This is a genomic window from Gillisia sp. Hel_I_29 (assembly GCF_000744275.1).
Taxonomy (GTDB): Bacteria; Bacteroidota; Bacteroidia; order Flavobacteriales; family Flavobacteriaceae; genus Gillisia.
Genome location: NZ_JQLP01000008.1, coordinates 115,344 through 156,497, shown reverse-complemented (window position 1 = coordinate 156,497; position 41,154 = coordinate 115,344). Strand labels below are relative to the sequence as shown.

General features: G+C 34.8%; 43 protein-coding genes, 2 rRNA genes and 1 other RNA gene (1 of these 46 cut by a window edge). 26 read left to right on the top strand and 20 right to left on the bottom strand.

Annotated features, from left to right (window positions below; genetic code table 11):
- A 23S ribosomal RNA gene (locus P163_RS17665) occupies nt 1-2,339 on the top strand; the annotation flags it as partial.
- 163 nt (nt 2,340-2,502) lie between these two features.
- Nucleotides 2,503-2,612, top strand: a 5S ribosomal RNA gene (rrf, locus tag P163_RS17660).
- Between the two features lie 380 nt (nt 2,613-2,992).
- Here the strand turns inward: rrf and P163_RS17655 are convergent.
- Entirely contained in the window at nt 2,993-3,421 is a 429-nt protein-coding gene (locus P163_RS17655) for a DUF4268 domain-containing protein (RefSeq protein WP_034895107.1), read from the bottom strand.
- Between the two features lies 1 nt (nt 3,422).
- Nucleotides 3,423-4,091 carry a ZIP family metal transporter gene (locus tag P163_RS17650; protein WP_034895104.1) on the bottom strand — a complete coding sequence of 223 codons (669 nt, stop codon included), beginning with the start codon at nt 4,089-4,091 and terminating at the stop codon, nt 3,423-3,425.
- A gap of 154 nt (nt 4,092-4,245) precedes the next feature.
- Here P163_RS17650 and P163_RS17645 point away from each other — a divergent pair, with 154 nt between their 5' ends.
- The gene (locus P163_RS17645; RefSeq protein WP_034895101.1) at nt 4,246-5,415 is read left to right on the top strand and encodes a class I SAM-dependent RNA methyltransferase; all 1,170 of its coding nucleotides are present in this window, start codon (nt 4,246-4,248) and stop codon (nt 5,413-5,415) included.
- On the opposite strand, the gene P163_RS17640 is transcribed toward P163_RS17645, so the two are convergent.
- From P163_RS17640 to rlmD, 3 genes are read right to left on the bottom strand one after another with little or no spacing between them, the layout of a single operon-like run.
- Nucleotides 5,412-6,119, bottom strand: coding sequence for a DUF6048 family protein (locus P163_RS17640; RefSeq protein ID WP_034895099.1), 708 nt, complete (start codon nt 6,117-6,119; stop codon nt 5,412-5,414). The genes P163_RS17645 and P163_RS17640 overlap by 4 nt on opposite strands.
- Nucleotides 6,085-6,642: a DUF6452 family protein gene (locus P163_RS17635; protein WP_034895097.1), complete on the bottom strand. Its 558-nt coding sequence runs from the start codon at nt 6,640-6,642 to the stop codon at nt 6,085-6,087. The genes P163_RS17640 and P163_RS17635 overlap by 35 nt, the downstream gene beginning before the upstream one ends.
- Complete coding sequence (rlmD, locus tag P163_RS17630; RefSeq protein ID WP_034895095.1) at nt 6,624-8,033, bottom strand: 23S rRNA (uracil(1939)-C(5))-methyltransferase RlmD; 1,410 nt, start codon at nt 8,031-8,033, stop codon at nt 6,624-6,626. The genes P163_RS17635 and rlmD overlap by 19 nt, the downstream gene beginning before the upstream one ends.
- A gap of 172 nt (nt 8,034-8,205) precedes the next feature.
- Here rlmD and rocD point away from each other — a divergent pair, with 172 nt between their 5' ends.
- The 3 genes from rocD (at nt 8,206) to P163_RS17615 (ending at nt 10,821) form a co-directional block, all read left to right on the top strand.
- Nucleotides 8,206-9,486, top strand: a complete 1,281-nt coding sequence (gene rocD / locus P163_RS17625; protein WP_034895093.1) for an ornithine--oxo-acid transaminase — start codon at nt 8,206-8,208, stop codon at nt 9,484-9,486.
- A gap of 83 nt (nt 9,487-9,569) precedes the next feature.
- Nucleotides 9,570-10,226: a TrmH family RNA methyltransferase gene (locus P163_RS17620; RefSeq protein WP_081891381.1), complete on the top strand. Its 657-nt coding sequence runs from the start codon at nt 9,570-9,572 to the stop codon at nt 10,224-10,226.
- A gap of 34 nt (nt 10,227-10,260) precedes the next feature.
- Complete coding sequence (locus P163_RS17615; protein ID WP_034895089.1) at nt 10,261-10,821, top strand: SRPBCC family protein; 561 nt, start codon at nt 10,261-10,263, stop codon at nt 10,819-10,821.
- A gap of 1 nt (nt 10,822) precedes the next feature.
- Here the strand turns inward: P163_RS17615 and P163_RS17610 are convergent, their stop codons facing one another.
- The 4 genes from P163_RS17610 to rlmH all read right to left on the bottom strand — a co-directional run bounded on the left by P163_RS17610 (nt 10,823) and on the right by rlmH (nt 14,637).
- On the bottom strand, nt 10,823-11,584 hold the full coding sequence (locus tag P163_RS17610) for a carboxypeptidase-like regulatory domain-containing protein (RefSeq protein WP_034895086.1): 762 nt from the start codon (nt 11,582-11,584) through the stop codon (nt 10,823-10,825).
- Nucleotides 11,585-11,654: 70 nt separating this feature from the next.
- Nucleotides 11,655-13,511, bottom strand: a complete 1,857-nt coding sequence (locus tag P163_RS17605) for a DEAD/DEAH box helicase (protein ID WP_034895083.1) — start codon at nt 13,509-13,511, stop codon at nt 11,655-11,657.
- Nucleotides 13,512-13,585: 74 nt separating this feature from the next.
- Entirely contained in the window at nt 13,586-14,158 is a 573-nt protein-coding gene (locus P163_RS17600; protein ID WP_034895080.1) for a non-canonical purine NTP diphosphatase, read from the bottom strand.
- Nucleotides 14,159-14,163: 5 nt separating this feature from the next.
- A complete protein-coding gene (gene rlmH, locus P163_RS17595) occupies nt 14,164-14,637 on the bottom strand; it encodes a 23S rRNA (pseudouridine(1915)-N(3))-methyltransferase RlmH (protein WP_034895077.1) in 474 nt (157 codons plus the stop codon).
- 41 nt (nt 14,638-14,678) lie between these two features.
- On the opposite strand from rlmH, the gene nadC reads away from it, so the two are divergent.
- The 5 genes from nadC to priA all read left to right on the top strand — a co-directional run bounded on the left by nadC (nt 14,679) and on the right by priA (nt 20,096).
- Nucleotides 14,679-15,539: a carboxylating nicotinate-nucleotide diphosphorylase gene (gene nadC / locus P163_RS17590; RefSeq protein ID WP_034895074.1), complete on the top strand. Its 861-nt coding sequence runs from the start codon at nt 14,679-14,681 to the stop codon at nt 15,537-15,539.
- Nucleotides 15,540-16,463 carry a YihY/virulence factor BrkB family protein gene (locus P163_RS17585; RefSeq protein WP_051931325.1) on the top strand — a complete coding sequence of 308 codons (924 nt, stop codon included), beginning with the start codon at nt 15,540-15,542 and terminating at the stop codon, nt 16,461-16,463.
- Between the two features lie 23 nt (nt 16,464-16,486).
- Nucleotides 16,487-17,050, top strand: a complete 564-nt coding sequence (locus P163_RS17580; RefSeq protein ID WP_034895071.1) for a chalcone isomerase family protein — start codon at nt 16,487-16,489, stop codon at nt 17,048-17,050.
- A gap of 56 nt (nt 17,051-17,106) precedes the next feature.
- Entirely contained in the window at nt 17,107-17,535 is a 429-nt protein-coding gene (locus P163_RS17575) for a DUF2147 domain-containing protein (protein ID WP_034895147.1), read from the top strand.
- Nucleotides 17,536-17,642: 107 nt separating this feature from the next.
- Nucleotides 17,643-20,096 carry a primosomal protein N' gene (gene priA / locus P163_RS17570; RefSeq protein WP_034895068.1) on the top strand — a complete coding sequence of 818 codons (2,454 nt, stop codon included), beginning with the start codon at nt 17,643-17,645 and terminating at the stop codon, nt 20,094-20,096.
- Nucleotides 20,097-20,185: 89 nt separating this feature from the next.
- Here the strand turns inward: priA and P163_RS17565 are convergent, their stop codons facing one another.
- A complete protein-coding gene (locus tag P163_RS17565) occupies nt 20,186-20,896 on the bottom strand; it encodes a LytR/AlgR family response regulator transcription factor (protein WP_172822459.1) in 711 nt (236 codons plus the stop codon).
- 164 nt (nt 20,897-21,060) lie between these two features.
- On the opposite strand from P163_RS17565, the gene rpsF reads away from it, so the two are divergent.
- The 4 genes from rpsF (at nt 21,061) to P163_RS17545 (ending at nt 22,705) form a co-directional block, all read left to right on the top strand.
- Entirely contained in the window at nt 21,061-21,399 is a 339-nt protein-coding gene (gene rpsF, locus P163_RS17560; RefSeq protein WP_034895062.1) for a 30S ribosomal protein S6, read from the top strand.
- A 2-nt stretch (nt 21,400-21,401) separates the two neighbouring features.
- Complete coding sequence (gene rpsR / locus P163_RS17555) at nt 21,402-21,698, top strand: 30S ribosomal protein S18 (protein WP_034895144.1); 297 nt, start codon at nt 21,402-21,404, stop codon at nt 21,696-21,698.
- A 13-nt stretch (nt 21,699-21,711) separates the two neighbouring features.
- Complete coding sequence (rplI, locus tag P163_RS17550) at nt 21,712-22,161, top strand: 50S ribosomal protein L9 (RefSeq protein WP_034895060.1); 450 nt, start codon at nt 21,712-21,714, stop codon at nt 22,159-22,161.
- Nucleotides 22,162-22,231: 70 nt separating this feature from the next.
- A complete protein-coding gene (locus P163_RS17545) occupies nt 22,232-22,705 on the top strand; it encodes a DUF6495 family protein (RefSeq protein WP_034895057.1) in 474 nt (157 codons plus the stop codon).
- On the opposite strand, the gene P163_RS17540 is transcribed toward P163_RS17545, so the two are convergent.
- Complete coding sequence (locus tag P163_RS17540) at nt 22,706-23,947, bottom strand: ABC transporter permease (RefSeq protein ID WP_034895052.1); 1,242 nt, start codon at nt 23,945-23,947, stop codon at nt 22,706-22,708. It abuts the gene before it with no gap.
- Between the two features lie 193 nt (nt 23,948-24,140).
- Between P163_RS17540 and hisS the strand changes: the two genes are divergently transcribed.
- Nucleotides 24,141-25,511 carry a histidine--tRNA ligase gene (gene hisS, locus P163_RS17535; RefSeq protein WP_034895048.1) on the top strand — a complete coding sequence of 457 codons (1,371 nt, stop codon included), beginning with the start codon at nt 24,141-24,143 and terminating at the stop codon, nt 25,509-25,511.
- Between the two features lie 75 nt (nt 25,512-25,586).
- Here hisS and P163_RS17530 read toward each other — a convergent pair whose 3' ends face one another.
- Genes P163_RS17530 through P163_RS17520 form a run of 3 tightly spaced genes read right to left on the bottom strand, consistent with a single transcriptional unit; the run spans nt 25,587 to nt 28,067 of the window.
- Nucleotides 25,587-25,919 carry a CCC motif membrane protein gene (locus P163_RS17530; RefSeq protein WP_034895046.1) on the bottom strand — a complete coding sequence of 111 codons (333 nt, stop codon included), beginning with the start codon at nt 25,917-25,919 and terminating at the stop codon, nt 25,587-25,589.
- Between the two features lie 26 nt (nt 25,920-25,945).
- On the bottom strand, nt 25,946-26,233 hold the full coding sequence (locus P163_RS17525) for a DUF2752 domain-containing protein (RefSeq protein ID WP_034895043.1): 288 nt from the start codon (nt 26,231-26,233) through the stop codon (nt 25,946-25,948).
- A 13-nt stretch (nt 26,234-26,246) separates the two neighbouring features.
- Nucleotides 26,247-28,067, bottom strand: a complete 1,821-nt coding sequence (locus P163_RS17520; RefSeq protein WP_034895040.1) for a T9SS type A sorting domain-containing protein — start codon at nt 28,065-28,067, stop codon at nt 26,247-26,249.
- A 75-nt stretch (nt 28,068-28,142) separates the two neighbouring features.
- Between P163_RS17520 and P163_RS17515 the strand changes: the two genes are divergently transcribed.
- Together P163_RS17515 and P163_RS17510 are read left to right on the top strand one after the other, a co-directional pair.
- Nucleotides 28,143-28,358, top strand: coding sequence for a hypothetical protein (locus P163_RS17515; RefSeq protein WP_034895037.1), 216 nt, complete (start codon nt 28,143-28,145; stop codon nt 28,356-28,358).
- On the top strand, nt 28,355-28,906 hold the full coding sequence (locus P163_RS17510; RefSeq protein WP_034895034.1) for a Smr/MutS family protein: 552 nt from the start codon (nt 28,355-28,357) through the stop codon (nt 28,904-28,906). Before P163_RS17515 ends, P163_RS17510 begins: the two co-directional genes overlap by 4 nt.
- A gap of 11 nt (nt 28,907-28,917) precedes the next feature.
- On the opposite strand, the gene P163_RS18015 is transcribed toward P163_RS17510, so the two are convergent.
- On the bottom strand, nt 28,918-29,922 hold the full coding sequence (locus P163_RS18015) for a hypothetical protein (RefSeq protein ID WP_051931324.1): 1,005 nt from the start codon (nt 29,920-29,922) through the stop codon (nt 28,918-28,920).
- A gap of 87 nt (nt 29,923-30,009) precedes the next feature.
- Between P163_RS18015 and P163_RS17500 the strand changes: the two genes are divergently transcribed.
- Nucleotides 30,010-31,158: a cysteine desulfurase family protein gene (locus P163_RS17500; protein WP_034895031.1), complete on the top strand. Its 1,149-nt coding sequence runs from the start codon at nt 30,010-30,012 to the stop codon at nt 31,156-31,158.
- A gap of 72 nt (nt 31,159-31,230) precedes the next feature.
- Here P163_RS17500 and P163_RS17495 read toward each other — a convergent pair whose 3' ends face one another.
- Nucleotides 31,231-32,919, bottom strand: coding sequence for a M23 family metallopeptidase (locus P163_RS17495; RefSeq protein WP_034895028.1), 1,689 nt, complete (start codon nt 32,917-32,919; stop codon nt 31,231-31,233).
- Nucleotides 32,920-33,103: 184 nt separating this feature from the next.
- On the opposite strand from P163_RS17495, the gene P163_RS17490 reads away from it, so the two are divergent.
- The 4 genes from P163_RS17490 (at nt 33,104) to rny (ending at nt 35,494) form a co-directional block, all read left to right on the top strand.
- Nucleotides 33,104-33,394 carry a hypothetical protein gene (locus P163_RS17490; protein WP_034895025.1) on the top strand — a complete coding sequence of 97 codons (291 nt, stop codon included), beginning with the start codon at nt 33,104-33,106 and terminating at the stop codon, nt 33,392-33,394.
- Between the two features lie 9 nt (nt 33,395-33,403).
- Nucleotides 33,404-33,697, top strand: a complete 294-nt coding sequence (locus tag P163_RS17485; protein WP_034895022.1) for a cell division protein ZapA — start codon at nt 33,404-33,406, stop codon at nt 33,695-33,697.
- Nucleotides 33,698-33,754: 57 nt separating this feature from the next.
- A non-coding RNA gene (gene ssrS, locus P163_RS18240) (6S RNA) lies at nt 33,755-33,874 on the top strand.
- Between the two features lie 51 nt (nt 33,875-33,925).
- The gene (gene rny, locus P163_RS17480; protein WP_034895019.1) at nt 33,926-35,494 is read left to right on the top strand and encodes a ribonuclease Y; all 1,569 of its coding nucleotides are present in this window, start codon (nt 33,926-33,928) and stop codon (nt 35,492-35,494) included.
- A gap of 84 nt (nt 35,495-35,578) precedes the next feature.
- On the opposite strand, the gene P163_RS17475 is transcribed toward rny, so the two are convergent.
- Both P163_RS17475 and xerD read right to left on the bottom strand, forming a co-directional pair.
- Nucleotides 35,579-36,529 (bottom strand): aldo/keto reductase, encoded by a 951-nt coding sequence (locus P163_RS17475; protein ID WP_034895016.1) that lies wholly within the window; start codon nt 36,527-36,529, stop codon nt 35,579-35,581.
- 73 nt (nt 36,530-36,602) lie between these two features.
- On the bottom strand, nt 36,603-37,505 hold the full coding sequence (xerD, locus tag P163_RS17470; RefSeq protein WP_034895013.1) for a site-specific tyrosine recombinase XerD: 903 nt from the start codon (nt 37,503-37,505) through the stop codon (nt 36,603-36,605).
- 113 nt (nt 37,506-37,618) lie between these two features.
- Between xerD and P163_RS17465 the strand changes: the two genes are divergently transcribed.
- From P163_RS17465 to P163_RS17455, 3 genes are all read left to right on the top strand, one after another.
- Nucleotides 37,619-38,245: a porin family protein gene (locus P163_RS17465; protein ID WP_034895010.1), complete on the top strand. Its 627-nt coding sequence runs from the start codon at nt 37,619-37,621 to the stop codon at nt 38,243-38,245.
- Between the two features lie 85 nt (nt 38,246-38,330).
- A complete protein-coding gene (gene aroQ / locus P163_RS17460; protein ID WP_034895007.1) occupies nt 38,331-38,750 on the top strand; it encodes a type II 3-dehydroquinate dehydratase in 420 nt (139 codons plus the stop codon).
- 5 nt (nt 38,751-38,755) lie between these two features.
- Nucleotides 38,756-39,463: a diphthine--ammonia ligase gene (locus P163_RS17455; RefSeq protein ID WP_034895004.1), complete on the top strand. Its 708-nt coding sequence runs from the start codon at nt 38,756-38,758 to the stop codon at nt 39,461-39,463.
- Nucleotides 39,464-39,513: 50 nt separating this feature from the next.
- Here P163_RS17455 and lpdA read toward each other — a convergent pair whose 3' ends face one another.
- Entirely contained in the window at nt 39,514-40,905 is a 1,392-nt protein-coding gene (gene lpdA, locus P163_RS17450) for a dihydrolipoyl dehydrogenase (RefSeq protein WP_034895001.1), read from the bottom strand.
- Between the two features lie 161 nt (nt 40,906-41,066).
- Nucleotides 41,067-41,154, bottom strand: the end of a protein-coding gene (locus P163_RS17445; RefSeq protein WP_034894997.1) for a hypothetical protein. Its footprint extends 464 nt past the window's final position; 88 of the gene's 552 nt are visible here — the last part of the coding sequence; the start codon falls outside the window, past its right edge; it ends in the stop codon at nt 41,067-41,069.

Genomic DNA, 41,154 nt, shown 5'->3' with positions numbered 1-41,154 from the left:
GGGAAAGGTGAAAAGAACCGTGAATAACGGAGTGAAATAGATCCTGAAACCATACGCTTACAAGCGGTCGGAGCCTTTAGGGGTGACGGCGTGCCTTTTGCATAATGAGCCTACGAGTTACCGTTGCCAGCAAGGTTAAGCCTTTAAGAGGTGGAGCCGTAGCGAAAGCGAGTCTTAATAGGCGCTGTAGTTGGTAGTGGTAGACGCGAAACCGTGTGATCTACCCTTGGGCAGGTTGAAGCTGTGGTAACACATAGTGGAGGACCGAACCCGTTGACGTTGAAAAGTCTTGGGATGACCTGAGGGTAGGGGTGAAAGGCCAATCAAACTCGGAAATAGCTCGTACTCCCCGAAATGCATTTAGGTGCAGCGATAATTTAGTTTTATAGAGGTAGAGCTACTGATTGGATGCGGGGGCTTCACCGCCTACCAATTCCTGACAAACTCCGAATGCTATAAAATGATTTTTATCAGTGAGGGCATGGGTGCTAAGGTCCATGTCCGAGAGGGAAAGAACCCAGACCATCAGCTAAGGTCCCCAAATGTATATTAAGTTGAAAAAACGCGGTTGAACTGCCCAGACAGCTAGGATGTTGGCTTGGAAGCAGCCATTCATTTAAAGAGTGCGTAACAGCTCACTAGTCGAGCGGTTCGGCATGGATAATAATCGGGCATAAATATACTACCGAAGCTATGGATTTACAGATTACTGTAAGTGGTAGGGGAGCATTCTAATAGGGTTGAAGGTGTACTGCGAGGTATGCTGGACTAATTAGAAAAGAAAATGTAGGCATAAGTAACGATAATGCGGGCGAGAAACCCGCACACCGAAAGACTAAGGTTTCCTCAGCTATGCTAATCAGCTGAGGGTTAGTCGGGACCTAACGCGACCCCGAATGGGTTAGTGGATGGACAACAGATTAATATTTCTGTACCTGCCCCACGTTAAACGTGACGGAGGCGAAAAGTTAGTGCGTACTGACGGAATAGTACGTTGAAGCCAGTGGTAACACGGCGATAGTACACAAAAGCTTCGGCCGGCGTGATAATCTAGCAAATCGACTTCCAAGAAAAGCAAGTGGTGGCAGCCCGTACCGTAAACCGACACAGGTAGTTGGGATGAGAATTCTAAGGTGCTCGAGAGATTCATGGTTAAGGAACTAGGCAAAATCGACCCGTAACTTCGGGAGAAGGGTCGCCCATCTTCGGATGGGCCGCAGTGAAGAGGTCCAGGCGACTGTTTATCAAAAACACAGGGCTCTGCTAAATCGAAAGATGACGTATAGGGCCTGACACCTGCCCGGTGCTGGAAGGTTAAGAGGAGATGTTAGCTTCGGCGACGCATTGAATTGAAGCCCCAGTAAACGGCGGCCGTAACTATAACGGTCCTAAGGTAGCGAAATTCCTTGTCGGGTAAGTTCCGACCTGCACGAATGGTGCAACGATCTGGACACTGTCTCAACCATGAGCTCGGTGAAATTGTAGTATCGGTGAAGATGCCGATTACCCGCTGTGGGACGAAAAGACCCCGTGCACCTTTACTATAGCTTAGTATTGACTTTGGACAAGTGATGTGTAGGATAGGTGGGAGACGTTGAAGCTGCATCGCTAGGTGTGGTGGAGTCATTGTTGAAATACCACCCTTTACTTGTTTGAAGCCTAACTTCCAATGGAAGGACAATGCTTGGTGGGTAGTTTGACTGGGGTGGTCGCCTCCAAAAGAGTAACGGAGGCTTCTAAAGGTTCCCTCAGCACGCTTGGTAACCGTGCGTAGAGTGCAATGGCATAAGGGAGCTTGACTGAGAGACATACAGGTCGATCAGGTACGAAAGTAGAGCATAGTGATCCGGTGGTTCCGCATGGAAGGGCCATCGCTCAAAGGATAAAAGGTACGCCGGGGATAACAGGCTGATCTCCCCCAAGAGCTCACATCGACGGGGGGGTTTGGCACCTCGATGTCGGCTCGTCACATCCTGGGGCTGGAGAAGGTCCCAAGGGTTGGGCTGTTCGCCCATTAAAGTGGCACGCGAGCTGGGTTCAGAACGTCGTGAGACAGTTCGGTCTCTATCTACAGTGGGCGTTAGAAATTTGAGTGGATCTGACTCTAGTACGAGAGGACCGAGTTGGACGAACCTCTGGTGCACCAGTTGTCACGCCAGTGGCATTGCTGGGTAGCTACGTTCGGAAGGGATAAGCGCTGAAAGCATATAAGCGCGAAACCCACCACAAGATGAGATTTCTTTAAAGGACCGTGGGAGACTACCACGTTGATAGGCCATAGGTGTAAAGGCAGTAATGTCATAGCCGAGTGGTACTAATAATCCGTAAAGCTTAGTGCAGTTCTCCCCCTACATCCCCTAAAGGGGACTATAAAGGGGAGAGCGAAAAACCTATCTAATTGCATTGTTATTTATCTAATTTTCTTCTATTGTTTATTTCCTATATATGTTATGTTATTAGAAGTTAGTTATACACTTTTGAGTGTATCACTGCTTAAAGATTTAAGGTGGCTATTGCATCGGGGCTCACCTCTTCCCATTCCGAACAGAGAAGTTAAGCCCGTTAGCGCAGATGGTACTGCTGTATTGTGGGAGAGTATGTCGTCGCCTTGTTTTTGAAAACCCCTTCATCACCAGATGAAGGGGTTTTTTTATACCCTATACTCAAATAGGAACAACCCAGCGTTACACATAATAAAACCCCTCCCGGATAGCGATATCCCGGAAAGGGTGTTGTTGTTTTATATACCCAATTCGCAACACTTCAGTTCCTATATATAATACACCACCCCATCTGGAGATTACCTCTGCATGGGGTGGTGTGTTTTTATATTAGAATTTTATGCTGACTCGGCCAGGGATTGTAGCAAGCTACCACGTAGCGCGAAAAGCCCGGCGATAAACCATCAGGTTTAGCGGGACGCATCAATCAAATATGGTTAATTTTAAGTCACCTAAAAATAAATTGCAAGTGTTGTAAAGTGTGATATTATTTATTGATCTATATAGTCTTTATACTCTAAAAAGAACAGTTCTAAACTATTCATTCTATCTTCAAAAAACAGCATTACATTTTCCCAATCTTTGTGATTATGTATGTTCACACCTTGCAGTTCCACGAATATCCTAGAAACAATCTTTCCTTCCTCTAAAATATAGTTATCATCAAAAATTGCATCAGGTAAATGTTCTGATATTAAAATACTCTTTAACGTAACTATTCGCTCGAAGTAATAAGCTCTTATAAGTTCCTCATTTGCAGTTACGTCTAAAGATACTTGTGCTACCTTATTATTAAATGTGAACTTTAGCTGGAGATCCTTGATCTTGGTATTATATAAAATCCATTTTCTTTTATACGTCTTTCCAAAAGCAATCCAGAAAGCTTCCCTAACTCGTTTTGACTCTTCTCTGCTAAACATATTATAAAAGATAAGCGAGTAAGATTCCGATCACAATCACACCTAACTTAGAGGCATTGAATTTATGATTTTTGGATGTTTCAAAAAGGATGGTAGTAGAAACATGTAAGAAAATACCAATAACTAGTGCACTTATATATGTACTGTAGGTATTCAAAAATTCAAAATTAGATTGTATAAAACTTCCTAAAGGCGTCATTAATGCAAAAATCATCAAGAATAAGATCACCTTTGGCTTTCCAATTTTAGAATGTATAAGAAAGGTAGATAAAATCGCTGCTATTGGAATTTTATGGATTACAACGCCATATAATAAATGTGAGGTATGATTAAGTGGAAAACCTTCTAATAAAGAATGTGTACACAAACTAACCAACAAAACTATAGGAAATTGTCTATTATTCTCATCTAAATGTAAATGTCCGTGCTCTGCACCCTTGGAAAGAAACTCTAATAAAATTTGAAGCAATAACCCTAGCATAATGAAGATCCCAATATGAGCATTGTTGGTGCTATAGACTTCGGGTAGGAGTTCAAATACAGTGACAGACAGTAGATAAGCTCCACTAAAAGAAAGTAGTAATTTAAAACCTACAGAATTAGAGGGTTTTAAAAATCTTGATATAATGTATCCTAGGAGTACAGCAAGAATTAAAAGAATATAGATCATCAATAATTTTGATTGAATTTTTTAATAAAGAAATACTTAGTCGGATACTTACTTAAAATATTTCAATACTACCAATATTAACTATAAGACACCTTGGGTCTATTATTTTATCCTGTAAAATTAACGTATTTTTGCGGTTCTATAAATTTATGAAATGGGAAATAATTTTGAGATGGTGGCAAAAACTCTTTATGGGTTTGAACCAATATTAGCTAAAGAATTACGTGCGCTTGGAGCAATGGATATCGTTGAAGGTACTCGTAACGTAAAATTTAGTGGGGATATTGGATTTATGTACAAAGCTAATCTTTGCTTAAGAACTGCTATTAAGATCTTAAAACCTTTTAAAACCTTTAAAATTAGAACAGAGGATGATCTATACAGAGAGATCAAGAAGATAGCCTGGGAAGAATTTATGAATGTTAATGATACTTTAGCTATAGATGCAACGGTTCATTCAGAAAAGTTTACTCATTCTATGTATATAGCTCAAAAAACTAAGGATGCTATAGTTGATAGATTTAGAGAGAAATACGATGATAGACCGAATGTAGATCTAGATTTTCCAACCTTGCGGGTAAATATTCATATTGAAAATGAAACCTGTAATGTGGCTCTAGACAGCTCTGGCCAGTCTTTGCATAAGAGAGGATATAAAACAGCAACCAATATTGCACCTATTAATGAAGTGCTTGCTGCAGGTCTTTTGCTATTATCTGGTTGGGATGGACAGAGTGATTTTCTGGACCCGATGTGTGGTAGTGGAACGATACTTATTGAAGCAGCGATGATTGCCTGTAATATTCCCCCAAACTTAAATAGAAAAGAATTTGCTTTTGAAAAATGGAAAGATTGGGATGTAGATTTGTTTGAAAAAATTGAAGAATCTGTATTAAAGAAAGTTAGAGAATATCATTTTACCATGTTAGGATACGACACTGCTCCTTCTGCAGTGAATAAAGCTATAGATAATATAGAGAATGCTAATTTATCTGATTATATAAAGGTGAAGCAGCAAGATTTCTTTGCGAGCGTTAAACAAAATGACAGACACTTGCATATGGTTTTTAATCCTCCATATGGGGAACGCTTGAATATTGATATGCCTGCTTTCTATAAAGAAATAGGAGATACTTTAAAACAAAGTTATCCAGGAACAGAGTCGTGGTTTATTACTTCCAATTTAGAATCTATTAAGCATGTTGGATTGAGACCTTCAAGAAAGATCAAACTTTTTAATGGCTCTTTAGAATCTAAACTTTTAAAATATGAGATCTATGAAGGAACAAAGAAACTTCATAAAATAAAAGATAGCCAAGATTAATTCTTGGCTTTTTTGTATAATGGTATTAAATAGGAAATACTGTAATTATAACCAACACCAAAGAAACTATCATCATACGTTCTATTAAATCCAGGAATGGTAAGATTGTCAAAATCTCTAGGAGTTGTTTGAGCTATTCTTCGTTTAAGTTGAACGTTACCTCCTAAATATAGATTATTTAAAACTTCAACTTTTATACCTACCATTAATTCCAGCCAACTTGCATTTAAACCTTTTGCCTCTATAGCCTCTGTATTTACATTAGGCGGAAAATATTGGGAATCTGTATAAATAACATATTCATCCAAGGTTTGTGAAAAGGTTGCAAAGCCATATCTAGCACCTACAATTATCATATTCTCCATTCCAGTCCAATTCTCATAAGCATTATAATCTGCCCCCAATTTAATATAACTCCCTTTAGCTGTAACAGCTAGAGTGCTACTTTCATAATTTAAAGTTTCATTACCAATTTCTGCGGCGAGATAGTAGTTCTTATAAACTCTATAATCTCCCATAAGTTCAAATCCGCTATAATCCTCTTCTGCGAAAGATCTTATGAGCTTACTTAGGTCTGTTCCTACTCTTAGACCATATTTTTCTTTGAACTTAAGAGAATCGGTAACCGTTTGAGATCTTACCGATGCTAATCCAGATAGAAAAAAGATGCTAATGGTAAATAGAAATATATGTAATTGTTTCATTGTCTATAATGCTGTCATTAACTGTAAAATCTTTGATCCAATTTTCTGAAGTATCACCCTCTGGTTTGCTTATTTGAACCTGAACATCTTCATATAAAATTCTATAGCCGCAAGCTCTACTTAAATATTGCTCATTTCTGGTATAGTTAAATCTTACCAAATCTGAATTTGGAGGATTTTGCTCACTTATTTCCCCATCGCTATCTGCAGCGTATTCAGTAAATAAATACTCTGTTGTAGAACTATTTGTATTTAAAGGAATTTCTATAGCAGAAGTTGTACTTCTTTTAATAAGAGTATCTGTCAAATCTTCTACGTTGATCGCTCTTACAGATAAATTGATCACAGATTTAGCAGCATTCGCATCATTTTCTATATCATAGAAATTCACTTTGATGAGGGGTGTAGTTATTGTAGATGCAGAACAAATGTCATCTTTTTGGCAACTTATGGTTAATAGCAGTATTGCTAAAGATCCAAATAGCACCCTCTTATAATTGAAACCTATCTTCTTTCTAAACATACTACGTTCTCTACATGAAAAGTTTGCGGAAACATGTCTACTGGCTGCACTCTTGTAACCTTATAATGCTCATCTAATAGCGCAAGATCTCTAGCCTGTGTGGCAGAATTACAACTTACATAGACAATTCTTTGAGGCAAGATACCAATAATTTGAGCAACAACATCTTTATGCATTCCATCTCTAGGAGGATCTGTAACAATTACATCTGGGTGCCCGTGTAGTTTAATGAATTCTGAAGTGAAAACTTTTCTCATATCTCCAGCAAAGAACTCTGTGTTTTCTATATTATTACGCTTCGCATTTTCTTTAGCATCTTCAATAGCAACAGGTACAGCTTCTATTCCAACCACTTTAGCAGCATTTTTTGCTATAAATTGAGCAATTGTTCCAGTACCGGTATAGAGGTCATATACCAATTCTTTCCCTGTGAGTCCTGCAAAATCTCTAGTTATCTTATAAAGTTCAAATGCTTGTTCTGAATTTGTTTGATAGAAAGACTTTGCATTGATCTTAAATTTGAGACCTTCCATTTCTTCAAAAATATGATCACGTCCTTTGTAACATATTACATCTTGATCATATATAGTATCATTACCCTTAGGATTTACTACATACTGTAATGATGTAATCTCAGGAAATTTATCGGCAAGATTATTTAGTAATAATTCTCGTTTTTCTTTTTCATCTGAAAAGAACTGTACTAACACCATGATCTCTCCTATAGAAGAAGTTCTTATCATTAACGTTCTTAAAAGTCCTCGTTGTTCTCTTGTATTAAAAAAAGATAGGTCGTTCTCTATTGCAAACTGCTTTACAAAGTTACGAATGCTGTTACTTGGGTCTGCTTGAAGGTGACATTTTTTTATATCTAAGATCTTATCCCACATTCCCGGAATATGAAATCCTAAAGCTTCTTTGTCATTAAAATCTTCATTGCTTCTTATTTCGTCTAAAGTTATCCAACGGCTATCGCTAAAAGAAAACTCCATTTTATTTCTATAGAAGTAAATATCCTTACTTCCTAAAATAGGAGTCATCTCTGGTAATTCAATCTTTCCTAGGCGCTTTAGATTATTTTCAACTTCTTGTTGCTTGTAAAATAATTGATGCTCATAACCCATAAATTGCCACTTGCATCCACCACAAGTCCCAAAATGTTGGCAAACAGGTTCTACACGTTTATCAGAAAGTTTATGGAATTCTATTGCAGTACCTTCGTAAAAAGCCTTTTTCTTTCTTGTGGTTTGAATGTCTGCAACATCTCCAGGAACGGCGTTGTTAATAAATATTACTTTACCGTCTGGCGCCTTTGCAATGCTTTTACCTTTAGCTCCGGCATCCAGAATTTCCAATTGTTCAAATACCTGATTTCTTTTCTTTCTTCCCATAGCGCAAAAATAGGATATTTGTAAAGATTTATTAATGCTGTCATTATAAATTTCAGTTTACATTTAGTAATTTGCGGGAGTTGTGTTTGGATGATTTCTCTCCTCCTAGATTTTCTTCATTGAAAAATAGGAAAGAAGGAATTTTAGAAAATAAATCATTAAATAATTCGACATGCGATTAGAAAAGATCAACTCTTCCGAAGAAGCGATACAAATGGAAGATAAACACGGAGCTCATAATTACCATCCACTACCTGTAGTACTTAGTAGAGGAGAAGGAGTATATGTGTGGGACGTAGAAGATAAGAAATATTATGACTTTCTTTCAGCATATTCAGCAGTAAATCAAGGTCATTGTCATCCTAAAATTGTAAAAGCAATGCATGATCAGGCTTCTAAACTAGCCTTGACTTCTAGAGCTTTTCATAATGATGTTTTAGGACCTTACGAAAAATATACTACCGAGTATTTCAAATTCGACAAAATGTTGCCGATGAATACCGGTGCAGAGGCTGTAGAAACTGCTATTAAAATTGCTAGAAAATGGGCTTATGAGCGCAAAGGTGTTCATGAGAAAGAAGCACAGATCATTGTTTGTGAAAATAACTTTCACGGAAGAACAACTACGGTGATCTCTTTTTCTAACGATGAAAATGCACGTAAGAATTTTGGACCTTACACTCCAGGTTTTATTAAGATAGCTTATAATGATATAGATGCATTAGAAACTGCTTTAAAAAGCAATGATAATATAGCCGGGTTTTTAGTGGAACCTATTCAAGGGGAAGCAGGAGTTTTTACTCCATCTGATGATTATATGAAGAAGGCCAAAGAATTATGTAAAGCTCATAATGTACTTTTTATTGCGGATGAGATTCAAACTGGAATTGCGAGAACCGGTGCTTTATTAGCAGTTTGTGGAAATTGCACGTGTCAAGGACATTGCGAAAGACAGGAAACCTATACAAGACCAGATCTATTGATTCTTGGGAAAGCCCTTTCTGGAGGTAATTATCCGGTTTCTGCAGTATTAGCAGATAATGCAGTGATGGATGTTATTCAGCCAGGACAACACGGTTCTACTTTTGGTGGTAACCCGGTTGCAGGAGCAGTGGCGGTTGCGGCGTTAGAAGTGGTGAAGGATGAGAATTTAGCTCAAAATGCTAGAAAGCTGGGTGATATTTTTAGAAAAGAAATGAATGATTATATAAAGACTAGTGACCTTGTTTCTCTTGTAAGAGGTAGAGGGTTATTAAATGCTATAGTTATTAATGATTCTGAAGATAGTTCTACTGCCTGGGATATTTGTGTTGCTTTAAAAGAAAATGGGCTTTTAGCAAAGCCAACTCACGGTAATATTATTAGATTTGCTCCACCGTTGGTAATGACGGAAGCAGAACTTAAAGATTGTGTTCAAATTATTATTAAGACGTTAAAAACGTTTGAGAAATAATAATTTTAGCATTAAGATCATTTATAAGGCTGCTCGTTGTACTCTCGGGCAGCTTTTTTATTTTTATATAATACCCTAATATTTTGGAGATAACCCCAGAGCTTATAAATTATCTTGAAGACTTTCTTACTCCCCGGAGAAAGGAACTATTTGAAAAAGTCATTAACCAAAGAACCAATCATTTTACGGTGGTTACAGAAGATGTCTATCAACTACATAATACCAGCGCGGTTATTAGAAGTTGTGATGTCTTTGGAGTTCAGAACATACATGTTATAGAAGAGCGAAATCTAAAAAAGATAGATCGTGAAATAGCTATGGGAGCTCAAAAATGGGTAAGTCTAAATAGGCATCATAGCAGTAAAGAATGTATCAAAGACTTACGGGAAAGTGGTTATCAAATTGTAGCTACAACGCCTCACGGAAACACTCAAAATATCCAAGATTTTGATGTAACAAAACCTTCTGCAATATTTTTTGGAACGGAGAGACATGGACTTTCACAAGAGATTATGGAGCAAGCAGATGCTTTTATTAAGATACCAATGCGCGGATTTACAGAAAGTTTAAATATTTCAGTTTCTGCAGCCATCATTCTTCAACACCTTACTCAGGAGCTTCGAAATAAAAATGTTTCATGGGAATTATCTGATGTTGAGAAAAACCTTGTAAAGTATGAATGGTTGCAAAAATCATTTAAAGATTTAGATAAAATCGTAGAAGATTTTAAGAATAAGTAATAATTATATAAAATTAAGTTCGTAATTTCCATCCATGACGTTATTTTTCTATACCCTAATTGCAATTATAACTTTTTTCGCATTCTTACATGCTTGGGCGAGCAAAGAATTTAATATTAGCCGCACCGTTGTTATAAACAGACCTAAAGATGAAGTCTTTAATTATGTAAGACAACTTAAAAATGAGCATACCTGGATGCCGTGGTTCGTTCAGGATTTTGAAGGTGTTCTAAAGTATAAAGGTGAGGATGGGAAGCTAGACGCGTTACTTTACTGGAAAGGACACAAATTGTTTAAGGAAGGAACCCAAAAAATTATAAAGATTCATCAGGGTAAGATCATAGAAACAAGATTTCTTATAGTAAGTCCTATGAAAACAGTAATTCTAGATTATAAAGGTCTTAAAGAAATGGATGAGAATAAAACTAAAATGGTTTGGGGAGTTAAAGGTGGTTTAGCTTTTCCATTTTCTGTGATTGCACTTTTACATCCTATAGAAAAGGCCTATGGTAATGATTTAGAGGCAGGATTAAAGAATCTTAAGAATTTAATGGAAGTGAAGAACCAGTATAGAGAACCTTCTGTTTATAGATAATTTAATCTCTCTTTAAAACTTTATACTCTTCATAACATCCACTTATTGCATCTAATATTTGCAGATCATTAGCACTTCTTATAAAATCTTTTGAATAGCTACATCTAGCTAAAATTTCATCAATATCTACTTCTCTAATTTGTAGCACAGCAGCAAGGGTTTGTCTGTCAAATTTTGTCTGTAGTAGATTGCGTATCTCATCATCGTCTTTCATTTTACGAAGCTTACGCATTTGTTTTGGCTTATTACCAAACATGTTATAGAGTGCATCTGCTGGATTAAAAATTGCACCTAAAGCTCTGCTGGCAGCACTTGGTGTATATTCCCCGCCTTCATAACCTGCATTAAGTCCGGATATACTATATCTGTAATTTTCGTAGATAGGAATATTCTTTACATCAATCTCTAAATAACCGGTAAGTTTAAGAGGAGAAACCACTACTTCTTCTAAGGCAATTCCAAGTTCTGTCATTTTCACTTTGACAGATCCATATTTTAACCAATCGTTAGTTACTCTTACTTGAATGGTTTTAAACCCTAGATATGAGAAAAATAAGGTGTCATTAACTGTAGCCTGAAGTTCAAAATCTCCTTCATTAGAAGAGGTTGTTCCTTTAACCTGATTGAGATTTACCACGTTTACATTTTCCAAAGGAAGGTCATTGGCGGCATTAAGAACTTTTCCTTTAACAATATCAGGATTTTGAGAAAACCCGGCAATACTAATTAAAAAAAGAATGGTGAAGGCTAAAAATAATCTCATAAAACATAATTACAATGGGTGGAAAGTACATTAAATATTATACCAAAACCACCCATTGTTAATTTATTATTTAAGAACGTTTAGATTTTCTTCTGTTTACAGAACTTTCTATATTCTTTTTACGTCCACCGCTTTTTTCAGAAGATGAATCAGATCTTCTTCTACTTGGAGCTTCTGAGGATGAAGATGATCTTGGACCTTTATCAAAGGTTTTTTCTGATCTTCTTCTGCTGCTTCCACCACCTTCAGAAGATTTTTTGAATCCTCCACCTCTTGGTTTATCGCTGCGTCCTCTGCTTCTTCCTCCAGAACGGCCACCACCGCCACCATTCTCAGATATTTCAACGCTTACACGTCTACCTTGGTGTTGGAAATCTTGGAAATAAGCAATTACTTTTTCTGAGATCTCAGAGTTAGTATTAAAGAAAGAGAAACTTTCTTTTACATCTACTCTAAATACATCATCTCTTCCTAAATCTAGATTTTCTTTCAAGAAATCTTTTAATGTCATCCAGTCAAAATCATCTTTTGCTCCAACATTAATAAAATATCTTGTACTATCTCCACCACCAGAACTATCTCTATCTCTACTATTAGCAGAAACTTTAGAGTTTAGGTCTGAAGCGTTTTTATAGTAATTAAAGAATCGGGTAAACTCTACAGAGAATACTTTTTGAATTAATTCTTCTTTAGAAAAATCTTGAAGTACCTCTTCTATACTTGGTAGATAAGGTTCAATATCATGATTGATCTTAGTATTCTTGATATCATTAGCTAAGTGAAAAAGCTGTACTCTACAAATCTCCATTCCATCTGGAATATCTTTTTGTTCAAAGTTTTGCTTTATAATTCGCTCTATACTCTTAATCTTTCTAAGTTCGCTCTTAGAAACAATTACCATAGAAACACCACTTTTTCCTGCTCTACCTGTTCTTCCGCTTCGGTGCGTATAAGTTTCTATCTCATCTGGTAATTGGTAGTTTATTACGTGTGTAATATCATCTACATCAATTCCACGAGCAGCAACATCTGTTGCAACTAGCATTTGAATGGTACGGTTTCTAAAACTCTTCATTACCAAATCACGTTGGTTCTGACTTAGATCTCCGTGTAATGCTGCTGCATTATATCCATCTTCAATAAGTTGCTCTGCAATTTTTTGAGTATCTCTTTTAGTTCGGCAAAATATTACCGAAAAGATATCAGGGTTTGCATCTGCCAATCTCTTTAGTGCCGCATAACGGTCTCTAGAATTTACTAAGTAGTATTCATGAGAAACATTAGAAGTACCTTCATTTCTATTACCCACAGTGATCTCTTGAGGAGAACGCATGAATTTCTTAGCAATTGTAGAAACTTCTTTAGGCATGGTTGCAGAAAATAACCATGTATTCTTTTCTTTAGGAGTGTGAGATAGAATAGCTGTAATGTCTTCAAAGAAGCCCATGTTCAACATTTCATCTGCCTCATCCAGAACGCAGTATTCTATTTTAGAGATATCAACCAATTTACGGTTAATCATATCCTGCATTCTACCAGGTGTAGCCACAATAATTTGTGCACCTCTCTTAATTTGCTTGGCTTGATCTGTAATGCTTGCTCCTCCATAAATAGCAACTGTATTCATGCCTGGAGTGTGCTTTGCATAATTTTTAAGTTCATTGGTAATTTGCAAACACAATTCCCTAGTAGGGGAAAGAATTAATCCTTGTGTATGCTTACTTTCAGCAGAAATCTTTTGAATGATTGGAAAACCAAAAGCAGCGGTCTTTCCTGTACCAGTTTGGGCAAGTGCAACGATATCGGTGTCTTCTTGCAATAAAATAGGGATTGCTTTTTCCTGGACTTCACTCGGACTTTCGAAGCCCATGTCTTCAATAGCTTTAAGTATAGCAGGATTTAATCCTAATTGTTCAAATTTATTCATATAAAATTTTAATAAGTTGCAAAGGTACGCATTAGTTTACAGCTTATTGCAGATTTATACAAGTAATAAATTACTTATTTAGAAAGAAATGAAATCAACTTTTTTACAGCTAACCCTCTGTGGCTCAATACCGCTTTTTCTTTTAGGCTCATTTCTGCAAAAGTATAAGCGCTACCCTCAGGAATAAATACAGAATCGTAGCCAAAACCTTTGTTCCCTGAACGTTCCTTTGCAATACTTCCCTTGCAAATTCCAGTAAATAAATGTTGTTTTCCATCAATATTTAGCGCAATAACAGTCTTAAATTGAGCTTTTCTATTTATCTGGTTTTTTAAATTCGTTAATAATTTATCTATATTATCTTCTGAATTTTTTTGTTCTCCGGCATATCGAGCAGAATATACACCAGGTTCTCCACCCAAAGATTCTACTTCTAATCCGGTATCATCCGCAAAGCAATACATTTTAAAATGTTCAGTAACATAATCTGCTTTTAGGATGGCATTGCCTTCTATAGTGTTAGAAGTTTCTGGTATCTCTTCGTGGCATTCTATATCGGTAAGTGAGCTCACTTCATAGTTAGATCCTAGTTGAGACTGAACTTCAATGAGTTTGTTCTGGTTATGAGTGGCAAATACAATTTTCATGTTGTTTATTTGTGATGGTAAGGTTCGTTTCTTAAAATAGTAAAAGCTCTATAGAGTTGCTCCGTAAAAAATAACCGTACCATTTGATGAGAAAAAGTCATTTTTGATAAAGAGACTTTAGAATCTGCTCTGTGATAAACATCCTGAGAAAATCCATAAGGCCCTCCAATAATAAAGATGAGCTGTTTTAAGCCGCTGTTCATTCTTTTCTGAACAAATTCTGAAAAACCTTCAGAAGAAAATTGCTTTCCATTTTCATCCAACAATACCACAAAATCTGATGGCGATAATTTATTCAAAATAAGTTCGCCTTCCTTTTGTTTTTGTTGATTCTCATCTAAATTCTTAACCTTCTTAAGGTCTGGAATTACTTCCATGTCAAATTTGTTATAGAACTGGAGTCGTTTAATATAAATTTCAGTTAAATTTTGAAGAGTGGCATCATCGGTTTTACCTATCGCCAGTAATTTTATGGTCATTTTACTAAGACTTTGCTACATTTACAAAAATAACTATTGAAATGATTTCACAAGAACAATTTGAAAAGGAAATTGAAATAATTATTACCAACGCTTTGAGAGAAGATATAGGAGATGGTGATCATAGTTCTCTGGCGTGTATTCCAATTTCAGCTTTAGGAAAAGCAAAGTTATTAGTTAAAGATAATGGTATAATTGCAGGAGTAGAATTTGCTAAGCATGTATTTGCTAAGGTAGATGAATCGCTAAAAGTAGAGACTCTTGTTGAAGATGGAACTCCAGTAAAAAGGGGTGATATTGTATTTTATGTTGAGGGTTCTTCTCAATCTATATTAAAAGCAGAAAGACTTGTGTTAAATGCAATGCAAAGAATGAGTGCTATAGCTACCAAGACCAATGAATTTGTAAAGAAGCTGGAAGGTACTAAAACAAAGATCTTAGACACCAGAAAAACTACACCGGGAATTAGAGCTTTAGAGAAATGGGCTGTAAAAATTGGAGGTGGGGAGAATCACAGGTTCGGACTTTTTGATATGATCATGCTCAAGGATAACCATATAGATTTTGCCGGAGGTATTGATAACGCAATTTCTAAAACGAAACAATATTTAAAGGATAAGGAGTTAGATCTTAAGATTATTGTGGAAGCGCGAAACTTAGATGAGATAAAACAGATCTTAGCATGTGGAGGAATTTACAGAATACTTATAGATAATTTTAATTTTGAAGATACGGTAAAAGCGGTAAATTTAATAGGAGATAAATGTCTAACCGAATCTAGTGGAGGTATCACTTTAGAATCTGTAAGAAAATACGCGCAGTGCGGAGTAGATTATGTGTCTAGTGGTGCACTAACACATTCTATTTATAATTTAGATCTTAGTTTAAAAGCAGTAGATTAAATGCAACCTAAAGACTATTCTAAATCTATTTTACAGAAATTTTCTGATACCTGGAGGCACTACACGTCTAAAATAATTTTACCGGGGTTAGATGGTCTTACATTCTTTGATCTTTGGGAAATATATTCTGGCGGTATTATTAAGGGAACTTTTTCTACCAGAGCAAGTGCTGTGGCTTTCAGTTTTTTTATGGCTCTTTTTCCGTTCTTGCTGTTCATGCTTAATTTGATACCGTATATAAATTTTATAGACGATTTCCAATTACAGTTCTTAGTTTTTATGGACTCTTTGCTACCTCCAACAACTTCAGATTTTTTTAATGATATATTTTTAGATATTGCCAATACACCTCGTGGTGGCTTACTATCGGTATCATTTTTATTATCGATTTTTTTAATGACCAATGGGGTAAATGCAATTTTTACCGGATTTGAATTTTCCTATCACACCAATGCAAATAGATCTTTGGTAAAACAATATATTGTGGCTATTGGAGTATCTATAGTTATGGCATTGTTGTTGCTTATTACTGTAATACTAGCGGTTTATCTATCTTATGCGGTAGATGACCTTAGTACTTTAGGATCCTTTGGAAATAATAAAACTTGGACACTTATAATAAAATATGTAATATTAATATTGCTAATCTATATAGCTGTTGCAACACTTTATTATTTTGGAACTAAAGAAGGGAAACAAGCAAGATTTTTATCTATGGGAGCCACTTTTACCACAATTTTAATGGTGCTTACAACTTATCTTTTTGGCTTGTATATAGAGAATTTCGCAAGGTATAATGAACTTTATGGTTCAATTGGAGCACTTTTGGTAATGATGGTATATATTTGGATAAATTCGAATATATTGTTACTAGGTTTCGAATTGAATGCCTCCTTAATAAAAATGAAGAAAAATTTAAAATAACCAAATTAAACTTAAAACCAATTATGAAAAAAGTACTTATTTTATTTATCGCCATGGTTGCTTTCGCACCTACACAAGCTCAAACTAAAGCCGCAGGAGTAACGGTTCCAAACACTATGAGTGCAGAAGGGCAGAAGCTTGTATTAAATGGTGTTGGAGTGAGAGAGAAGTTTTGGATGGATATGTATGCCGGGGCGTTGTATTTAAATGCTAAAAGTTCTAATGCATCAGAGATAATGAGCTCTAATCAAGCTATGGCATTAAAGATTCACATAGTTTCAAAATTGATATCTAGTGAAAAAATGACAGATGCCGTAGATGAAGGTTTCCAAAATGCTACTGGCGGAAAAACACAATCTATAGCTTCAGAAATTAATACATTTAAAAGCTATTTCTCAGAAGAAATAAGCAAAAATGATGTTTTTGATATTGTTTATGTGCCAGAAGTTGGTGTAACAGTTTCTAAGAACGGTAAAAATAAAGGGGTAATCAAAGGATTAGAATTTAAGAAAGCATTGTTTGGTATTTGGTTATCAGAAAAGCCTGCAGATGATGATCTTAAAGACGCCATGTTAGGTAAGAAATAATTGAAGGTTTGCATATTAGATCATTTTATAACTGATAATATTTTGAAAAGATGAAGATGAAAAAATTGATTTTATGTTTACTATGTGTTGTTTCTATTAATCTTAGTACTCAGGCTCAAGGGGTTTTCGGGAAATGGAAAACTGTGAATGACGAGACGGGAAAACCAACCTCTATTATAGAGATCTATGAAGATGGAGGAGAAGTTCACGGTAAAGTACTAAGAATTCTAAAAGAAGAAGATAGAGATAAGCGATGTATCAATTGTGATGGTGCGCTTAAAGACAAGAAGATAGAAGGACTAGTAGTAATGCGAGGTCTGGAAAAAGATGGTGATGAATACTCTGGAGGCTTGGTAACAGATCCAAAATCTGGAAAAGAATATAAATGTAAGATCTGGTTGGATAAAGAAAATCCAGATTTACTAAATATTAGAGGATATATTGCCTTTTTCTATAGAACGCAGACTTGGCAGAGAGCAAAATAGATCTTTCTGATTTATAACTTTTTAGATAGAACCACTCTTATTAAAGAGTGGTTTTTTTATTCTACTTTAAAAAGAAGTTTAAATTTGTGACAATCATAGCTTAAGAAATGGATTTTTATATTGACGTTATTCTGCCCCTGCCATTAGATAATCTCTTTACTTATAAGGTAAATGAGGAAGAAGCAGATTTCTTAAATCCAGGAGCTAGGGTTGCTGTACCATTTGGAAAGACAAAAATATATACCGGAATAGTTTCTAAAATCCATAATGAGAAGCCATTGGTTTATGAGGCTAAGCCTATAGAGCAGATCTTAGATAAAACGTCAATTGTAACCATAACTCAATTAGAATTTTGGTTTTGGGTGTCTAGATATTATATGTGTACCGTAGGTGAAGTGATGAAAGCTGCGCTACCGGGAGCATTCTTGTTGGAAAGTGAAACCTTAATTGAGTTAGATAAAACTTTTGATCATGACCATGTTTCATTGAATGATCAGGAATATCTAATAGTAGAAGCACTTCAACGCCAATCTACTCTCAAGATTAATGAAATTATGCAGTTGTTGGATAGAAAGATGGTTCTGCCATTAGTCAATTCTATGGTAGCAAAGAATATTCTTCTCATAAATCAAGAGATATTTGAACAGTATAAGCCAAGATTACTTAGATATGTTAAACTCGATGAGAGGTATACCAAAGAAGCAGAGATGCATAAATTGCTAGATGATCTTAGTAAAGCTCCTAAACAGCGTGAAGCTATTTTAACATGGTTTCAGTATTATGGAAATAGTAAAAAACCTGTACTCTTAAAAACACTATCTGATGAAAGTGGAGTTTCTGCTTCTGTGATAAAAGCTTTAATAGATAAAGAGGTATTTGTGGAATACCATCTTAAAACAGATAGAATTCAGTTTGATCTTGATGATGTAGAACAGACCTTCTTGTTGAATGAATGGCAAGAAAAGGCATTTAATGAAATACAAGAAGGCTTAGAGAATGATGAAGTTTGTTTGTTGCATGGTGTAACCTCTTCAGGAAAGACGGAAATCTATATTAAAAGTATCGAGAAAATTATCGCTCAAGGTAAACAGGTGCTTTATCTATTGCCAGAGATAGCTTTAACTTCCCAGCTAGTTTCAAGACTTCAAGCTTATTTTGGAGAGCAGGTATTGGTCTATCATAGCAAATATTCTATTAATGAGCGTATGGAAGTCTACACACATGTTCTAAATAAAAGTTCAAAAGCAAGGATCATCCTTGGTGCTAGATCTTCTATATTTCTGCCTTTTCAGGATCTTGGACTAATAGTAGTAGATGAGGAACATGAAACAACTTTTAAGCAATTTGATCCTGCTCCAAGATATAATGCCAGAGATGCCGCTGTGGTTCTTGCTAGCATTCATTCTGGAAAAGTAATTCTTGGTTCTGCTACTCCCTCATTAGAATCTTTCTATAATGCTACCCACAATAAATATAAGTTGGTAACCTTAGACAGAAGGTTTGGAAATGTTCAATTGCCCGAGATTGAAATTGTAGACCTACAGGAGAAATATAAGAAGAAAAAAATGACCGGCCATTTTTCTGATAAGTTGTTAAAAGAAATTAAACTTACACTGGAAGAAGGAGAGCAGGTAATTTTATTTCAAAATAGAAGAGGGTATTCTCCAATTTTAGAGTGTACTACCTGCGGACACTCGCCACAATGTCCAAATTGCGATGTGAGTTTAACCTATCATAATTTTAGTAATCAATTACGCTGTCACTACTGCGGTTATCATATGGCGATGCAAAAGCAATGCATGGCTTGTGGAAGTGTTGATCTTACCACAAAGGGTTTTGGTACAGAGCAAATTGAAACCGAGCTCAAGGCATTGCTACCCGATGCTAAAATAGGCCGAATGGATCTGGATACAACGCGAGGCAAACATGGTCATCAAAAAATAATAAGTGCATTCGAGCAGGAAGCTATAGATGTTTTAGTAGGTACGCAAATGCTAAGTAAAGGCTTAGATTTCAGAAAAGTTAGGTTGGTGGGAATTATGAATGCAGACAATCTTCTTAATTTTCCCGATTTTAGAGCTCATGAGCGTAGTTTTCAATTAATGCTTCAGGTTGCCGGTAGAGCGGGTCGTACTAAAAATAGAGGTAAGGTTTTAATTCAGACGTATAATCCGCATCATAGAATAGTTCAGCAAGTATCTACAGGAGATTATCTTGGGATGTTTAATGAGCAGTTGGAAGATAGATATCAATATAAGTATCCTCCATTTTATAAATTAGTAAAATTCACACTTAAGAGTAGAGATTATTCAAAAACAAACGAAGCGGCAGAGTGGTTTTCGCTAGCATTAAAGAATGTTTTTCAGGAGCATGTTCTAGGTCCGGAATTTCCACCGGTTGCAAGAATACGAAATGAATATTATAAAAATATCCTATTAAAAATACCGCCAAAACAATCCTTAGGAAAAACTAAAGCTCATATCAATAAAATATTAACCAGTTTTAATTCTATAGGAAATTGGAGAGCAGTGAGAGTAATAATTAATGTAGACCCGTATTAAAAAAAGCGGAGACGAATAACGCTTAGCATTAAAAAAAAAGCAATTATTATTTAGAAGGTAAGTAGGGGAGATTCTAAATTGTAGGAGGATTATTGCATAGCACTCAGTGCTTCAATTAAATTTGATTTTTTATGTCTGCTAAGTGGTAATTGTTTTTTATTGATCTCAATATTCTTACTATTATATCTCTCAACCTTTTCAAGGTTTACGATGTAAGATTTATGAATTCTAAGAAACTTATCATTAGGTAATTGCTGCTCAAAAGATTTCATCGTAGCAAGAACTACAAAAGTGTCTTTTTCTGTTACGAATTTTACATAATCTCCTAAAGCTTCTATATAATCTAACTTATTTAGAAAAACTTTTCTATTCTTTAAGTTACTCTTTACAAAGATAAAGTTCTCATCTTCTACAGGAGCTCCATTACTTTTTAATTGGAAAAGATTAATTGCTTTAGTAACAGCGTTATTGAACCTGTCTTTACTAACCGGCTTGTGAATATAATCTACAGCATCATAATCAAATGCTTTAAAGGCATATTTTGTTTTACCGGTAACAAATATGATTTGTGGCTTGTTAGGTAAATCGTCTAATAGATCGAAACCAGAAAGTATTGGCATTTCAATATCTAAAAAGATGAGATCAACATCAGTATCCAATAGCCCGTTTTTAGTTTCAATAGCGTTGTTATATTCAGCTACCAACTTCAAATTGGGATGATCTTTGATGAGCTTAACAATGGAAAGCCTTTGCAAGCTGGAATCATCAACTACGGCACATTTCAGTAATATTTCTTCCACTATAGCATGAGTTAGGTAGTAACAATATTACTCAATATATCTTATTAATACAAGATAAATATGAATTTCGTCGAGCAAAATAGTGCTTAACCGAGTAGAAAAGGCTTTGCAGTTAGGAAAAAAGATGTTACTTTTGCACCCAAATTAATTTAAATTCAATATTTATGAATCATTATGAAACTGTTTTCATCTTGAATCCCGTTTTATCTGATGACCAGATAAAGGAGACAGTTAAGAAATACGAAGATTTTCTTGTTTCTAACGGTGCTAAGATGGTATCAAAAGAAAATTGGGGGCTTAAAAAATTAGCGTACCCAATTCAACACAAAAAAAGTGGTTTTTATCACTTATTCGAATTCCAAGCTCCAGGAGAAGCTATTAATCCTCTAGAGATTGAATTTAGAAGAGACGAGCGTATGATGCGTTACTTAACTGTAAGTTTAGATAAGCATGCAATTGCTTGGGCAGAGAAAAGAAGAAACAGAAACAAAGAAAAAGCGTAGTTATGTCATCTATTGAACAACAAGCAAAAGGAAAAAAAGATGGGGAGATCAGATATCTTACCCCACTTAACATAGAGACCTCAAAAACTAAAAAATACTGTAGATTTAAGAGATCTGGTATTAAATACATCGATTACAAAGATGCAGATTGGTTGTTGAGTTTCGTAAATGAGCAAGGTAAATTGTTACCTCGTCGTTTAACAGGAACTTCTCTAAAATATCAGCGTAAAGTGGCTGTAGCGGTTAAACGTGCACGTCATTTAGCATTAATGCCTTATGTTGGCGATTTATTAAAATAAGAAAGAGGCAATTATGGAATTGATACTTAGAAAAGACGTAGAAAATTTAGGATTTAAAAATGATATGGTAACTGTGAAGAATGGTTACGGTAGAAATTTTCTTATCCCTCAAGGATTTGCTGAATTGGCTACTCCTTCAGCTAAAAAAGTTTTAGCTGAAACTTTAAAGCAACGTGCTTTTAAAGAACAAAAGAATATAGACGAAGCTAAAAAACAAGCCGCTAAACTTAACGGATTGGAATTGAAACTTACTGCTAAAGCAGGTGGTGGAGATAAAATGTTTGGATCTATTACTGATGCTGACCTTTCTGACGCTCTTGCTAAAGAAGGTGTAGAATTAGAGAAAAAATATATTACAATTGCTGGTGGTAACATTAAGCGTTTAGGACAATATGAAGCTACATTGCGTTTTCACCGTGAAGTAATTTCTACCTTTACTTTTGATGTAGTATCAGAAGCATAAGCAATACTTTTTATTTTGAAAAGCCTACTCTTACAGAGTGGGCTTTTCTTATTTTTATACTTTTTTAATTATGAAATATACACGACTTACAAAAGAGCAATTAGAAGAAATGCATCAGGAGTTCATTAACTTCTTAGCTACACAATCTATTACCGCTAAAGAGTGGGGAGATATAAAAACTAATAAGCCAGAGGTGGCAGAAGAAGAGTTAGATCTGTTTAGTGACTTGGTGTGGGAAGGAGTTCTTGATAAAGTAGAATTTTTAGAGCATTTCTCTCCGCAGCAAATATATCTTTTCAATATAACTGAAGTAGAAATGGATCTAATAGCCATTAAGGTGGAAAATGAAGCCATAGATCTTACTTCTCGTGAAGGCTATAATTGGCTACGAAAAAATATTATGGATGACGCAGTTAACCTTTTCACTTCTTCCAAAGTATTGAATGCAGATAGGAATAAAGATATTTTTGCTCTTATTCAACAAGGCGCAGTAATTACTAAAGGAGAGCTTTTTGGTTACTTTGATACTTTTGTGAATTCTTAATTATTCGTAATGTAGAGAATCTACCGGATTCTGTTTAGCCGCCTTACTAGCTGGATAACTTCCTGCCAGAATAGCTACTAAAATGGTGATTCCCGTAGCCCAGAACATAGCTTTCCATGGCGTTACAAAATCAAAATCTGCAACTGCAGAAACTCCAAGTCCTATTAGGATACCTAGAAGAATACCTAGGATACCTCCTAACTGACCAATAATTAAAGTCTCCATAAAGAATTGGGTGGCAATGGTACTTCCCTTGGCGCCCAAAGCTTTTCTAATTCCTATCTCTCTGGTTCTTTCTGTAACAGATACCAGCATGATGTTCATTAAAGCTATAGATGACCCGAAAATGGTTATAATAGAGATAATCCATGCCGCAATATTAAGATAGCTTGTAATAGAAAAGATCCTATTTATTAGATCGTCACTTTTACCAATTCCAAAATCATTTTCTTCCAGAGGTTTAAGTTTTCTAATATTTCTGAACGTAATGATTGCTTCACTTTGAGCTCCCTCCATAAGCTCTTTATCATCTACCTTAACACTTATGTTATAATTGATGTTAGGTTGGGTAAACATAGATCTAGCTAGCTCTATTGGAATTAAAACTCTAAGATCCTGGTTGTTTCCAAAAGTAGAACCTTTAGATTCTAATATCCCAATTACTCTAAATTTTACTCCTCTAATACTTATTGTTTTATTGATAGGATCCTGCTCTTTAAACAGTCCATTTGCAAAATCTGAACCTAACACAGCAACATTATTATTGTTCTGAATATCGAAATAGTTAAATTCTCTTCCTTTCTCTAATTCTAATCCAGAATTTGAAAGAAAAAATTCATTTACTCCTAATACAGAAACTTCCGGGTCTGTTTTATCGTTTTCATGCTTTACTTCTGCGGTTCCGGTACCTGTAAAAGAGATGGAGGTCTGAGTTTGCGGATAGATATAAGCTTCCTTAAAATCATGAACCTCTCTGTAGGAGATTATAGGGTTAATCTTTTCTCTTTCTCCACCACCACGCCTTTGTGTAGAGAATTCGTATTGCTGCAGGTTAAAGGTATTCGCACCCATAGATGCAAAATCACTACTAATGGTGTTTTCTAATGCGCTAACGGCACTAAGTATACCAACTAGGGCAGTTATTCCAATTGCAATAATTAGTACAGTAAGTATGGTTCTAAGAAGCTGACTCTTTATGGAATCAAAAGCAATTCTTATATTTTCCTTTAATAGTGGGAACATAATTATATTTAAAAGCGCACTAGTTAGACTAACAAAATACTAGATTGTTACTTAAAATTTTAAAATTGTTTGCGAACGCCTAAAATTTAAGATATTTGCACTTCAAATTTTCTAGCGGTATTTCAATTAAGGCTCGTAATTGAAATCTTATTTTTAATCTTTAAAAGCTTCAAGCTTAGCATTAAACTATATTATGGCACAAAAACCATCTATTCCAAAAGGTACTAGAGACTTTTCTCCTTCAGAAGTGGCGAAACGTAATTTTGTAATTGATACGATAAGATCTCAATTTCAGAAATTCGGATTTCAACCGATTGAAACCCCTAGTTTTGAAAATTCTGATACGCTTATGGGTAAGTATGGAGAAGAAGGGGATAGATTAATATTTAAAATCCTTAATTCTGGAGATTACTTAAAAAAAGCTGATTCATCTGCACTTAAGGATCATGATAGTGTAAAGCTCACATCTTCAATTAGTGAAAAAGCTCTGAGGTATGATCTTACTGTACCGTTTGCTAGATACGTAGTGCAACATCAAAGCGAAATAGAGTTTCCTTTTAAGCGCTATCAAATTCAACCTGTATGGAGAGCAGACAGGCCTCAAAAAGGACGTTTTAGAGAATTTTTTCAATGTGATGCAGATGTTGTAGGGAGCGATAGCCTTTGGCAAGAAGTTGAATTTGTGCAGCTCTACGACGCCGTGTTTTCTCAATTAGGTTTGAACGGAGTAACTATTAAGATCAATAATAGAAAAATCTTATCTGGTTTTGCAGAAGTTATTGGAGAACAGGATAAATTGATAGATTTCACAGTGGCTTTAGATAAGCTAGATAAAATTGGAGAAGATGGAGTTAAAAAAGAAATGCTTGAAAAAGGTATTTCTTCTGAAGCTCTAAATAATATTCAGCCAATTTTTTCTTTAAAAGGGAGTTTTGAACATAAAATTGAAGTTTTAAATAAGATTCTGGAAAATTCTGAAATAGGACAAAAAGGAATTCAAGAACTTAAATTTGTTAATAAGGCAATTTCTAACATGCCGTTAAAGACAGCAATTTTAGATCTGGATGTTACTTTAGCTAGAGGATTGAATTATTATACAGGTGCAATTTTCGAAGTGTCGTCTCCAGAAGGAGTCAAAATGGGCTCTATAGGTGGGGGAGGAAGGTATGATGATCTTACCGGAATTTTTGGTCTTAAGAATATGAGTGGTGTGGGTATCTCTTTTGGTTTAGACAGGATCTACCTTGTTATGGAAGAATTAGATCTTTTTCCGCAGACAGTTACTGCAAATACAAAAGTGATGTTCATCAATTTTGGGCAGAACGAGGCGCTTTACGCTTTAAAGGCTGTTAAAGAATTAAGAGAAGCAGGGATTTCTGCAGAGCTTTATCCAGATGATGCTAAAATGAAAAAGCAAATGAACTATGCAAATAGAAGAGATATACCCTTTGTTATTTTAGCCGGGGAAGAAGAAATAGAAAAGAAACTATATGGTTTTAAGAATATGAAAACGGGAGATCAGGAAAAGGTTTCTATAGATAAGTTAAAAGAGCTGCTAACATAGGTTCTATATATCATAAAAAAAACACCGGTTGTCTCAGATTAGAAACAACCGGTATTTTTTTATAAACAAATTAGATTATCCTCCATATTGTCTAATTACTTCATCTTGCATATGATAAATACCTTCCATTCCTCCAAAAAATATTAAAGCTACGAGCCAAGAGAGAACAACTATTGCGCTAAGTACAATACCTATAATTCCCAAAATTCTGCCAGTTTTTACATTTTGGTATCCTAAGTAAAGCTCTGGGTTAGATTGGTAGATCTCTATGGATTTTTTTGAAAGGATTATGGCAACAATCCCGAATATCAAACCAACCGCGCCATAGCAGCAACAGCCAACTATAGATAGTATTCCCATTATAAGAATTAAAGTAGAATTGGGAAGTTCTTGTTTTTGTAAGTTCATAGTTTTAAAAAAGATAGATTAGACTGTTAGATTTGATAAAGGTGATATAATTTAATGCTGTAATTTATAAATATTACTGCCACATTAATATAAATAAGAAGCATTTTGATCTTAAATTCATTTTTAATTCTAATAAATAGATTTAAAACCAAGAAAAATAATAGCATTAAAAGGCTATAGATCGCAGGAAACATGAAGAACGCCTCTTTAAAATGCCCATGTAATAATAGCATAGCTGCACGCTGGCCTCCGCAGCCATAACATTCCATTCCAAATATTTGCTTGTTTAAGCAGGGAAGAAAATAGTCTTCCATAGTTCTCTAAAAATTATTTTGAAATTATTATTTTTTTAGAGATATAATTGCCTTTAGTGCTTTTAATTTTTATGAAATAAAGTCCGTGGCTCAAATTATTTGTTGGAAGCTCATATAAAAATTCATCTTTAATGGCTTTAAGCTTAAAAATCTTTCTTCCGCGATCATCAAATAATTCTATTTCTGAAGCATTAAGAAGTTTGGGTAAACGCACTATGATTTTCTGGAGATCATGATCTTGATAAGCCTGCAGGTTATCTATGGGAGTTAGGGGAATTTCATTTTCTATCTCATCGTGGTCTTCTTCTTCTTCTTCTTCTTCTTCTTCTTCTTCTTCTTCTTCTTCTTCTTCATGGTTAGGTGTATATTCTTTGAGAAAAGTAAGATAAAACCTGTCGTTATATACTCCCTCATCTAGAGTGAAAGTAAATTCATTAAGATCACTTAGATAATGAGTTTCTTCTGTAAAAGTGTCATATAGAAATATGGGAAGTTTAAAACTATGGATTTTTTCAACCTGGAATGTAATAGTTCTATTCTCACTTAAAATGATTTGTAAGGGGATTTTGGTGTTAGCTTCAATAGGTTGTATGTTAATTATAAAGTTCTTATTATCTATAAGCCATCCAATGTCAGATTTAGATTTCGAAATATTTTCTGCATCCATAGCTCTGTCTGCCTGTATGGTAGAATTCTGGTTGTTAGATAATAAAAGTTGCCTCGAATATTCTTTGTCAAAGTCTATATTCAATCTTAAAAACGAAATATCTAGACCTATTTCATCTTCCTTTTTCTGATTTTTAAAATGAGAATTCAGGACATTTTCTTTTATGTAAGATCGGTATTCATTTTTAAAATTTACGAAGCCATCTAATAAGCCTATAACCATGAAGCCTTGAGCAATTGGAGCATATCTTCTTCCGTAATAAATTCCATTCTTGGTAGTGCTAGTTAATTCATCTCCATAAGAATTATATCTTTTAAATAATGGAGGAACATAGCCATAATCACCTAAGGCGGGAGAGTAAGCTCCATATCCTCCCTCATAATCACGTAAATTATGTGAAGCTATTGGTGCAGAATCCCAAAAATATGCAATCCCGGTAATGCTTGTATTTTCTGTTAGAAATAGATTGAGATCTAAGGCAGAAGGGTATGGGTTGCCAACGAGGAGACTCATCTCTTTTTGAACATTGAGTGCATATGAACCGTTATTTGGGAGACCTCTAAAATCATATCGTTGTTTACTGCCAGGGTTATTAAAGATATTATAAAGCACTATGCTCATATTTTGGCCTTCTACTCCTTTCATTGAAAAACCTTCTCCAGGAAGAAGATCAAAATTATTGCCTATGTAAAGCCAATTGTAATAATTATCTCCTGAAAATTTATATAACCATTTATTTGAAATTTTTAGAGGGTTCGAACTTCCATTCAATGCAGTAGTGGTTTCAATTTTCCTACTTCTTAATTTATCTAGTGGATCATACAGTACATTATCTATTTTTTTTACTGAACTTACATCTGAAACCGGCAAAGACCAATAATTATAGGTGTACGCGGTTGCCTCTCCTTCTTGAAAAACAGATAGAAATCCATTTCCAGTATTTGGGATGTTGGATTTACCTTGCAGTAGCTGCCCTTCATTTCTTAAGAACAATCCGGATATCTGATTTTCTGATTCCTGTAGCTTTATGTCTATTTGTTTTTCCACAAATATCTCAGTACTCTCCACGTAGACATAGCTATCCTGATTGGCATCTGGTTTAATATATAATTGGGAATATCCATGAATGCTTATAAAAAAGAAAACGATGATGTATATTTGCTTCATAATACAAGTCTTTTATATAAAAATAGCTTTTTTATAGATTGCATTATTCTTTTAAACGCTAAAAATCAGTTATTTATGATCAAAAAAAATGCTCAACTTATCAATACTATTTTTATAGTAATAGGCGGTGGAATAATTATCTATACTATTTCCGGGGATGAGAAGAGTAAATATTTGCAAATAGTTGGTCTTATAATAATCATGTTTGGTTTGTATCGCGCCACCAATCATTGGTCTTACACCAAAGATGATCATTTAGAGGATACTGATAAAAAAGAGGAAGAGCTATGATTTTTCAGGTAAATGATAAGGTTGAAGTTCTTGATGATGCTCTAGAGGGTGTTGTGGTGAATATTGATGCATCTACTGTAACTGTAGAAACTACAGAAGGGTTTTTGCTAGACTATCATCCTTCTGAGCTGGTTAGATTAGACGATGAGCAGAGTAGGTTAATAGCAACTAGTGATGTTCCTGTTTCTGATATTTTGAGAGAGAAACAAGCTTCAAAAAAGTCAAGATCTATTAGGGTGAAGCCTAAAGAAAGAAATGCACCACCCATGGAGGTGGATCTTCATATAGAAAAATTAGTGAGATCTTTTAGGGGGATGAGCAATTACGATATACTAACCCTTCAAATTGATACTGCAAAACACCAATTAGAATTTGCTATGAGAAAGCGTATTCAGAAAATTGTATTCATACATGGTGTTGGAGAAGGAGTGCTTAAAGCAGAGTTAGATTTTTTGCTAGGTAGGTATGATAATCTTAAATTTTATGATGCAGATTATCAAAAATATGGCGTTGGCGCAACAGAAGTTTATTTCTTTCAAAATAATTAAACTCCTTATCTTTATCTGGTTCTAGAACTAATTTCTTCTTCGGTTGTCGTAGGTATAATTTCTGTTCTAATAGCGTCAGATGTAAATGTTCCTAGAACAAAACTTGTATAAGAAATTTCCTCTCCATTATCTCCCTGCTTTTTGAACTTAACATTCTTTGCGGTAAGTCTAGAAACGTATTTTAGGCTAATGTTGTTTGTTATTACATTTGGTTCTCCATCAAATTTATTTTTGCTGAATTTATCTAGGTATTTCGCAAGATTAGCTTCGTTCTTATTTAATGTAGGGGATTGTGCTGCAGAGGTGATCTCTAATCTTGTAGGAATTGCATCATCATCGTCATCCTCATCCAGATAATTAGGAATGCCATCTTCATCTGTATCTAAGTAGCCATCATCTGTAGTAGGATCTCCAGGGTTAGCAATTCTTTCTGTGTTAGTAAGAACATTGTCTCCATCATCATCTACATCTAAATAATCTGGAATCGTATCCCCATCGGTATCTTTTCCCGTACCTTTTCCTTCATCTATGTTAGAAATATTATCTCCATCATCATCATCACCAATTAATACGCTGGTAGTAATTTCTAAGAAGGAATCTACATCTCCGGAAACGCTCTTATATTCGTTGATAACTTTAGGAGAACTTGGAGGGATCTCATTACAAAAATATGAACTGGTAACCTCTCCGTCGTAGGTTCTATAAATGATTTCATTGTTAGAATTAAGTGCAATTTTAATTACAGCATTGGTATCATTAGTTATCGCGTTAACGGTACTATTTTCTACTAAATAATCCTTAAATTCAGTAGAATTACCGAAAGCAGTTCTATTGGTTTTAAATGAAATAGTTTCATTAATATTGTCATTATTGATATTAAAAAATACCTGAGTTTCATTTTCTCCACATAAGCTTAATGTGCTATCCTCAAAGTCAAAGGTAGAGACAATAAGATCTCCATCACTGCATGAAACAAGAAAAAGACTAATTAAGATAAAGGCAAAGGCACTGCGCATGACTACGGTTTTCAACAAAAATAAACCTTTAAAGTTTTTATACGATAGCTTCCTATAAATAATTTTATTTCTTTTATTTTTGTGCCCATGGAAAAAGTATATCTAGACAGCGCGGCAACTACTCAGATGCGCGATGAGGTAATAGATAGAATGATTACTGTAATGAGAGAAAATTACGGAAACCCATCATCTACACATAGTTACGGAAGGTCATCTAAATCTTTAATTGAGAATGCTCGAAAGACTGTAGCAGGGTTCTTAAATGTATCTGCATCAGAAATAGTATTTACTTCGGGAGGTACAGAAGCAGATAATTTAGCTTTAAATTCTGCGGTTAGAGATCTTGATGTGAGAAGAATTATAACATCGCCAATAGAACATCATGCAGTATTATACACTGTAAACCAATTGAGAGAATGTTTTGATGTAGAAATTGTGCATGTAAAAATCACTAAGACCGGAGAGGTAGATCTTGATCATTTAAATGAGCTGTTGCAGGATACTACTAAGAAAACTCTGGTGAGTCTCATGCATGTAAATAATGAAGTTGGAAATATTCTAGATATCAATAAAGTTGGTGGGTTGTGCAAAGCTAATAAAGCTTTATTTCAATGTGATACGGTGCAGTCTGTAGGGCATTTCAACTTAGACTTTGGTAGTATACCGGTAGATTTTACAGCGGTAAGTGCTCATAAATTTCATGGTCCAAAAGGAGTTGGTTTTGCCTTTGTAAGAAAGCATAGTGGCTTAAAACCATTGATATTTGGCGGAGAGCAAGAACGCGGTCATAGAGCGGGAACAGAAAGTGTTCATAATATTGTAGGTCTGGAAGAAGCGCTGAAACTTGCCCACAGAGATATGGATGAAGAAAGAGAGTATATAACTTCTCTTAAGTCCTATTTTATTCAGCGTTTAGAAGATGAAATTCCTGGCATTAAATTTAATGGGAACTCTAAAGATCTTGAGAAAAGCACTTATACTCTAATTAATGTTTGTCTACCAGTTTCTGCGGAAAAGGCCTTGATGTTGTTATTTCAATTAGATCTTAAGGGTATAGCCTGTTCTAAAGGGAGTGCTTGCCAGAGTGGAAGCGATAAAGGTTCTCATGTTTTAAGTGCATTTTTAGAGGAGGAGGATCTTAAAAAACCATCTATTCGCTTTTCTTTTTCTAGATATAATACAATGGCAGAAATAGATTACGTGATAGAAACTTTGAAGGAGTTTATTGATAAGTAAATGCTTGATATTTAATTTAAAAGCCTCTATTGATTAAATCATTTGTTTATTTCAATAGAGGCTTAATTTTTATTATTTTCTAAAGAAAGTAGCTTCGTAGGTTTTACTATTTCCCACATTATCTGTAACTATAACCTTAAGGATATTTTCGGTTTCTGTTACAACATCATCACTAAAGTCATGAGTGATTGTGTTATTCTTATACTCATATTCCATTAAGATCCATTTTCCATTTACGGTAGCTCTAAAACTATTGATGCCAGAAAGATCATCAGAAATTTTAAGGCTTATATCTTTATTAGAAGATATCCATTGGCCGTCTTTAAAGTTAACCGGATAGATAGAAGGTGCATTCTTATCTGAGGCTAGGGTATAAGTTCCAAAATTTCTAACTCCTGTAGTAAATCTATTCGCTTTCTTTTTAGTGCTGGAGTAGGTTGGTCTTCCGCGCTTGTTCAATTTAGCGATAAACATTTTATCTTGATCTTCAGCATTATATTTACTAACATCAAATCCAATGGTAATATAGTTCTGAATAGGGATATTGTCTTCGTCTAGGTAAATTGTGTCTCCCTTAAATTCGATATCCAGGTAAGTATCTTCGTAAAGACTGGATTTAGGTATGTAAACATCTATAGGGCCATTTTCAGTTGAAAAAGCTTCATTGGCCTGTACAAAATAATCTGTCTTTTTAATGTTTTTTGGATTTTTTATATGGGATTGTTTTCCTTTAATCGGAATTCTAATCATCTTTATATTTCCCTTGAAATCTGCAACACTAATATTAAACATATAATCTAAGCTGTCTTTAATGTCTAAGGTACCATTATTAACTACTTCTTCGTAGATGCTTAAAGGGTTATTTGAGCCTCTATAAAGCTTTGTTATTCTGCTATTATTACTGCTGTAATATTCATAATCAATAAGTTGATTAATGTGTCGGGTTTCAGCAAATGAGAACTTATCCATTTTTATTTCAAAAACCTTATCTCCATTGAGCTTTGTTTCTATTTTGTAGATTCCGTTTTGATTTGGAGCTCCATCCTGTCTATCAAAAGTGGAAATCCCAAAACCAATTTCGCCACAGGCATCTATTTCTTCGGCTTTAAAGCTTCCATCATTTAAGGGCGTTAATTTTAATCTTTGGCGCTGCGCAGATCCATTTACTTGAGCTTCTTCTCCAAGGGGGTAAACGTAAAGGCTGTTAATGATAGGTGCCTGTGTATCTTTTATATCTATACCAAATAATGCTGGATTCATAGGTCTTTGTTGCCCATCTCTAATTTCAAAATGTAAATGTGGCCCACCGCTTCCGCCGGTATTACCGCTATATGCAATTAAGTCTCCTTGATTTAATGCTAGATCTTTTGCTTCAGGGAAAACTTCTATCTCATAAGATTCTTTGGCATATTGTAGCTTTTTGATATAAGCTTCTATTTCTGGAGAAAATTTCTTGAGATGACCGTATACCGTAGTATATCCATTAGGGTGTTGTATATATAAAGCTTTTCCATATCCATAATTGGAGATATTAATTCTGCTAATATATCCATCACCTGCAGCAATAACATTTATACCTTGTCTCTGCTGTGTTTTAATGTCGAATCCGCTGTGGAAATGATTGGAGCGCAATTCTCCAAAATAACCTGCCAACACCAGATCTATATCTAATGGATTTTTAAAATAATTGGAAGGAATACTAGATTGTGCCTGGGAAATACCTGTAGAAAGAAGGATAAAGATGGCTAGAATTTTCTTCATAGATAACAATGAAATTGAGATTTTTATTGAGATGTAAATATAATTAAACTTTTAAGGATAAGTAACGAGTTTATACTGCGTCAATTGCCCTGAAACTATAGGTTTTTGAAAATAGATTTAAAAGTATTGGGAAATTTCAAGCGGTATGTTAACTTTGTGGGAAGAAGTAGCACGTTGAGCTTTTATGAGTGATTTTAGTGAAATAGTTGATAGTCTTGAAAATAGAATAAGCAAATTGCTTCACAGGTATGATGTACTTAAACAAACACATCATAATGCTGAAGAAGAATTGCAGTTTTTAAAACAAGAGAATCAACGGTTGATTGAAGAAGCTAAGAATTCTGAATATCAAATTCAAACTCTAAAGGCAGCTAACGCGATGCTAGGCAGTAAAGATTACAAAAAGGAAACTAAGCTCAAAATAAACAGCTTGATAAGAGAAATTGATCAATGTATTGTTCAATTATCTGAATAAAGAAAATTAATGTCTGATAAGCTTAAAATAAAGATTTCTATTGCAGATAGAGTATATCCGTTAACCATCCAGGCTAGCCAGGAAGAAGGTTTGCGTAAAGCTGCAAAGAAGATCGAGGCAATGATCAAGCAATTTGAGCAAAGTTATGCGGTAAGGGATAAGCAAGATGTATTGGCTATGTGCGCTTTACAATTTGCAGCCCAAACAGAGCAGAAAACTATAGATAATTCCAGCGAGATACAATTGGCAGAAGATAAATTAAAAGCACTTAATGATCTTCTTCAACAACATTTAGCAACATAAGTTCATTTAAATAACACAAAGGTTTACTGCCTGTATTAGTGATTTTATTTTTGATAAACTCAACAAAGATTCTTTAAAAAGGGTGAGTTTTAGTTGTAAAAGCGCGCCGTCATCCAATTTATTGGTAGAACGGATTCTTGATCAGCTTGTTAGCCCTATACTTGTTTTAAGGAGTTTATGCAAAATCAATGCTAATACAGGCTTTTTTTATATAATTAATTCAAATATATGGGTACAACAATAGTTACAATAATAATTTCAGTCATTATAGGAGTTGCAGTAGGATTCGCAATTGCTAAGGTATTAGAGAAGAAGAATGCTTCTAAAATTGTAAAAGGCGCTAAGAAAACAGCTGCATCAATTATAAGAGAAGGAAAATCTGAAGCTGAAAGTATTAAGAAAGATAAAATCCTTCAAGCCAAAGAGAAGTTTATAGAGCTTAAATCTGAACATGAGAAGGTGATCTTAGGAAGAGATAAGAAGATCGGGGAAGCAGAAAAACGTATAAGAGACAAAGAATCTCAATTGTCTAGTGAGCTTGCTAAGAATAAGAATTTAAATAAAGAGATAGACGAAAAGGTTAAAGACTACGACCATAGAAACGAATATCTAGAGAAAAAACAACAAGAGATAGATAAATTGCATGCTAGTAAAGTGCAGCAATTAGAGGTTATATCTGGTCTTTCTGCAGGTGAGGCTAAATCTCAGCTTACAGAGTCTTTAAAAGATGTTGCAAAAGCAGATGCTATGGCACTTATTCAAGATACCATAGAAGAAGCGAAGTTAACCGCTCAACAAGAAGCTAGAAAGATCATTATCAATACCATTCAAAGAATTGGAACAGAAGAGGCAGTAGAAAACTGTGTTTCTGTATTCAACCTGGAGAGTGATGATGTAAAAGGTAGAATTATTGGTAGAGAAGGTAGGAATATTAGAGCGCTAGAAGCTGCTACAGGAGTAGAGATCATTGTAGACGATACACCAGAGGCAATTATTCTTTCATGCTTTGATACGGTAAGAAGAGAGATTGCCAGATTGTCGCTACATAAATTAGTTACAGACGGAAGAATTCACCCTGCTAGAATTGAAGAGGTTGTTAAGAAGACCAAAAAGATGATCGATGAAGAGATCATTGATATTGGTAAGCGTACTGTTATAGATCTTGGAATTCATGGGTTGCATCCAGAACTTATAAAAACTGTAGGTAGAATGAAATATCGTTCTTCTTATGGTCAGAACTTACTGCAACACTCTAGAGAAGTTGCAAAATTATGTGGTGTAATGGCTTCTGAACTAGGTTTAAACCCTAAACTAGCTAAACGTGCAGGATTACTTCATGATATTGGAAAAGTGCCAGATACGGAGACTGAAGTGCCTCATGCTATTTTAGGAATGCAGTGGGCAGAGAAGTATGGTGAAAAAGCTGAGGTTTGTAACGCTATTGGTGCGCACCATGATGAGATCGAAATGAACTCTTTACTTTCTCCTATAGTTCAGGTATGTGATGCGATTAGTGGTGCAAGACCTGGCGCTAGAAGACAGGTTTTAGATTCTTACATACAAAGATTAAAAGATCTAGAAGAAATTGCCTTTGGATTTGGCGGCGTTAAGAAAGCGTACGCTATTCAAGCTGGTAGAGAATTACGAGTTATTGTAGAAAGTGAAAAGGTAACTGATGACAAGGCTGCAAATCTATCTTTTGAGATCTCCCAAAAGATCCAGACAGATATGACGTATCCAGGACAGGTTAAGGTTACGGTAATTAGAGAGACTAGAGCTGTGAATATAGCAAAGTAATTCACAGATCAAAATATATGATTAAAAAAATCCCCGTAATTAATTACGGGGATTTTTTATTGATATAATGTGTTAGAGCAATACCTATTGCTCATTAAAGATATCATTATAAGAATTTCCTTTAGTAACAAAGAATTCTCCAGTAACATATCTAAAGTGTTCGTCCAACTCTGCAATTTGTTGAAGATCTTCTTTCTCCAATTTCACTCCAGTACTTGCTAGATTTTGAATGATCCTCCCTTCATTCGTAGATTTTGGAATTACAGCAGTTCCTCTAAGCATATCCCAATTTATAATAACCTGAGCAGGTGAAGCTCCATGTTTTTTAGCAATATTATTAATCACCTTATTCTCTAATAAAGAAGGCTCGTCCTTGGCTTTCATTTCTGCAGTTCTATCACCACTTCCTAGCGGAGAATAAGCTGTTAAATGAATTCCATTTTTACTGCAGAATTCTAAAAGTTTATTTTGTTGAAGGTAAGGGTGAAGTTCTACCTGATTCATTTCTGGTGCTTCCGCTGCTTTTTCAATTAGATCTTCCAAATTTGGAATACTAAAGTTTGAAACCCCAATATGTTTGGTAAGCTTAGATTTCTTAGCCTCTAACATTTTGTTCCAAGTATCTATTATTGGCGCCTCCTCTAAAGAAAGATAGTCGTCATCATTTTCAGGAAAGGCAACTTCTGGTTTAAAAGCTACTGGCCAGTGAATTAGATAAAGATCTAAATAATCTAATTGAAGATCTTTCAAAGTTTTCTCCAATGCAGGAATTACATCATCTTTTTTATGTGCGTTATTCCATAATTTTGAGGTGATCCATAGATCTTCTCTTTTTACAGTTCCTTCTTTTAAAACTTCTGATAGGGCTTCACCAACTTCTGCCTCATTCCCGTAAGTTGCAGCACAATCTATATGTCTATAGCCATTTTCAATTGCAATCTTAACTGCCTTTTTCACCTCTCCTTTTCCAGATTTCCAAGTTCCTAGGCCAATAGATGGCATTACATCTCCGTTCTTAAATTTTAGTGTTTTCATGCTCTTTTGATTTTTTATAAAATTACAAATCATAAAAGTCAATAGAGAATTCTAAAGCTACTTTAGCACAACTTTAGTAGTTTCTACGGGGGTGGAAAGATGTTATTACTTCTTTTAAATGGCTTTTATCTACGTGCATATAGATCTCTGTGGTAGTAATGCTCTCATGCCCGAGCATTTGTTGAATAGCTCTAAGATCTGCTCCATTCTCTAATAGATGGGTAGCGAAGGAATGTCTGAAGGTATGTGGACTAATCTTTTTATTGATATTAGAAGTTACAGAAAGGTTCTTGACTATTGTAAAGATCATAGCTCTTGTAAGCGAGTTCCCTCTTCGGTTTAGAAAAACGATATCTTGATCTTCTTTTTTAAAAGGAACGTTGCCTCTAGTGTTTGAAATGTATTCTGAAATATAATTTTGTGTGATGTTTCCAATAGGCACAAACCTTTGTTTATTTCCTTTACCGGTAACTTGAATGAATCCTTCCTTGAAATATAGATCTGACAGCTTAAGATTTATAAGTTCAGTAACCCTAAGTCCGCAGCCATAAAGCGTTTCGATAATAGCTTTGTTTCTTTCTCCCTCTGTTACACTCAGGTCTATGCAACCAATTAGCTCGTCTATCTCTTCCAAAGATAGCGTGTCTGGCAGCTTTCTTCCTATTTTAGGGGTCTCGATCAATTCCATAGGATTGTTTTCTCTATAACCTTCAAAAATTAAATAGTTAAAGAAGCTTTTTAAGCCGGATATTATTCGAGATTGAGTTCTTTGATTTAAGATCTTAGCAATTTCATATATAAACTGCTGTATGATCTTGGTGTCTATTTTTTCGGGTGAAATATCTATGGAATTGATTTCTAGAAAGTTGATAAGTTTTTGAATATCTAAGGAGTAGTTAACCGCAGAATTCTTTGAAAGTCCCCGTTCTATAAGAAGGTAGTTGTTAAAATCGCCAATTGCTTGTTTCCAGTTCATTAGTTACTTTATTAACATTTTGTGTAAAATCTATTAGCAATACTTTAAGTTTGGCTAACACTTTCTTAACAAAAGTACGACTAATTTTGACTCCGAACTTTAAAACAAAAACAATGAAAAAGTCAATATTAGCAATTGCAATTGCATTTTTAGGAATTAACGCAGCTTCAGCTCAGGAATCTCCATTATTTGGGGTAAAAGGAGGGATTAACTTCTCTAATTTTAGTGGAGATGGAATCAATTCTTATAATGATCCTGATGGAAGAACATCCTTTAATTTAGGTTTATTAGCAGAAATTCCACTATCAGAAAGATTCTCTATTCAGCCAGAGGTTCTATATTCAGGACAAGGTTACGATATTGCAGATAGAAATGATGCAGATGATATTGAGTACCAATTAGATTATATAAATGTACCTGTGCTTGCTAAATTCTATGTTGTTGAAGGTTTGTCTCTAGAGGCAGGTCCACAAGTTGGATTCTTAGTTAATAGTGAAATTGATTATGATCCATCTGGAACAAATGATAACAATTCAATCTCTCTAGATGATGACCAATTTAATAAGGTAGATCTTAGTGTTGCTTTAGGAGCATCTTATAAGTTTAGAGGTGGATTTTTTGTAAATGCAAGATACAATGCTGGTTTATCTGATATTTATGATGATTCTGCAAATACTTATTTTGCAAAGGCTGATGCTAAACATTCAGTATTTCAGGCAGGTATTGGGTTTATGTTCTAGAATTTAGATTTATATAAAATGTTTATAAAAGCGGAAGAGAATCTCTTCCGCTTTTTTTTATGGTGTAAATTAATATCTTTATGTTATGAAATTAATGATAATCAACGGTCCAAACCTAAATCTATTAGGAACCAGAGAGCCAGATACCTACGGTAATAAGAGTTTTGAAACGTATTTTTCTGAACTCCAATTTAAATTTAGAGAAACAGAACTTTCATATTTTCAGAGTAATATAGAGGGAGAATTAATAGACGAGATTCAAAAGGCAGATACTATTTTTGACGGTATTATCTTAAATGCCGCAGCTTATACACATACGTCCATTGGTATTGGAGATGCTATTAAGGCTATAAGAACACCTGTTATAGAAGTGCATATTTCTAATACATTTTCTAGAGAGAAGTTTAGGCATAAATCTTTTGTGTCACCCAACGCAAAAGGTATCATTGTAGGGTTTGGGTTGAAAAGCTATGAACTTGCCATTCAAAGTTTCTTAGATAAATAAGCAAAATGAAAAAGGCATATTTGAATTGGAGTAGTGGGAAAGATGCTGCTTTTGCGCTATACAAAATTCAACAAGAAGCTGAGCTCTCCATAACGAAATTAGTTACTACTGTAAATTCTGAATCTAATTCAGTTTCTATGCATAATCTTGATGTGCAATTGTTAAAGCAACAAGCAGAGCATTTAGGAATCGAGTTGCACCTTATCAAATTACCCGCTGGGGATGTCTCTATGGTGGATTACAATAAGATAATGAAAGATGCGGTTACTTCTCTTAAAAATGAAGGTTTTAGAATTAGTGTTTTTGGGGATATATTTCTTGAAGATCTAAAAAGATACAGAGAAGAGAAATTACAAGAAATTGGGATGAAAGCCGTTTTTCCACTTTGGAAATTAGATACTAAGGAACTTCTTTTAGATTTTATTGCAAAAGGATTTAAAGCCATCACCATCTGTGTAAATGCAAAGGTGTTGAGTAAAGATTTCTGCGGAAGAATTATTGATAAGAACTTTGTTGATTCCCTGCCAGATGGAGTGGATCCTTGTGGGGAAAATGGAGAATTTCACACCTTTGTGTTTGATGGTCCAATTTTCTCAACGCCGGTATCTTATATTAAAGGGGAGGTTTATAAAAAGATCTATTCTGAAGGAAATGAAAATAATACTTGGGATTCCAAATTCTATTATTGCGATTTGCAGTCTGGAATGAAATAAAAAAGCTCCGAAATATTTCGGAGCTTTTTTGTTATAATTTATTTAAATCCTTATAGGTGAATTACTTCATCATAAGCAGCTGCTACAGCTTCCATTACCGCTTCACTCATAGTTGGGTGAGGGTGAATGGTTTTTAATACTTCATGTCCTGTAGTTTCCAGTTTTCTTCCTAAAACCGCTTCTGCGATCATATCTGTAACTCCGGCACCAATCATATGGCAACCTAACCACTCTCCATATTTAGCATCAAAGATCACTTTTACAAAACCATCTGGAGTTCCGGCAGCTTTGGCTTTACCCGAAGCAGAGAAAGGAAATTTTCCTACTTTAAGTTCGTATCCAGCTTCTTTAGCTTGCTTCTCTGTCATTCCAACACTCGCAATCTCTGGAGTTGCATAAGTACAACCAGGAATATTTCCGTAGTCTATAGCTTCTACATTCATTCCGGCGATCTTTTCTACACAGGTAATTCCTTCAGCAGAAGCAACGTGAGCTAAAGCAGGACCTGCAACAACATCACCAATAGCATAAATTCCTGAAACGTTGGTTTGATACCACTCGTTTACAACAATTTTATCTTTATCTGTCTTGATGTTCAATTCTTCAAGACCAATATTTTCAATATTTGTTTTAATTCCCACAGCAGAAAGTACGATGTCTGCTTCTAAAGTTTCTTCTCCTTTTTTGGTTTTTACTTTAGCTTTAATCGTTTTCCCAGAAGTATCAACACTCTCTACAGAAGAGTTGGTCATTACTTTAATTCCGGCTTTTTTCACGCTCCGTTCAAATTGCTTAGAAACTTCTTCGTCTTCTAAAGGAACTAAATTTGGTAAGAATTCAACAATAGTTACCTCTGTACCCATTGCGTTATAAAAATGAGCAAATTCTACTCCAATAGCTCCAGAACCTACAACAATCATAGATTTTGGTTGCTCTTTAAGCGTCATTGCCTCACGGTAGCCAATTACTTTTTTACCATCTTGTTTAAGACTTGGTAATTCTCTAGATCTTGCTCCTGTTGCAACTATGATATGCTCTGCTTCTACTTCAGAAGTTTTATCATTCTCATCTGTAACAACAACTTTTTTACCCGCTTTAAGTTTTCCGTATCCTTTAATTACATCAATTTTGTTCTTCTTCATCAAGAACTGAACACCTTTGCTCATTCCTTCTGCAACATCACGGCTACGTTTTACAACCGCTCCAAAATCTTTATCAGGATTTTCAAGTTTCAATCCGTAATCTTCAGCATGATTTAAATAATCAAATACCTGTGCGCTTTTAAGAAGTGCCTTTGTTGGAATACAACCCCAATTAAGACAAACTCCACCAAGACTTTCTTTTTCGATAATAGCGGTTTTGAAACCTAATTGTGAAGCGCGTATGGCAGTAACATAGCCTCCCGGACCACTTCCTAAAACAATAATATCGTATTTACTCATATTCGGAATTTTTTATGACAGTTTAAGAAGTTGCGAATTTAAGGAATAATAGGCTAAACTGAAAGTGTTTAAAAACTTAGATACGCAACAAGATTATTTGATTAAAATAAAAAAAGCTTACTCAATTAGGAGTAAGCTTTTTTAACAAGTTTAATGTTATACTAATGAGATATACTCATCGTCTTAATTTCAGACTGATCTAAATTTAGTGCGTTAAGTACTGCACTCATATTAGATAGATCTACAGAA

Excerpts from the sequence above, each read along its gene's own strand:
- P163_RS17575 (WP_034895147.1), top strand. The coding sequence starts at position 17,107 with ATGAAAAAATTGATTTTATGTTTACTATGTGTTGTTTCTATTAATCTT.
- rocD (WP_034895093.1), top strand. The coding sequence starts at position 8,206 with ATGCGATTAGAAAAGATCAACTCTTCCGAAGAAGCGATACAAATGGAA.
- P163_RS17485 (WP_034895022.1), top strand. The coding sequence starts at position 33,404 with ATGTCTGATAAGCTTAAAATAAAGATTTCTATTGCAGATAGAGTATAT.
- hisS (WP_034895048.1), top strand. The coding sequence starts at position 24,141 with ATGGCACAAAAACCATCTATTCCAAAAGGTACTAGAGACTTTTCTCCT.
- P163_RS17520 (WP_034895040.1), bottom strand. The coding sequence starts at position 28,067 with ATGAAGCAAATATACATCATCGTTTTCTTTTTTATAAGCATTCATGGA.
- P163_RS17610 (WP_034895086.1), bottom strand. The coding sequence starts at position 11,584 with ATGAGATTATTTTTAGCCTTCACCATTCTTTTTTTAATTAGTATTGCC.
- P163_RS17540 (WP_034895052.1), bottom strand. The coding sequence starts at position 23,947 with ATGTTCCCACTATTAAAGGAAAATATAAGAATTGCTTTTGATTCCATA.
- rlmD (WP_034895095.1), bottom strand. The coding sequence starts at position 8,033 with ATGGGAAGAAAGAAAAGAAATCAGGTATTTGAACAATTGGAAATTCTG.
- P163_RS17585 (WP_051931325.1), top strand. The coding sequence starts at position 15,540 with ATGCAACCTAAAGACTATTCTAAATCTATTTTACAGAAATTTTCTGAT.
- rlmH (WP_034895077.1), bottom strand. The coding sequence starts at position 14,637 with ATGACCATAAAATTACTGGCGATAGGTAAAACCGATGATGCCACTCTT.
- priA (WP_034895068.1), top strand. The coding sequence starts at position 17,643 with ATGGATTTTTATATTGACGTTATTCTGCCCCTGCCATTAGATAATCTC.
- P163_RS17615 (WP_034895089.1), top strand. The coding sequence starts at position 10,261 with ATGACGTTATTTTTCTATACCCTAATTGCAATTATAACTTTTTTCGCA.
- P163_RS17600 (WP_034895080.1), bottom strand. The coding sequence starts at position 14,158 with ATGAAAATTGTATTTGCCACTCATAACCAGAACAAACTCATTGAAGTT.
- P163_RS17515 (WP_034895037.1), top strand. The coding sequence starts at position 28,143 with ATGATCAAAAAAAATGCTCAACTTATCAATACTATTTTTATAGTAATA.
- P163_RS17580 (WP_034895071.1), top strand. The coding sequence starts at position 16,487 with ATGAAAAAAGTACTTATTTTATTTATCGCCATGGTTGCTTTCGCACCT.
- P163_RS17645 (WP_034895101.1), top strand. The coding sequence starts at position 4,246 with ATGGGAAATAATTTTGAGATGGTGGCAAAAACTCTTTATGGGTTTGAA.
- P163_RS17455 (WP_034895004.1), top strand. The coding sequence starts at position 38,756 with ATGAAAAAGGCATATTTGAATTGGAGTAGTGGGAAAGATGCTGCTTTT.
- rplI (WP_034895060.1), top strand. The coding sequence starts at position 21,712 with ATGGAATTGATACTTAGAAAAGACGTAGAAAATTTAGGATTTAAAAAT.
- P163_RS17500 (WP_034895031.1), top strand. The coding sequence starts at position 30,010 with ATGGAAAAAGTATATCTAGACAGCGCGGCAACTACTCAGATGCGCGAT.
- lpdA (WP_034895001.1), bottom strand. The coding sequence starts at position 40,905 with ATGAGTAAATACGATATTATTGTTTTAGGAAGTGGTCCGGGAGGCTAT.
- rny (WP_034895019.1), top strand. The coding sequence starts at position 33,926 with ATGGGTACAACAATAGTTACAATAATAATTTCAGTCATTATAGGAGTT.
- P163_RS17510 (WP_034895034.1), top strand. The coding sequence starts at position 28,355 with ATGATTTTTCAGGTAAATGATAAGGTTGAAGTTCTTGATGATGCTCTA.
- P163_RS17525 (WP_034895043.1), bottom strand. The coding sequence starts at position 26,233 with ATGGAAGACTATTTTCTTCCCTGCTTAAACAAGCAAATATTTGGAATG.
- P163_RS17530 (WP_034895046.1), bottom strand. The coding sequence starts at position 25,919 with ATGAACTTACAAAAACAAGAACTTCCCAATTCTACTTTAATTCTTATA.
- rpsF (WP_034895062.1), top strand. The coding sequence starts at position 21,061 with ATGAATCATTATGAAACTGTTTTCATCTTGAATCCCGTTTTATCTGAT.
- aroQ (WP_034895007.1), top strand. The coding sequence starts at position 38,331 with ATGAAATTAATGATAATCAACGGTCCAAACCTAAATCTATTAGGAACC.
- P163_RS17465 (WP_034895010.1), top strand. The coding sequence starts at position 37,619 with ATGAAAAAGTCAATATTAGCAATTGCAATTGCATTTTTAGGAATTAAC.
- P163_RS17635 (WP_034895097.1), bottom strand. The coding sequence starts at position 6,642 with ATGTTTAGAAAGAAGATAGGTTTCAATTATAAGAGGGTGCTATTTGGA.
- P163_RS17475 (WP_034895016.1), bottom strand. The coding sequence starts at position 36,529 with ATGAAAACACTAAAATTTAAGAACGGAGATGTAATGCCATCTATTGGC.
- P163_RS17640 (WP_034895099.1), bottom strand. The coding sequence starts at position 6,119 with ATGAAACAATTACATATATTTCTATTTACCATTAGCATCTTTTTTCTA.
- rpsR (WP_034895144.1), top strand. The coding sequence starts at position 21,402 with ATGTCATCTATTGAACAACAAGCAAAAGGAAAAAAAGATGGGGAGATC.
- P163_RS17650 (WP_034895104.1), bottom strand. The coding sequence starts at position 4,091 with ATGATCTATATTCTTTTAATTCTTGCTGTACTCCTAGGATACATTATA.
- P163_RS17490 (WP_034895025.1), top strand. The coding sequence starts at position 33,104 with ATGAGTGATTTTAGTGAAATAGTTGATAGTCTTGAAAATAGAATAAGC.
- nadC (WP_034895074.1), top strand. The coding sequence starts at position 14,679 with ATGATTTCACAAGAACAATTTGAAAAGGAAATTGAAATAATTATTACC.
- P163_RS17495 (WP_034895028.1), bottom strand. The coding sequence starts at position 32,919 with ATGAAGAAAATTCTAGCCATCTTTATCCTTCTTTCTACAGGTATTTCC.
- xerD (WP_034895013.1), bottom strand. The coding sequence starts at position 37,505 with ATGAACTGGAAACAAGCAATTGGCGATTTTAACAACTACCTTCTTATA.
- P163_RS17545 (WP_034895057.1), top strand. The coding sequence starts at position 22,232 with ATGAAATATACACGACTTACAAAAGAGCAATTAGAAGAAATGCATCAG.
- P163_RS18015 (WP_051931324.1), bottom strand. The coding sequence starts at position 29,922 with ATGCGCAGTGCCTTTGCCTTTATCTTAATTAGTCTTTTTCTTGTTTCA.
- P163_RS17605 (WP_034895083.1), bottom strand. The coding sequence starts at position 13,511 with ATGAATAAATTTGAACAATTAGGATTAAATCCTGCTATACTTAAAGCT.
- P163_RS17655 (WP_034895107.1), bottom strand. The coding sequence starts at position 3,421 with ATGTTTAGCAGAGAAGAGTCAAAACGAGTTAGGGAAGCTTTCTGGATT.